Annotated in this window: 54 protein-coding genes and 1 pseudogene (2 of these 55 cut by a window edge); 32 read left to right on the top strand and 23 right to left on the bottom strand. The window is 33.3% G+C overall.

What is annotated here, in order from left to right; genetic code table 11:
• From KA833_RS00650 to uidA, 10 genes are all read left to right on the top strand, one after another.
• Positions 1–262, top strand: the 3' portion of a protein-coding gene (locus KA833_RS00650) for a DUF2188 domain-containing protein (RefSeq protein ID WP_019470070.1). The gene continues 152 nt to the left of window position 1, outside the view; the window shows 262 of its 414 coding nt (coding positions 153–414); its start codon lies off the left edge, out of view; its stop codon occupies positions 260–262.
• A gap of 297 nt (positions 263–559) precedes the next feature.
• Positions 560–1,255, top strand: coding sequence for a GTP pyrophosphokinase (locus KA833_RS00645; RefSeq protein ID WP_064209284.1), 696 nt, complete (start codon positions 560–562; stop codon positions 1,253–1,255).
• A 93-nt stretch (positions 1,256–1,348) separates the two neighbouring features.
• A complete protein-coding gene (locus KA833_RS00640) occupies positions 1,349–2,074 on the top strand; it encodes a MerR family transcriptional regulator (protein ID WP_064209285.1) in 726 nt (241 codons plus the stop codon).
• Between the two features lie 156 nt (positions 2,075–2,230).
• Positions 2,231–2,914 (top strand): GntR family transcriptional regulator, encoded by a 684-nt coding sequence (locus tag KA833_RS00635; protein ID WP_019470073.1) that lies wholly within the window; start codon positions 2,231–2,233, stop codon positions 2,912–2,914.
• A gap of 34 nt (positions 2,915–2,948) precedes the next feature.
• On the top strand, positions 2,949–4,499 hold the full coding sequence (gene gntK, locus KA833_RS00630) for a gluconokinase (protein WP_210128215.1): 1,551 nt from the start codon (positions 2,949–2,951) through the stop codon (positions 4,497–4,499).
• A 192-nt stretch (positions 4,500–4,691) separates the two neighbouring features.
• Positions 4,692–6,050 (top strand): gluconate:H+ symporter, encoded by a 1,359-nt coding sequence (locus tag KA833_RS00625; protein ID WP_019470075.1) that lies wholly within the window; start codon positions 4,692–4,694, stop codon positions 6,048–6,050.
• A 492-nt stretch (positions 6,051–6,542) separates the two neighbouring features.
• Positions 6,543–7,613: a YkvI family membrane protein gene (locus KA833_RS00620; protein WP_019470076.1), complete on the top strand. Its 1,071-nt coding sequence runs from the start codon at positions 6,543–6,545 to the stop codon at positions 7,611–7,613.
• 134 nt (positions 7,614–7,747) lie between these two features.
• Positions 7,748–8,962, top strand: coding sequence for a helix-turn-helix domain-containing protein (locus KA833_RS00615; protein ID WP_070037403.1), 1,215 nt, complete (start codon positions 7,748–7,750; stop codon positions 8,960–8,962).
• A 521-nt stretch (positions 8,963–9,483) separates the two neighbouring features.
• Positions 9,484–10,887 (top strand): MFS transporter, encoded by a 1,404-nt coding sequence (locus KA833_RS00610; protein ID WP_210128216.1) that lies wholly within the window; start codon positions 9,484–9,486, stop codon positions 10,885–10,887.
• A gap of 36 nt (positions 10,888–10,923) precedes the next feature.
• On the top strand, positions 10,924–12,717 hold the full coding sequence (gene uidA, locus KA833_RS00605) for a beta-glucuronidase (protein ID WP_046206795.1): 1,794 nt from the start codon (positions 10,924–10,926) through the stop codon (positions 12,715–12,717).
• A 390-nt stretch (positions 12,718–13,107) separates the two neighbouring features.
• Here the strand turns inward: uidA and KA833_RS00600 are convergent, their stop codons facing one another.
• Together KA833_RS00600 and KA833_RS00595 are read right to left on the bottom strand one after the other, a co-directional pair.
• Positions 13,108–14,832, bottom strand: coding sequence for a glycoside hydrolase family 3 protein (locus KA833_RS00600; protein ID WP_046206796.1), 1,725 nt, complete (start codon positions 14,830–14,832; stop codon positions 13,108–13,110).
• Between the two features lie 4 nt (positions 14,833–14,836).
• Positions 14,837–15,682 (bottom strand): HAD hydrolase-like protein, encoded by an 846-nt coding sequence (locus KA833_RS00595; RefSeq protein ID WP_064209288.1) that lies wholly within the window; start codon positions 15,680–15,682, stop codon positions 14,837–14,839.
• A 473-nt stretch (positions 15,683–16,155) separates the two neighbouring features.
• On the opposite strand from KA833_RS00595, the gene KA833_RS00590 reads away from it, so the two are divergent.
• Positions 16,156–16,797, top strand: a complete 642-nt coding sequence (locus KA833_RS00590) for a beta/alpha barrel domain-containing protein (protein ID WP_019470082.1) — start codon at positions 16,156–16,158, stop codon at positions 16,795–16,797.
• A 315-nt stretch (positions 16,798–17,112) separates the two neighbouring features.
• Positions 17,113–17,304, top strand: coding sequence for a hypothetical protein (locus KA833_RS00585; protein WP_019470083.1), 192 nt, complete (start codon positions 17,113–17,115; stop codon positions 17,302–17,304).
• Between the two features lie 181 nt (positions 17,305–17,485).
• Here the strand turns inward: KA833_RS00585 and KA833_RS00580 are convergent, their stop codons facing one another.
• Positions 17,486–17,755, bottom strand: coding sequence for a DUF1413 domain-containing protein (locus KA833_RS00580; RefSeq protein ID WP_019470084.1), 270 nt, complete (start codon positions 17,753–17,755; stop codon positions 17,486–17,488).
• Positions 17,756–17,944: 189 nt separating this feature from the next.
• Between KA833_RS00580 and KA833_RS00575 the strand changes: the two genes are divergently transcribed.
• Both KA833_RS00575 and KA833_RS00570 read left to right on the top strand, forming a co-directional pair.
• Positions 17,945–18,652, top strand: a complete 708-nt coding sequence (locus tag KA833_RS00575; RefSeq protein ID WP_019470085.1) for an SDR family oxidoreductase — start codon at positions 17,945–17,947, stop codon at positions 18,650–18,652.
• Positions 18,653–18,725: 73 nt separating this feature from the next.
• Positions 18,726–19,226, top strand: coding sequence for a GNAT family N-acetyltransferase (locus KA833_RS00570; RefSeq protein ID WP_019470086.1), 501 nt, complete (start codon positions 18,726–18,728; stop codon positions 19,224–19,226).
• Between the two features lie 129 nt (positions 19,227–19,355).
• Here the strand turns inward: KA833_RS00570 and hisIE are convergent, their stop codons facing one another.
• The 13 genes from hisIE to KA833_RS00505 form a co-directional block, all read right to left on the bottom strand.
• Positions 19,356–19,985, bottom strand: a complete 630-nt coding sequence (gene hisIE / locus KA833_RS00565; protein ID WP_019470087.1) for a bifunctional phosphoribosyl-AMP cyclohydrolase/phosphoribosyl-ATP diphosphatase HisIE — start codon at positions 19,983–19,985, stop codon at positions 19,356–19,358.
• Positions 19,982–20,740, bottom strand: a complete 759-nt coding sequence (gene hisF / locus KA833_RS00560) for an imidazole glycerol phosphate synthase subunit HisF (protein ID WP_210128217.1) — start codon at positions 20,738–20,740, stop codon at positions 19,982–19,984. Before hisF ends, hisIE begins: the two co-directional genes overlap by 4 nt.
• Complete coding sequence (gene hisA / locus KA833_RS00555) at positions 20,737–21,441, bottom strand: 1-(5-phosphoribosyl)-5-((5-phosphoribosylamino)methylideneamino)imidazole-4-carboxamide isomerase (RefSeq protein ID WP_210128218.1); 705 nt, start codon at positions 21,439–21,441, stop codon at positions 20,737–20,739. The genes hisF and hisA overlap by 4 nt, the downstream gene beginning before the upstream one ends.
• The gene (gene hisH / locus KA833_RS00550) at positions 21,441–22,013 is read right to left on the bottom strand and encodes an imidazole glycerol phosphate synthase subunit HisH (protein WP_019470090.1); all 573 of its coding nucleotides are present in this window, start codon (positions 22,011–22,013) and stop codon (positions 21,441–21,443) included. Before hisH ends, hisA begins: the two co-directional genes overlap by 1 nt.
• Entirely contained in the window at positions 22,010–22,588 is a 579-nt protein-coding gene (gene hisB, locus KA833_RS00545) for an imidazoleglycerol-phosphate dehydratase HisB (RefSeq protein ID WP_019470091.1), read from the bottom strand. Before hisB ends, hisH begins: the two co-directional genes overlap by 4 nt.
• The gene (locus KA833_RS00540; protein WP_019470092.1) at positions 22,575–23,570 is read right to left on the bottom strand and encodes a pyridoxal phosphate-dependent aminotransferase; all 996 of its coding nucleotides are present in this window, start codon (positions 23,568–23,570) and stop codon (positions 22,575–22,577) included. Before KA833_RS00540 ends, hisB begins: the two co-directional genes overlap by 14 nt.
• Positions 23,563–24,825: a histidinol dehydrogenase gene (gene hisD / locus KA833_RS00535; protein WP_046206976.1), complete on the bottom strand. Its 1,263-nt coding sequence runs from the start codon at positions 24,823–24,825 to the stop codon at positions 23,563–23,565. Before hisD ends, KA833_RS00540 begins: the two co-directional genes overlap by 8 nt.
• Complete coding sequence (hisG, locus tag KA833_RS00530) at positions 24,815–25,432, bottom strand: ATP phosphoribosyltransferase (RefSeq protein WP_019470094.1); 618 nt, start codon at positions 25,430–25,432, stop codon at positions 24,815–24,817. Before hisG ends, hisD begins: the two co-directional genes overlap by 11 nt.
• 16 nt (positions 25,433–25,448) lie before the next feature.
• A complete protein-coding gene (locus tag KA833_RS00525) occupies positions 25,449–26,264 on the bottom strand; it encodes an ATP phosphoribosyltransferase regulatory subunit (protein ID WP_046206802.1) in 816 nt (271 codons plus the stop codon).
• A 394-nt stretch (positions 26,265–26,658) separates the two neighbouring features.
• Positions 26,659–27,957 (bottom strand): D-serine ammonia-lyase, encoded by a 1,299-nt coding sequence (locus KA833_RS00520; RefSeq protein ID WP_210128219.1) that lies wholly within the window; start codon positions 27,955–27,957, stop codon positions 26,659–26,661.
• A gap of 505 nt (positions 27,958–28,462) precedes the next feature.
• Positions 28,463–30,622: an RNA degradosome polyphosphate kinase gene (locus KA833_RS00515; RefSeq protein WP_019470097.1), complete on the bottom strand. Its 2,160-nt coding sequence runs from the start codon at positions 30,620–30,622 to the stop codon at positions 28,463–28,465.
• A 67-nt stretch (positions 30,623–30,689) separates the two neighbouring features.
• Positions 30,690–32,219, bottom strand: coding sequence for an exopolyphosphatase (gene ppx / locus KA833_RS00510; protein WP_210128249.1), 1,530 nt, complete (start codon positions 32,217–32,219; stop codon positions 30,690–30,692).
• 162 nt (positions 32,220–32,381) lie between these two features.
• Positions 32,382–33,923: an AbgT family transporter gene (locus KA833_RS00505; protein ID WP_210128220.1), complete on the bottom strand. Its 1,542-nt coding sequence runs from the start codon at positions 33,921–33,923 to the stop codon at positions 32,382–32,384.
• 193 nt (positions 33,924–34,116) lie between these two features.
• Between KA833_RS00505 and KA833_RS00500 the strand changes: the two genes are divergently transcribed.
• Positions 34,117–34,935, top strand: coding sequence for an SDR family oxidoreductase (locus tag KA833_RS00500; RefSeq protein WP_210128221.1), 819 nt, complete (start codon positions 34,117–34,119; stop codon positions 34,933–34,935).
• Positions 34,936–35,050: 115 nt separating this feature from the next.
• On the opposite strand, the gene KA833_RS00495 is transcribed toward KA833_RS00500, so the two are convergent.
• The gene (locus KA833_RS00495) at positions 35,051–36,127 is read right to left on the bottom strand and encodes a M42 family metallopeptidase (protein WP_019470101.1); all 1,077 of its coding nucleotides are present in this window, start codon (positions 36,125–36,127) and stop codon (positions 35,051–35,053) included.
• Between the two features lie 199 nt (positions 36,128–36,326).
• Between KA833_RS00495 and KA833_RS00490 the strand changes: the two genes are divergently transcribed.
• Positions 36,327–36,842: a thioredoxin domain-containing protein gene (locus KA833_RS00490; RefSeq protein WP_210128222.1), complete on the top strand. Its 516-nt coding sequence runs from the start codon at positions 36,327–36,329 to the stop codon at positions 36,840–36,842.
• Between the two features lie 144 nt (positions 36,843–36,986).
• Here the strand turns inward: KA833_RS00490 and KA833_RS00485 are convergent, their stop codons facing one another.
• A complete protein-coding gene (locus KA833_RS00485) occupies positions 36,987–38,570 on the bottom strand; it encodes an FMN-binding glutamate synthase family protein (protein WP_210128223.1) in 1,584 nt (527 codons plus the stop codon).
• Positions 38,571–38,748: 178 nt separating this feature from the next.
• Here KA833_RS00485 and KA833_RS00480 point away from each other — a divergent pair, with 178 nt between their 5' ends.
• The 5 genes from KA833_RS00480 to KA833_RS00460 all read left to right on the top strand — a co-directional run bounded on the left by KA833_RS00480 (position 38,749) and on the right by KA833_RS00460 (position 42,631).
• Positions 38,749–39,522: a CPBP family intramembrane glutamic endopeptidase gene (locus KA833_RS00480; RefSeq protein ID WP_210128224.1), complete on the top strand. Its 774-nt coding sequence runs from the start codon at positions 38,749–38,751 to the stop codon at positions 39,520–39,522.
• A 115-nt stretch (positions 39,523–39,637) separates the two neighbouring features.
• Positions 39,638–40,285 carry an ABC transporter ATP-binding protein gene (locus tag KA833_RS00475; protein ID WP_019470105.1) on the top strand — a complete coding sequence of 216 codons (648 nt, stop codon included), beginning with the start codon at positions 39,638–39,640 and terminating at the stop codon, positions 40,283–40,285.
• A complete protein-coding gene (locus tag KA833_RS00470; RefSeq protein WP_046206977.1) occupies positions 40,285–41,058 on the top strand; it encodes an ABC transporter permease in 774 nt (257 codons plus the stop codon). The genes KA833_RS00475 and KA833_RS00470 overlap by 1 nt, the downstream gene beginning before the upstream one ends.
• 118 nt (positions 41,059–41,176) lie before the next feature.
• Positions 41,177–41,428, top strand: a complete 252-nt coding sequence (locus tag KA833_RS00465; protein ID WP_210128225.1) for a hypothetical protein — start codon at positions 41,177–41,179, stop codon at positions 41,426–41,428.
• Between the two features lie 627 nt (positions 41,429–42,055).
• Entirely contained in the window at positions 42,056–42,631 is a 576-nt protein-coding gene (locus tag KA833_RS00460) for a DsbA family protein (protein ID WP_210128226.1), read from the top strand.
• Positions 42,632–42,738: 107 nt separating this feature from the next.
• On the opposite strand, the gene KA833_RS00455 is transcribed toward KA833_RS00460, so the two are convergent.
• From KA833_RS00455 to KA833_RS00445, 3 genes and pseudogenes are all read right to left on the bottom strand, one after another.
• Positions 42,739–42,948: a DUF6007 family protein gene (locus KA833_RS00455; RefSeq protein WP_210128227.1), complete on the bottom strand. Its 210-nt coding sequence runs from the start codon at positions 42,946–42,948 to the stop codon at positions 42,739–42,741.
• Between the two features lie 14 nt (positions 42,949–42,962).
• Positions 42,963–43,631, bottom strand: a complete 669-nt coding sequence (locus KA833_RS00450; protein WP_245336247.1) for a hypothetical protein — start codon at positions 43,629–43,631, stop codon at positions 42,963–42,965.
• A gap of 620 nt (positions 43,632–44,251) precedes the next feature.
• Positions 44,252–45,673: pseudogene (locus KA833_RS00445) on the bottom strand (IS1182 family transposase); the annotation flags it as partial.
• A 236-nt stretch (positions 45,674–45,909) separates the two neighbouring features.
• Between KA833_RS00445 and KA833_RS00440 the strand changes: the two are divergent.
• Positions 45,910–47,088 carry an MFS transporter gene (locus KA833_RS00440; protein WP_210128229.1) on the top strand — a complete coding sequence of 393 codons (1,179 nt, stop codon included), beginning with the start codon at positions 45,910–45,912 and terminating at the stop codon, positions 47,086–47,088.
• A 154-nt stretch (positions 47,089–47,242) separates the two neighbouring features.
• Here KA833_RS00440 and KA833_RS00435 read toward each other — a convergent pair whose 3' ends face one another.
• Positions 47,243–48,613, bottom strand: a complete 1,371-nt coding sequence (locus KA833_RS00435; RefSeq protein WP_210128230.1) for a CitMHS family transporter — start codon at positions 48,611–48,613, stop codon at positions 47,243–47,245.
• A gap of 408 nt (positions 48,614–49,021) precedes the next feature.
• Between KA833_RS00435 and KA833_RS00430 the strand changes: the two genes are divergently transcribed.
• The 10 genes from KA833_RS00430 to KA833_RS00385 all read left to right on the top strand — a co-directional run bounded on the left by KA833_RS00430 (position 49,022) and on the right by KA833_RS00385 (position 57,449).
• Positions 49,022–49,618, top strand: coding sequence for a YdeI/OmpD-associated family protein (locus tag KA833_RS00430; RefSeq protein ID WP_046206813.1), 597 nt, complete (start codon positions 49,022–49,024; stop codon positions 49,616–49,618).
• Between the two features lie 235 nt (positions 49,619–49,853).
• Entirely contained in the window at positions 49,854–50,414 is a 561-nt protein-coding gene (locus tag KA833_RS00425) for a TetR/AcrR family transcriptional regulator (RefSeq protein WP_046206814.1), read from the top strand.
• Positions 50,415–50,593: 179 nt separating this feature from the next.
• Entirely contained in the window at positions 50,594–51,481 is an 888-nt protein-coding gene (locus tag KA833_RS00420) for a beta-keto acid cleavage family enzyme (RefSeq protein WP_019470111.1), read from the top strand.
• Positions 51,481–52,434, top strand: coding sequence for a 3-hydroxyacyl-CoA dehydrogenase NAD-binding domain-containing protein (locus KA833_RS00415; protein WP_019470112.1), 954 nt, complete (start codon positions 51,481–51,483; stop codon positions 52,432–52,434). The genes KA833_RS00420 and KA833_RS00415 overlap by 1 nt, the downstream gene beginning before the upstream one ends.
• 12 nt (positions 52,435–52,446) lie before the next feature.
• Complete coding sequence (locus KA833_RS00410) at positions 52,447–52,914, top strand: thioesterase family protein (RefSeq protein WP_046206815.1); 468 nt, start codon at positions 52,447–52,449, stop codon at positions 52,912–52,914.
• Positions 52,915–53,203: 289 nt separating this feature from the next.
• Positions 53,204–54,388, top strand: coding sequence for a betaine/proline/choline family ABC transporter ATP-binding protein (locus tag KA833_RS00405; protein WP_019470114.1), 1,185 nt, complete (start codon positions 53,204–53,206; stop codon positions 54,386–54,388).
• The gene (locus KA833_RS00400; protein ID WP_019470115.1) at positions 54,388–55,023 is read left to right on the top strand and encodes an ABC transporter permease; all 636 of its coding nucleotides are present in this window, start codon (positions 54,388–54,390) and stop codon (positions 55,021–55,023) included. The genes KA833_RS00405 and KA833_RS00400 overlap by 1 nt, the downstream gene beginning before the upstream one ends.
• A gap of 15 nt (positions 55,024–55,038) precedes the next feature.
• Positions 55,039–55,980, top strand: a complete 942-nt coding sequence (locus KA833_RS00395; RefSeq protein WP_070657958.1) for an osmoprotectant ABC transporter substrate-binding protein — start codon at positions 55,039–55,041, stop codon at positions 55,978–55,980.
• Positions 55,980–56,672, top strand: a complete 693-nt coding sequence (locus tag KA833_RS00390) for an ABC transporter permease (RefSeq protein WP_019470117.1) — start codon at positions 55,980–55,982, stop codon at positions 56,670–56,672. The genes KA833_RS00395 and KA833_RS00390 overlap by 1 nt, the downstream gene beginning before the upstream one ends.
• A gap of 15 nt (positions 56,673–56,687) precedes the next feature.
• Positions 56,688–57,449 (top strand): alpha/beta hydrolase, encoded by a 762-nt coding sequence (locus KA833_RS00385; protein ID WP_073344091.1) that lies wholly within the window; start codon positions 56,688–56,690, stop codon positions 57,447–57,449.
• A gap of 199 nt (positions 57,450–57,648) precedes the next feature.
• Here KA833_RS00385 and KA833_RS00380 read toward each other — a convergent pair whose 3' ends face one another.
• Positions 57,649–57,671, bottom strand: the 3' end of a protein-coding gene (locus tag KA833_RS00380) for an acyl-CoA dehydrogenase family protein (RefSeq protein ID WP_210128231.1). The gene runs 1,015 nt beyond the window's last position; the window shows 23 of its 1,038 coding nt (coding positions 1,016–1,038); its start codon lies off the right edge, out of view; the stop codon is at positions 57,649–57,651.

Here is a 57,671-nt window from a genome sequence, read left to right as displayed (position 1 = left end):
GTACAAAAATGCGACTGAAGATGAATTGAAAGCGTTGAAAAATAAAAAAATCACTGTGCATGAACGTGATCAATCTGTAAATCCACAATTAAATCATAAAGATGTTCATGTCTATTATGAGAATAGTGAGTGGAAAATAAAGTCTGATGGTGCGAAACAAGCTACGGATAGCTTCGATAAAAAGGCAGATGCTATGAAGCGAGCACGTAACATTGCAGATAATAGAAGGACTCAAATTATTGAACATAAAATGAACGAATAGTGTGAAAAAACGTGAAGGCGAAGCTGAAAATGTATTTGATTTAGTAGAATAGAGACTTTTGTATGTATAAGTGAAAAAAACAAAACATGTCAATTGAAGTAGTTGGCTTTAGAACAAACAATAGGCTGCTATGGATTTTTATGAGCTCAAACAGCCGAAACTGAAAAATGCCCTTTCACATATCAAGTAATCTCTGACTCGAACCATTCATTGATAAATATTCACTGTATTGTTTCAAGTAGTCTTTAAATTTAGCTATAATGTTTGGAAAGAGATGAATTATTGGAGGTACGATTTATGTACATTGAACGTAAACCAACGTTGAATATGGATGATTTGAAAGAAGAATTTAAAGAGAGTTTATCATATATAAATAATTATGAAGAAGCATTTGAAATGGTCATTGATTTTGTTGCTTTAGAGCAATTATATTCATCCGCACTAAAAGAAATTAGCACTAAACTTGATATTTTAGACGATCATTTTCAACAATTGTATAAACATAATCCGATCCATCACATGGAACGTCGTGTTAAGGAAATGAGAAGTCTGATTAAAAAGTTAGATCGAAAAGGATATCAAATCAACACAGCGTCAGCGAAAGCATATATTTATGATATTGCAGGTATAAGAGTTGTTTGTAATTATATAGATGATATTTATGTTATTGAAGAATTATTGTTAAAACAGGCGGATGTTCAGTTATTAAAACGAAAAGATTATATTATGAATCCAAAAGATAACGGTTATAGAAGTTTGCATATTGTAGTGTCAATACCGGTGTTTTTAGCGAATTCTGTAGAAAAAGTACCAGTAGAAATTCAAATTAGAACAATAGGTATGGATATGTGGGCGAGTTTAGAACATAAAATACGTTACAAAAATAATAAAAATACAGAGGATTATAGAGAAATTTTAAAACAATGTGCCAATGAAATTACAACTGTTGAAAGTAAAATGCAAAATATTCATTCCGAAATTTTTGAGAATTAGAGTCTTAAACAAATATTATGCACTAAAAACGAATGTTACACTTGCTCGTTACGTTAGGTCACCATGTATGATTAACGTCAAGGAGGTTATTTTATGACACTATATCAAACAGGAGAACTAGCAAAGCATTGCAATGTAACAGTAAGAACGATTCAGTATTATGATAAAAAAGGACTCTTACAATCGATGCCATCATCAAGTAATGGTAGACGATTATTTGACGAACAAAGCAAAGTAAATTTAGAAATTATCTTAATATTGAAATCGATAGGTTTTTCATTGAAAGACATAAAAATATTACTAACAGACGACAAAAAGTTACAAGCAGTAAAAGTTATGTTACATCAAAAGAAAACTGAAATTAATGAAGAAATTGAAAAATTGAAACTTACTGCTTATCAAATGAAACAACTGGAAAGCAGTATCAGTGAAGATGCGCAAGCACCTATTGAAAAATTGATTAACACACATAAATATGTCATTCAAAATCAGCGTGGCATGACGTTATACATGCCACTGCTATATAAGCTGAGTCCTGCGATCATAATACAATATACATCTATCATCGCTAGCGTATTATTAAAAAAATGGATGCCTTTTTTATCAACATTACCTATTCTAGTAATTTATGCTGGCATTATGACAAAAGCGATATATCAACGTGTGAGTTATTTATGTCCGAATTGTCAACAAATATTTAAACCTAAATTGTCGACGTGGATGTTTGCTGCACATACACCTAAAACTAGAAAATTACAATGCCCGCATTGTTACCAAACACATCATTGTGTAACAACGTTAAAAACAGGAAGTCATTAAAATGAAAAAATCGGTATGTCGAGTGAAAACTTGATATGCCGATTTTTTATGGAATTTGGAGATGCTCCGTATAATTGCAAGCGCTTGCAATTATACGGAATGTATATTACTATACTTGTATACAAGTATATCGATTGAGTGGAGAGGTGAAGTCGTTTGGAATATATTTATCCAGAACAATGGCTTGAAGGTGTTTCTAAAGGTGAAATGATTGCTTCGGAAATACGTTTAAGAATTGTTGATGGCATGATTACACCAGACACATTGTTAACTGAAAACCAAATTGCCAATGAATTTAATGTGAGTCGTTCTCCAGTAAGAGATGCATTTAAATTATTAAAGCAAGATCAGTTAATTCATTTAGAACGAATGGGTGCCTACGTTTTACCTTTTAATGATAATGAAAAAAAAGAACTGTATGATTTAAGAATTATGCTAGAATCATTTGCTTTTAATAAGATAAAAAAAGATAATCATGAGCAAATTGTTAAAGAAATGCGGAAACAACTAGAAATGATGAGAGTTGCTGTGAAATTTGAAGACGCAGAGGCATTTACAGAACACGATATGAAATTTCATGAAGTGACGATATTAGCTTCTAAACATCAGTATCTAAAAACATTTTGGAACAATTTGAAGCCAGTGATGGAAGCGCTTATCTTGTTATCCATGCGCAAACGTATGACTGAAAATCCGGTTGATTTTGAACGAATTCATCATAATCATGAAGTGTTTATCGATGCGGTTGCAAAGCAAAGTGCAACAAAACTAAGAGAAGCATTTCATTTGAATTTTGATGATGTTGGCGAAGATATAGATAGTTTTTGGATGAAAGAGTAATTGTGAAACAAGAGGTACAATAGGAGGAAAAACTATGAAATACATGATAGGTGTTGATATAGGTACGACAAGTACAAAAGCAGTGCTTTATGATGAAAAAGGGCAGTTTATTATGAAACATAATATTGGCTATCCTTTGCATACACCAAATGTGGAGGTGTCAGAAGAAAATCCTGATGAGTTATTTGATGCAGTATTGATGACGATTAAATATGTTATGAGGGAAGCCAATGTTCATAAAAATGATTTGAAATTAATTTCATTTAGTGCTCAAATGCATAGTTTGATTGCAATGAATGCAAGTCATCAACGATTAACTGAGAATTTGACTTGGGCAGATAATCGTGCGACAAAATATGCAGAAATGATTAAAGACAAATATGACGGTGACGCGATATACAGTAGAACAGGTACGCCTATCCATCCAATGTCACCTCTATCTAAAATATTTTGGATGAAACACGAACAACAAGAAATATATAATCAAACAGCGATGTTTGCAGACATTAAAACATATATTTTTTATCAGTTATTTGAAACCTATGTGATTGATCAATCGATGGCTTCATCTACTGGCATGTTTAACTTAGAGAATTTAGATTGGGATCAAGAAGCATTAGCGTTGTTAGGCATTCATACATCTCAATTGCCTGAAATTGTGCCGACAACACATATATTAAAAGGGATGAAACGTCGTTACGCAACATTAATGGGTATTGACGAAAATACGCCAATTGTTGTAGGTGCTAGTGATGGCGTATTGTCAAATTTAGGCGTAAATGCGTTTAAAAAAGGTGAAGTTGCTGTAACCATTGGAACTTCTGGCGCCATAAGAACAGTAATAGATAAACCACGAACAGATTATAAAGGTAGAATTTTCTGTTATGTTTTGACGGAAGATCATTATGTCATTGGAGGACCAGTGAATAATGGAGGTGTGGTATTACGATGGCTACGTGACGAATTATTGGCGAGTGAAGTGGAAACAGCAAAACGTTTAGGCGTTGACCCATATGATGTACTGACTAAAATTGCTAATCGTGTGAAACCGGGCGCAGATGGGTTGATATTCCATCCATATTTAGCAGGTGAACGTGCACCATTGTGGAATGCAGATGCACGAGGTTCATTCTTTGGCTTAACGCTAGCTCACAAGAAAGAACATATGATTCGAGCAGCGTTAGAAGGCGTTCTTTATAACCTTTATACAGTTTATTTAGCATTAGTCGAAGTAATGAATGAAACACCGTCCACGATAAAAGCAACGGGAGGGTTTGCTAAAAGTGAAGTGTGGCGTCAAATGATGGCAGATATCTTTGATACGAATTTAATCGTCCCAGAGAGTTATGAAAGCTCATGTTTAGGCGCTTGTGTACTTGGCATGAAGGCACTTGGTGAAATTGAAGATTTTTCTATTATTGAAGAAATGGTGGGTACAACAAATCAGCATCGTCCAAATCAAGATAATGTGAATGTTTATCAAAAACTTATTTCAATTTTCATCAATTTAAGTCGCTCATTAGAAGAACGCTATGCTGAAATCGCTACGTTTCAGCGTGAACATGTGGTTGAAGATAAATCGTAGATACGATTTATTGGTACAAACTGAGTGAATGATAAGCTATAAATAAAAATATGTAAATTCCATTTAAGGCTATCATTTCATTCAGTTTAAAAAATTTAAAAATTTAAACATTTAAGTAAGCGTTATCATTGAGAGGGCAAGCCCTTTTGATATTATGAACGATTATGTTAAGTGTTAAAGGGGAGAACAATTATGTTTGAAACAATTTGGCCATTAATTACAGTGGTTATAGGTATCGTTGTATTATTATCATTAATCATTTTCTTGAAGTTAAATACATTTATATCATTAATTATTACATCTATTATCACTGCTATTTTACTCGGAATGCCGTTAGATAAAATTATAGAAACCATTGAAAATGGTATGGGAAGTACTTTAGGACATATTGCTCTAATTTTTGGTTTAGGTGCGATTTTAGGTAAACTATTGGCTGATGGTGGTGGTGCTACACGTATTGCCGATACATTGATTAAAAAGTTTGGACACAAACACGTACAATGGGCAATGTTGATTGCAGCCTTTATTGTAGGTATAGCGCTATTCTTTGAAGTAGGATTAGTACTATTAATACCATTAGTATTTACAATTGCAAAACGCGCGAATGTATCACAATTAAAACTTGGACTTCCTATGGTTGTAGCACTATCTGTGACACATGGATTCTTACCACCACATCCGGGACCAGTTGTAATTGCTAAAGAACTACAAGCTAATTTAGGTCATGTGTTACTTTACGGTATAATTATAGCAATACCTGTTACCATTATTGCAGGGCCATTATTTAATAAAGTGGCACAAAAAATTACGCCAACTGCTTATCAACGCGAAGGTGATATCTCAGCTTTAGGTGCGCAAAAAGAATTTTCAGAGTCTGAAATGCCTGGATTTGGTATCAGTTTACTAACAGCAATTTCACCAGTTATTCTTATGTTACTTTCTACAATTGTTCAGTTAGTGACGGGTAATGAAGAAGCGACAAATGGCTTTGAATCCTTCATTTACTTTATAGGTACTGCTGGTACAGCGATGTTAATTGCCGTTTTGTTTGCAATTATAACAATGGGTGTCAGACAAGGTAGAAAAAATGCTGAAATCATGGATTCTGTATCAAACGCAATCTATCCTATTGGAATGATGATTTTAATTATAGGCGGCGGTGGTACTTTCAAACAGGTACTGATAGATGGTGGTGTTGGTGACACAATAGCTAAAATGTTTGAAGGTACTGAAATGTCTCCTATATTACTAGCATGGGTAGTTGCAGCCGTTTTAAGAATTGCTTTAGGCTCATCTACAGTAGCCGCAATTTCATCAACAGGCATTGTATTGCCATTACTACAATCATCGGACGTGAATGTTGCATTAGTAGTATTAGCAATTGGCGCAGGTAGTGTTATCTTATCTCATGTGAATGACGCAGGCTTTTGGATGTTTAAAGAATATTTTGGTTTAACTGTTAAAGAAACGTTTCTAACTTGGTCATTACTTGAAACGGTTATTTCTGTTTCAGGACTAGTTTTTATTTTTATATTAAGTATCTTTGTATAATAAAATCACATAAAAACACATATAAATGGGTGTGTGTTACGAAATAGAGTCTGGAACATAAAGTTCTTGAACAAGTGAAAAAAGGCAATTTCTATTGAAATCATATAGAAATTGCCTTTTTCAATATTATTTTAATTATAGTTAGGTCATTGATTTACTACTTGGGTTAATATAGGTCCTTATTTTTAAAAATATTTTAATGTGAATTTAGACATAAATAAGTCGTAGTATTGATGAGTAACAATGAATCACACAGATGGACTGAATTAAATCATCTTCATGTTATTTTTCTAGGGTTTATGTTCCAAATGCTATATTGCATGAATTGCTTAGTCTTTTAAGTATTTCAACATAAATTATGGATAAAATGATAAAATTGAGTAATCGTAGAAATTTTAAGTAGTTTAGATGCCAAATATACAATAATCATAGTTATTATAATTGAAATTTTATTTAAGTTGTATATAGTAGACTCAATAAGGGGGTAACATGATGAAAAGAATATTACTGATTGCTAGTGCTTTTATCGGTGTCATCGTTGGTGCTGGATTTGCTTCTGGACAAGAAGTGCTGCAATATTTTACTAGTTTTGGTATTTTGGGCACTTTGGGTGCTATCATTACCACAGCGTTGTTTGCTTATGTTGGGATGATGCTTGTTTGGTTAGGGAGTAAGTTTGATACAGATTCACATAAAGTCGTTATACATAATATTACTGGAAAATCATTATTTGGAAAATTATTGGGATGGATTATTGATTTAGTCATTATCTTTACTTTGTTTGGTGTCGGTGTAGTGATGATTGCAGGTGCTGGGTCAAACTTAAATCAACAATTTGGGGTACCATCGCTCGTTGGTACATTATTAATGACTGTATTAATCATCCTTGCAGGAATGTTAAAGGTTGAAGGTGTAGTTAAAGTTATTGGCAATATTACGCCGTTTTTAATTATTTTTATATTAATTATTTCGATTTATAGTTTCTTAACTACAAATGTACCATTTTCTGAATTAAATACAATTTCAGATGCGAAACCTTCGACATTACCTAATTGGTTTGTTGCAGGTATTAATTATGCTTCATTTAATACAGCAGTAGGTGCTTCAATGGCTATTGTAATGGGTGGAGCAGAAAAAAATTCAAAAGTAGCAGCAATTGGAGGCTTAGTAGGTGGCCTGATATTGGGTGCTATGATTGTCTTAAGTCATTTAGCAATTTTTACACAAATCAATATTGTCGGTAATATGGAAATGCCTATGTTAGGTATTGTGAACCATATATCACCAATTCTAGGTATCATTATGGCAATCGTGATATTTGGTATGATTTTCAATACAGGACTAGGTATGTTTTATGCATTTGCAACACGTTTCACTGTTGTAGATTCTATACGTTTTAAGATATTTTATACTATTACAATCCTTGTAGGACTTTGCTTAAGTTTTGTCGGATTTACGGATCTAGTAGCAATCTTCTATCCATTAATCGGTTATTTAGGTTTGGTGCTTATCTTTGTCTTATTCTATGCGCCGTTTAAATTAAAATTGGGTAAGAAACAATAGACACAGAGTGATTAATAGCCTTACACGCCTAAATATATAAAATTCTAAAAATAAATTAAATATTTTTTATTCATTTGATACTCTATTCCTTAATATTTAGATATAATAAAAATATAAGGAATGGGGTGTTTTTTATGAAGAATGAAACGCTAGAAATATTGCAAATGCATGCTATACAATTGTTGGGTATTCAGTTAGAAGGTTATGATATGGACAACATAAAGGCAATTAGTAACCATATTAAGACACCTTTTATGAATACTACCAAAAAACAATATAGAAATGAGTTAAAACATTTTATTGTGCATATGCAAAGTAATAAAATTTATCACTATAAAAATAGTTTTAATGTAAGCTTTTTGATTTTTAAATTTAAAAAATATAGAAAAATATATATTATTGGACCTTATATGGATAAACGACCCAATGAGCGCCAATGTAATGAAATGTTACTAAATTTAAATATTAAAATTTCTAAGCTGCCTACACTGAAACAATATCTACTTAAAATACCAATATGTCATCATGTTAAAGCACAAAAAATGTGTCGTTTAGCAATTCGTTTTTTGAAGAAAAGAAATATTGTCTATGAAACGGTAGAAATTGACTTCAGTTTTCATGCAAATGAAACATTTTTAGCTGATTCTAAGCTTCAAAGTGATTACACATTACAAGAAATAGAATATAGATATAATTTAGAAAATCAATTGTTGACTGCAGTAGAAAACGGAAATGTCGAAGAAGCATTAACGATTTTAAAAAAGATGAGTTTGTCTGTGACTGGTTTACGACGAGTGAAGGATGATCTATCAAATGAACAATATAAAGCATATTTGATCAATACTTTATGCCGTAAAGCTGGTGAAAAAGCGGGTGTAAGTCTTATACATATCGATGAAATATCTGCTCGATATGCTGCAATGATTGATCGGACATTGGATGTAGAAGTATTGGAAGAATTAACGTATGCAATTGTAAAGGAATATGCAGAAAGGGCTATGAAAATTAAAGCGAATGCCTTTAGCCCTAAAGTAAGTAAAGTGATTCAATATATTGAAAGAAACTTAGATAGTAATTTAACTTTAGAAGAATTAGCGAATTATGTAAATTTGGCACCTAGTTATCTATCAAGAATTTTTAATCAGGAATGTCATCAATCTTTATCACAATTTATTACAGCACTAAGAATAAAAAAAGGGCGTGACTTAATAGCGCGGACAAAAATGACTGTTGCCGAAGTGGCAAAATATGTTGGTTTTAAGGAACAAAGTTATTTCGCACAATGTTTTAAAAAGCAATATGGCAAGACACCATTGAAATATCGGACAGAACATAAAGAATTTTATTAGTAGATATAATGAAAAATCAGAAAATTAAATATTCAATAAAAAAATTGTAAAAAAAATTAGGAAAATATCAAAAAAATCATAATTATCTCTGAAAATAATTAAAATAGTACCAATTCACATTAAACTTAGAGCTAATTTAATATTTTCCGCGCAATTGTATGTAATAAAGTATAGTATCAATTTGGATTGGCGTTATTACAGACTTTAGCAATAGTTGAAAAAAATAGCATAGATGGATAAGTAAGACACAATTTTAACAACGTTGTTATTTTTTATTGACTGTTGTCATTATAAAAATATAATAAAAGTAAGAGCTCTATCAAAAAGTGTTAAGGGTGTATGCACGTGAAAATAATAAGCGTATCTATTCTAGAGGGTTAAAAATTTTTATGTACGTAAGAAAACGCTTTCAATTCTGTGGGGGAAGTTATGATTGATGGCCACATTCAATAAAACAGACTATGAAACTGCAAAGATGAGGTGCACAAATGTTGTTTCGATAGTGGAAAGAGGTAATCCTTATGGTTACAGCCAGATTAAAACCGGCAAATAAGAAATTGAAAAAATTTAACGAAATTGAATCACCGAAATTAAAATTCAAAGAAAAACTAGCTTATGGATTTGGGGATTTAGGAAACGGATTAATGTTTGATATGGGGCAAATTTATTTACTGCTTTTTTATACAGATATTTTGGGAATTCCGTCTGCCGTTGGTGGTCTCGTATTTTTAGTTGCTAAATTTTTCGATGCATTTGTAGACACGGGTGTAGGAACTCTTGTCGATAATCAGAAGAATTTTTCAAAGCGAGGAAAATTTAGACCATTTATTTTATATGGGAGCGTTCCTTTAGCAATATTGACTGTTTTAACTTTTATTTCTCCTGATATCAGTGAAACAGGTAAAATTATATGGGCATTTGGAACATATTTACTATTCAATGCTGCTTATTCTGTTGTGAATATACCTTATGGTTCATTGTCTGCCTCAATGACGATTAATGCGGATGATCGAACACAATTATCAGTGTTTCGTAATTTAGGGTCACAAGGTGCCATGTTTATTTCAGGCATTGTTATTATTCCGTTAGTAAGTCTATTTCCGAATCATGCGATTGGTTATCCGATTGCAGTAGGAATACTTGCAATTGCAGGTGTGACACTACATATGTTGTGTTATAAGGGGGTTAAAGAGCGTCATACAATTGAACGTCCGCAAGTAAAAGGTTTAGGGCGTAAAGCGTTTTTTAATTTACTGAAAAATAGACCATTTATAATTTTAGCAATTTATACATTGCTAACGATTACTGCTTTATTTTTACAACAAGGTGCGCAACTATATTATTACAAAAATGTACTTGGTTTTGATAATTTAATAGGAATTGTAAGTACATTGAATTTTATTGTTTTAATACCAGCATTATTCCTAACTACTTTCTTAAGTAAAAAAGTAGGTAAAAAAATGACAGCAGTCATAGGCGTAAGTGGTTTTATTATTTTCCAAATTGTGAACTTTTCGTTATTTTCAGAGCAAATTGTACTTTTCTTAATATTTAACACGATTGCACAATTATTCTTAGTTATTCCAAATACGGTGACATGGGCGTTTATAGCTGATGTTGTAGAATACGGACAATGGCAATCAGGACTTAGATCTGAAGGTATTATTTATGCAAGTTATAGTTTTACTAGAAAAATTTCACAAGGCTTAGCAGGTTTTATACCAGGTATGGCATTAACAATTATTGGTTATGTACCTAATGCGGCACAAAATCCTGATACAATATTCGGTTTAAAAATATTATTCTTTGTGGTACCCGCGGTCATTTGTTTAGTTGCAGTGATACTTTTCTTCATTGCATACCCATTAACAGATCAGAAACATAAACAAATTGTTAAAGAACTAGCACTTAGAGAGGAATTATAACTATTTTGTATTTAATTTTATGAGAGGAGCATTTATATGCTATATCCAGTAACAAATGAACAGAGAAGTATCATAGACTTAAATGGTGTTTGGCAGTTTAAATTAGAAGAGAACTATGATCAAATAGATGTAACGAAACCTTTGGACACTGATTTAGTTATGGCAGTACCTGGTTCATATAATGATCAAGGCGTGACTGCAAACATACGTAATCATGTAGGAAACGTTTGGTATGAAAGAATGTTTACGATACCTAACGTACTATCAGATGAACGTATTGTGTTGAGATTTGGTTCAGCTACACATAAAGCAACTGTTTATATCGATGGTCAAGAAGTCACATCACATCAAGGAGGATTTCTACCATTTGAAGTGGAATTAAATCAAAAATTCTCTACAGGAAAACATCGTTTAACGGTTTGTGTAAATAATATATTAGACGAAACGACTTTACCTGTTGGTAATTATAGCGAAACCACAGACAAAGATGGTAATTTGATTAAAAGAAATAAACCTAATTTTGACTTTTTCAATTATGCTGGTTTGCATAGACCCGTTAAAATTTATACAACACCACAAACATTTATAAAAGATATTGAAATTGTTCCAGAAGTTAAAAATAATGTGGCAGATATAAATTATAATGTTTCCATCAATGAACCAGTGGATGATATCTTAATTAAATTGATAGATGAAGCGGGAAAGGTTGTAGCAGAAACGACTGGTGCACAGGGTTCTATCAAGGTTGAACAGCCGCATTTATGGCAACCTTTGAATGCTTACTTATATCATTTAGAAGTAACGTTAGTAGATAATAACCAAGCTGTAGATAGTTATACTGAGCGTTTTGGTATACGATCTGTGGAAGTAAAACAGGGGCAATTTTTAATCAATGATCAACCGTTTTATTTTAAAGGATTTGGTAAGCATGAAGATACCTATTATAATGGCCGAGGATTAAATGAAGTAACAAACGTTATGGATTTCAATCTGATTAAATGGATTGGCGGTAACTCATTTAGAACGTCACACTATCCTTATTCTGAAGAAATGATGCGATTGGCAGATGAACAAGGTATTGTTGTCATAGATGAAACAACTGCTGTCGGCGTGCATTTAAACTTTAGCACTGTATTATATGGTGTGTCTACAAGAGATACATTTAAAGAAATTGGAACGAAAAAAGCACACGAATCTGTTATCAAAGATTTGATTGATAGAGATAAAAACCATGCATGTGTAGTAATGTGGTCAATAGCTAATGAACCAGCTTCAACTGAAGAAGGCGCAAAAGAATATTTTGAGCCCTTGGTCAACTTAGCACGTTCTTGCGATCCACAAAACAGACCTGTAACAATCGTAACCATTTTAATGTCACAGCCGGATAATTGCCAAGTTCAAGATTTAGTAGATGTATTATGTCTGAACAGATATTACGGATGGTATACACAAACAGGAGATTTGGAAGCTGCTAAAGAAGCTTTAAGAACTGAGTTAGATGGTTGGAGTGAAAAACAACCGCATAAGCCAATTATGTTTACAGAATATGGTGCGGACACAGTAGCAGGATTACATTCACTAAATGATGAATTATTTACGGAAGAGTACCAAATTCGTTATTATGAAGCAAATCATGAAGTCATTGATCAATATCCACAATTTATTGGTGAACATACATGGAATTTTGCAGATTTTGAAACATCTGCAGATATTATCCGTGTCCAAGGAAACAAAAAAGGAATATTCACGCGTGAACGTCGCCCTAAAGCAGTTGCACATTATTTCAAGAAACGTTGGGAAAACATACCTAACTTTGGCTATAAATCATAAACAACTAAATACAATTATAAGTATATTCACCCTGAAGCCTATAACAAGCTTTAGGGTTATTTTGGTTTTATAGAAAAAGGGGTATCAAATTGAATAATATGATTTAATGGCATTATATATAATAAAATGTATTTTGTATGTTTAGTAAGTTTTAGTATAAATTAGCTTGTTTAGCTTTATGATCGTTATATAAGGAGACAAAAGAGTACTGTGTTGACGCTGTAGATAATGAAATACGTGAATGTGTACAGTTCGAACAAACATACTCTAGCTATACCCATACGAAAGTATTTCGATATAAAAAGGACTAATCTCATTTTAATGTGAGAGATTAGTCCTTAATTTAAGCATAGGTATTATATCCTAAGCATGATATTATAACTCGCTTTTTTATAATTTTGCTTGCCATTTTTCTGTCCATACTAAGTCATTATATTGACCTTTAAATTCACTTTCTCCCATGATCTTATCAATGGTTTGTTTAATATTTTCTCTGTTGGAATGATAAGCATTTATATAAGCTTTAACCATTGTTGCATCATGCAGGTGAGTCGTGAAATTGGTAGAAATAAACACGGTTGGTACTTCATGTACATACCACGGTATTTCATTGCTCATGGCTGTACCCCATTTAATGCGATAGTTATTTTCAGCAGCATAGCCGATAATATTTGCAAATACTAACGCAGCGTCTACTTTTTCACGATATTCTAATGTTTTACCTTTAATACGTGTTGAACCATCATTTAATGTCACATTAAATCCACGAGATTCGAGTTCTTTTATAATATCATCTGTGACGTTATTCGCTGATTTATAGATGCCATCTTTTTCGCCTTCGATCACATAAAGCATAATATTTTTATGTGTTTCAGGTCGGATAGGTAATTGATTTAAAGTGTTTTTTACAAGTGTTATGCCTAAATCAGCTGCTTCTGCGCGCATTTCTAAATGTTCTGTACAACCGATAATATCTAATGCTTCTTGAGGTTGAATGATTGAACCGTCTTCTTGTTTCATGTGAAGATTGAGTTGTGCTTTTAAACCTAAGATACGTCTTACGGCATCATTTAATCTCTCTTCTGTGATGACCCCGCTTTTATAACCATTGAGCATAAATTGGTAATCTTCTTCCAAATCATTGAAGAACAAGAACATATCACAACCAGCTGCAATGGCTAATGGAACATAATCTTCGCGACGCATAGAAGCAGTCATACCTAACATATGGCTAGCATCAGTAACGACTAAACCATTAAATTTCATATCATCTTTTAGTAAATCAGTAATTAGTTCAGAAGAAAGAGTTGCAGGTAAAATGTCTTTATCTTCGAGACTTGGATTTAATTTTTTTGAATAAGCAGGTTGTGCAATATGTCCTGCCATTATCATCTGTACACCGCGATCAATGTGATGTTGATAAACTTTTCGGAAGCTGTCGTCCCATTCATCGGTAGATAGTTCATTTACTCCAAGCACCAAGTGCTGGTCACGCTCTTCCGTACCGTCTCCAGGGAAGTGTTTGATACATGTAATCATATCGCGTTCAGCATTAAAGCCGTCAATAAATGCACTTGAATATTTAATAACTGTTTCAGCATCTGTGCCATATGCACGTGTATTAACGATTGTATTGCGCCAATTCTTAAGTATGTCTACACAGGGATCGAAATTAATGTGTACACCAAGTGCTGAGGATTCACGTGCTGAAACGAGACCAGCATTATATGAAACTTTTGTATCTTGGGCAGCTTCACATTGAGCAGCACTTGCGATATATGTACCATCTTTACATGCACCATTTCCTCCTGAATCACAGTTTGCTGCTACAAGTACTGGAACTTTCGTATGCCTTTGTAAATCATTGAGTAAGTTTTGAACTTCTTCTTTGTTTCCACCTTCATATCGAGCGCCACCAATGTGATAACGTTCAAGTATATCTTTATTAGTTAAGTCTGCGTCAAAAAATTTTTTGCCACCTTCTAAAGAAAATAAGTTAAAAAATAATTGACCAATTTTTTCTTCGTCTGTTAATGTACCAAGTGTTTCTTCTACCCATGCTATTTGATTGTCATTTAAATGATAGGGTGATGCTGTCAAATCTACTTTAACCATAGTGTTAGTTCTCTCCTTCAAAATTATTAAAAAATATTTGTTTTAAAGTGTCATGTGTGTATTGGTTGAAATGACCATCTTTAAACAATTTTAAATATTTATTGTTAAAGTCTAGCCACGATTGATCTTCATGACCTGCTAGTATTGGATAAAAGTACATACCATGAGATTCTGCTGCTTCTAAGTCTCCTTTGGCATCTCCTAACATGATGATGTCTTCTAAGTTGTAATATTGTTTTAAGTGCGCTAAACAGTGCTCTTTTGTACCTGCTTCTTGTGCAAACATGCCACTTAAATAGTCTGTTAATTTGTATGTTTCCCACTCATATTCTACTGCCGCTAAATTTGCTGATGACACAATTGCGATATCGGCAAAAGTTGAAGCATTTTGTAGAGACGTTTGTACGTTTTTAAATGGTCCAATACTTGGTAAGGTTTTGATAATTGCATTAACACGGTGGGACCATGATAATGCTTTTTGTAATCCATTTTGTTGCGGATTGTTTGATATAGCTTTTTCGAGTGCTGGATTAGAGAAAGCATCTGTTGTTTGCACCCACTGCTTAATATGCTCGTATCCCTCAATATGAATCCCTTGTTCAACAAGTTCACTTAACATGCGTTCTAATCCTTTAAAGCGATTAATACCTCTAGTGATTTCATATAAATTTATATCATTCCAGCGCTTTAATAGTTTGGACTCTATATTTTCTAAATCCCATTCTTCAACAATAGCTGGTCCAAATGCCCGCTCATGCTTGATAGTCATAGAATCGATGGCACATCCGTCAGAATCAACACAAATTAATTTTTTAAACCTAGGTTTGTAATGTGATAAAGAATCAATCATTTAATCTGTTCCTCTCAAGTTAAAATATGTGCTTTATCATATACCATTGCCTTACTTTTAAAATACTATTGGAAGCAAAACTCAAGGATATAATAAAGCGCTTTCTTTATAATATTAAAGTTAGCATTCATAATAGAAAAAAACTAGCGCATTTCGTGTAACTTTGTGAGTATAATCACAAAGTAGATGTTTTATGTCATTTTATTACTAAAATAGTTATTTTATTAATAAAAATATTGGCTATTTGAGAGAAGTACGTGATCAAAGGTGCGTACATTTTATTTTTGATCTATCTCATCTATGGCATCCATTTTGTAAATAAAACATCAATATGCTACATAGATACTAATGATTGCTCAAATTGTTAACAAAATATAATGAATCTTACTATGAAAGGGTTACGTAGTCATCGATTGACGAAAAGTAGATAAAAATTACAATGAAATAAAATGGATTGGAAAGGACAGACGCTAATGGATAAATTGCTGACTTTGGAACAATTACACCGAAACTACTTGGTAGGAGTAGTTAAGGGATCTACTTGTGATGATGCTATATTGAAAAGTGAAAAAATGATTGAGGGTGGTATGAAAAATATTGAAATAACATCTAACACGCCCTATGCAGAATTGGCCATAAAAGCGTTAACCCAAAAATTTGGTAAATCAATTATCATTGGTGCAGGTTCAGTTCAAAATGTTGTAACCGCACGTGTAGCGATTATAAATGGTGCTCGCTATATAGCAACGTCGCATTTAGACGTTCAAATAGCGCATATTTGTAATGTATACCAAATACCTTACATGCCAAGATGTGGTTCGAAAGATGAAGTAACTAAAGCGATACAGTATGAAGTACCAGTGATTAAGTTGTATCCTGCAAATATATTAGGTGTACCTTTTTTGAAAAATATTCGTGAAATCTTCCCCAATATACATATGATACCTTATGGCGGCATGTCATTAGAAAATATGGAGCAGTGGTACAAAAGTGGTGCCTATGCTATCGGTATTGGTAATGCATTAACTAAAGGGACACAAAAAAACCACTTAGATATGATTATTCATCAAACACATGCATTTGTAGAAAAATTAAATTCAGTGCGTTTGAGCTAAATGATTAGCTAAAATATGACAGCAATTTATCTAATGGTATAACTAACGCTTCGTGATTAAGCGCAATATTAACGAAATAGGTACTATAAATGGAATTTTATCGTTAACCTATGATGCGTATTTTTAAAATCAATCATTTTTAAAATTAAACAATTTGTCAATTTAAAAATGTGTGAAATATATTAAAAAGGACTAAAAGTGATTATTTTGTGAAATTAATCACAAAACACTTTAAATTCTTAACGTCATCGATTATGATAAGGGTGTAGAAGATAACAATGCCTAACGAAAGAAAAAATACGGAGTGATTATTAAATGAGAAAAGTAATTGAAGAAGTCATTTTTTCAAATGAAAGCAGTTATGATATATACACACATACTGGTGTGAATCAAGGCATTATTAATGACATTAAAGATGGATACAGAAGTATTGATTATATAGCTTATATTGATGCAGAAAAATTATACAACTATGGATTAGAAAAAAAGCTACTAGTAAGTAATTAATACACTGTATTCATCTAGTAGCATTGAAGTTTATACACATATACTTCATCGTATCTTGTGTGTAAAACTTCATGAATATTATTCTCCCTAGTATCACCTTTCATGATTTATTTAGAGCCCTTACAAAGTGGAAAAGCCTATGTTACTGTTCATCCAGTAACGTAGGCTTTTCTCATCATGATTAAACATAAGATTTAAAGTTATGTTTGATTTCATTATAGTTATAAATAGAATTATACATACGCATGCGAATGTGATCTTGTGAAGCATATGAAATACGCAATACATTACTTTGGGTGACATATTTTCTGAATTCACGTTCATATTGCTGGCGCTGGTTAAGCGATAGTCCAAGCCACTCTTCTTCATTAAACAATTGTTCAAAACGAAAGTCGAAACTTGTACTATCAATATTATTTCTTAGTTCTTTTATTCTTTCAGTGAAGTTCATGGGTCATCCTCCTAATTTATTTAAAGATAAGTGAGTTATGTATGATATACCCACTTTATAATGATTTAGTGTATATGACAAGTACACATGCTTATGAGCTAACTCATTGTTTCAAGGGGGAGGGCACATGGTACAATCTTTGAGGACAGGGTATAAAATATAAAATACGTTTGATGAAAGGAAGATTCGATGGTTAAATTAGAGAACAAGGTTGCAATCATCACTGGTGCTAGTAGTGGCATTGGTGCTAGCATAGCAGAGGTGCTATCAAGTCACGGTATACAATTACTATTAACTGGTCGTAATGAAACAAAGCTGAAAGATGTTGTGAATCGTATTCGTTCAAACGAACATCATGCACAGGTTGAATATTTAATAGTGGATGTGACACAGCAACAAGAAGTTGAACGTTTAATAGCATATGCAAAAGAACAATTCGGTCGCTTGGATATACTTGTAAATAGTGCGGGTCAAATGATGTCTTCTGCTGTAACGGACGGTAATGTAAAGGCTTGGGAATCAATGATTGATACAAATGTGAAAGGGACACTATATGGCATTAATGCAGTTATACCAACATTTTTAGCTCAATCTAGTGGCCATATTATTAACATTGCTTCTATCTCAGGTTTTGAAGTGACGAAAATGAGTACAATATATAGTGCAACGAAAGCTGCAGTGCACACGATTACGCAAGGATTGGAAAAAGAGCTGGCTAAAACTGGCGTTCGAGTGACAAGCATATCGCCAGGTATGGTAGATACGCCTTTAAGTGGCCAGACAGATTGGGGAGAACGTAAAAAGCTAGAACCCAAAGATATTGCTGAAGCGGTAGTTTATGCATTACAACAACCTTCACATGTAAATGTAAATGAAATTACTGTCAGACCAGTCTAATATATATTTTTAATGTTACGACGTTGAGTCAGTTAATAGTAAAGTGATAATATAATGTGAAAGTAGGTAGAGCATGGAGTTTAGATGTCTTAAGAAAAGCGATGTAGAAGCATATCGCTCATTGCGCTTACAGTCTCTACAAACTGATCCTACAGGTTTTGCTTCAACTTATCAACGTGAGCTTCATTTACCAATTGAACGTTTTGAAGAGAGGATAGGGTCGAACGAAAGACATTTTACAATGGGTGTATTTGACGATGGAAAATTAATCGGTTATGCAACTTTTTATCGAGAAATATTAGAAAAAGTGATGCACAGAGGTAATTTAGTCGGTGTATATTGTGATCCACAATATAGAAAACAAGGATTTACTCAACAACTAATTCAAAAAATGATAGATATTGTCACTGAACAAGGTGTGGTTAAAACTATAGGTTTATCGGTTCTTACGGAAAACCAAAGTGCTATTAAATTATATGAAAAATTAGGATTTCAGAAATATGGCACTGAACCAAAGGCACTTTATGATGGCAAACGGTATTATGATGAAGATTTGATGGTGTTATTTGTATAAAAAATTAATAAATTCAAAACTATAGGCTAAAACAGTTATGATCTGTTTTAGCCTATAGTTTGATATATGAGTATATATTAGTGAAATTAACTGATTATGAAAAATCATGAAGCAATCAGTAAATCGAATTTACCAATTTTTTATATCTGATCTTTCTCCTTTAAAGTTATTGGAAACTTGATGACGTTTTGACAAAGTTTTCTCAATATCTTCAAATTTGATGTTCAATGCATGTAAAAGTACAAAAAGATGATACATTAAATCAGCAGTTTCATTTGTTACTTCTTCTTGATTAGATTTCATAGCACCGATTACGACTTCAAAAGCTTCTTCACCAAACTTCTTCGTGATTTTTTCTAAACCTTCATTCAATAAATATTGTGTGTATGAATTTTCTTTATTAGAGTTAGCGCTTGAAGATACAGTGTCTTCGAGCTGTTGTACATAGAAAGGAACCGTTGTATTGAAACAACTCTGGCTCCCAGTATGACAAGTTGGTCCATTGGGAATTACATCTATCAATAATGTGTCTTGATCACAGTCTAGGTGTACATTTTGAACGACTTGGGTGTGACCAGAAGTTTCTCCTTTGGTCCATAAGCGGTCTTTAGAACGTGAATAAAAACAAACCTTCCCCTCAGCTAACGTTTTGTTGTATGCATCTTCATTCATATAACCAAGCATAAGCACTTGTTTTGTCTGAACATCTTGTAGTATGGCAGGAATAAGCCCTTTACTAAAATCAGGTTGTTGTGTCATCTTATTGGAATACCTCCTTGAGCCATTGATTGTTTAATTTCATTCACTGTGGTTTCTTTGTCATGCAGTATGCTAGCAGCTAATCCTGCCGAGACATTTGTTTGTTTGAATAAATCTAAAAAATGCTCTGGATTGCCGCCACCACCAGAAGCAATAATAGGGATGTGCACAAGTTGTTCAATCTCATGTAAATGTTTAACATCAAAGCCTTGTTTCATTCCATCGTGTGTCATGCTCGTTATTAATAATTCGCCAGCGCCAAGCGCCTCCACTTCTTGAACCCAGTCATAGACACGTTTATCTGTACGTTTTTTTCCGCCATGTGTATAGCAATAATAATCATTTAACTCTGTATCAAAGTTACTATCTATAGCGATACAAATACATTGGCTTCCAAATTTTTCACTGGCTTCTTGGATAAAAGCAGGGTGCTTTAGTGCGCTAGAGTTTAGAGATACCTTGTCAGCACCATGATTTAGCAACTGGGAAATGTCATCAATTGTGGAAATGCCGCCTCCTACTGTAAGTGGAATGAATAGTTTTTCAGCAGTTTCTTCAATAACATCTAACATAAGTCCATGGCCTGCTTCAGTTCGAGAGATATCTAAAAAGACTAATTCATCTGCACCTTGCTCGTTGTAATAAAGTGCATAATCCACAGGATTTCCAAGGTCACGTAGCCCTTTAAATTGTATGCCTTTGACAACGCGGCCATCTTTCACATCTAGGCAGGGGATAATTCTTTTTTTAATCATGATAATCCCTCCCAAAATGCAGGGTTGTGAGCAGCTTTACCAACAATTGCTGCATGAACACCAAATTTTTCTAATTGTTCTAAGTCTTGTTGATGACGAATACCCCCAGAAGCAATGACAGGTTTTTGTGTTGCTTTGACAAGCTGTGCTGTTATTTCAAAGTTTGGGCCAGCCATGCGACCATCTTTAGAAATATCCGTATAGATGATACCTCCCAATGGTAGCGATTCGATTTGCTGAACCAAATCGAATAAGTCTAGATGTGCATCTTGTTCCCAGCCGTTTATTTTTATTTCGCGCTGATATGCATCTACTGATAGATAGAGTTTGTACGGATATTGATGAGACATTTTGGCTAACCATTCAGTATCTTGAATGCCTTTTGTCCCAATAATACAATAGTCTATATCGTCAGCAAAATAAGCTTTGATTGTTTCATAACTACGTATACCGCCACCAACTTCCATAGGTTTATTGGTCAGGCTTCTTAATTGTTTGATGTAGTCCTGTTCAATAGATGTTTGCTGCTTGGCACCGATTAAATCTACAATATGAATACGATCTACACAGTCGAACTTGTCATAAAAAACGACGCTATCTTCGGCACTGCGCGTCATTTTTTCTTCTGAATCATATTTTCCTTCAGTCAGTCTCACACTTGTTGCATTAATTAAATCAATAGCTGGCCAAATATTGATCATTATAAGAAACCACCTTTCAGAGCTTGATTAAGTATCGCTAAACCATCTTCACCACTTTTTTCAGGATGGAATTGGATACCTATAAAATTTTTATATTGAACAATTGCAGGAATCAACGTGCCATAGTCTGCATAAGCAACAACATGATCTGACATTTCAGCTTGATAGGAATGTACAAAATATACATCTTGCGTTAATGTTGTATAATTGCTGATTAAATTATTCCACCCTAAATGCGGTACCGGATAAGGTGTTTGAATAGGTATGATATTTCCTGGGAAAAGTTGTAATCCTTCTACATCACCTTCTGCGCTGTGTTCATAAAGCAATTGCATACCTAGACAAATACCGATGATCGGTTTATGTGATATATTTTGTAAAATAGACTTTAATCCCCGTTTTTCAATCGCTTGCATAGCATCTTTAAAATGACCTACACCAGGTAATATAAGGGTATCTGCTGCCTCAATATCCTCTACACGATCTGTTAAAATTGCATTAAAACCTAAACGATTAAGCGCACGTTGTATGTTTTTAATATTTCCTAAACCATAGTCAATCACTGCAATCATTCAATCACACCCTTAGAAGAAGGAGTGATATTAGCGTCATTTGAGACTAATGCATCTTTAAGCGCACGAGCAAAAGATTTAAATATACTTTCTATTTCATGGTGTGTGTTTCCACCGCGAATTAAGTCAATATGCGTTGTTAGACGTGAGTTGATAACAAGTGCTCTGAAAAATTCCTCAACGAGTTCAGTATCAAATGTACCTACTTTTTCTTTACTGAATTGAGCATTAAAAGATAAATAAGGTCGTCCACTAATATCTACGACTGTACGCGCAAGTGTTTCATCCATGGGTATGTAACTAACCCCGTAACGTTGAAAATATTTACGTTCCTTTACCATCGATAACAGTAACTGTCCAAGAACAATACCAATATCTTCTGTCACATGATGATCATCGACTTGAACATCTCCATTTGCTTCTATAGATAAGGATAATTGGCTGTGAAAAGTAAAGAGTGTCAACATATGATCCAAAAAACCAACGCCTGTATGGATATTACTTTCACGGTGGTCATCAGCCAGAGAAATGCTTAATTGTGTTTCTGCTGTATTACGTGTTTTATTTAGTATCATATTGCGACCTCCAATTTTTAATAAGTATAAATAATTGATCTAATTGTTCATCTGTAGCAATAGAGTATCGTACATAGTCAGACATTTCTGGTTCATCGTATAATCTTGGAAGGAATCCATTGTCTTTAATATAAGCACCTAAACTTTGCGCAGCTTCTCCTTTGGTTAATACGAAATTTGTAGCAGAAGGGAAGACTACCATGACATCGTCAACAAGTTCATGAAACATATCTTTTAATTTGCGGGCAAGCTGTCGTTGTTGCTTTATAAACGCGCGAGTCATTGTTTGATTTTCAAACATATAAATCGCGATATGAAGCGTAATTGTATTCAAAGGATACGGATGCTCAATGCTTTGGATGAGTTTGATGGTATCATTAGTACCGATGAGCACACCTAGTCTTAAGCCAGCGATACCAAACGCTTTCGAGAGCGTACGCATTTGAATAACATGAGGTTGCATCTTAATATCATAAGATTCACCAAAATCTAAGTAAGCTTCATCAATGATAAAGTAACCACCCAATGTTTGCATCTTATCTGCAATAGCCATTAAAAATGTCGTACTATATTGTAAGCCAGATGGATTATGTGGATTACTCATAATAAAGAATGCAGGCTGTACTTCATCAATTCGTTTTAAAATCATTTCTAAATCAAATGTTAAATCTGAATTTGCTGGTACAAATTCAATAGGTCGAGCTACCTGATTAGCATAAGCTTGATACATGAAAAAGTCAGGATCTAAGGTCAATGCCGGTCCTTCTGGCATGATTAACATTAATTTTTGAATGAGCTCATCAGAACCATTACCTGCTATGACTTGATCAGGAGAAATATTATGAAAAGCTGCATAAGCTCGTTTGAAGCGCTCATACTCATCATCAGGATAAAAGTTAAATGCTGCCTGTTGAATAATTGTTGCAAGTTGTTCATTAGATAATGGTTTAAGTGGACTTTCATTTTTATTAATTCTAATCATTGTGTGGCTCCTTTGTTGTTCGAATTTCTATGGATTGTTCGTGATTATACAAGTGTTCAATATGTGCTAATTTACGTGCGGATTGTTCAATGTTTTTAAATGTTTGTTGTGATAAATCTATGACAGAATGTCTCGTTAAGAAATCATTCACAGATAGACCATTGGTAAAACGAGCAGTCTGATTTGTAGGTAGTACATGGCTTGGGCCAGCAACATAATCTCCGATAACTTCTGGAGAATAATGTCCTAAGAAGAGTGCACCTACATATTTCACATGGTTGATATAGTCATGTGGACATTGTGTTTGTATAGATGCATGTTCCGGTGCAATTTGATTCATCAAATCGCAAGCTTCAGTAAAGTTTTCTACTGAAATTAAGAAGTGATTGTGTTTTAAACTGGCTTCAACAATAGGTTGCCGTTTGATTTGTCTTAGAGTTTTTTGAATATTATTTTCTAATTGTTGTAATAAGTCTTTATCTTCACTGATGACAAATGTTCTAGCAAGTTCATCATGTTCTGCTTGAGCAAATACATCATAAGTAATGGCATTTATGTCAGCCGATCGATCAATAATTAGTGCAATTTCACTTGGACCAGCAATCTGATCAATGCCAACTTGCCCATATAAATATTTTTTGGCATAGGCAACATATTGATTTCCAGGTCCAACTATTTTATCCACTTTAGGAATTGTCTCAGTACCATACGCAAGTGCAGCAATACTTTGTGCGCCACCAACTTGGTAAACTTGATCAACACCAGCAATATAACAGGCAGCAAGTACAATATCAGGTATGCCTTCAATTTGTGGTGGAGTAACGACGACGATATTTTTAACACCAGCAACTTTAGCAAGTGTTACAGTCATTAACACGGTGGAGGGATAGCTAGCTTTACCACCTGGGACATAGACACCGACACGCTCTAACGGGTGATATAATTCGTAACATTCTGAATTATCCTGCTGATGCTCTTGTTTAATAGACATTTGATATGCCTTAATTCTGTCATGACTTTGTTCAAGAGCTTCCCGTATAGATGAGTCAATGCGTTGATAAGCAGTAAATAAGTCTTCCTTAGAAACTGATAATTGTGATGTTTCTACTTTGTCTAGTTTTAGATTGTATTCCTTTAAGGCGTCGTCCCCTCGAAATTTCACTTGATCACAAATTTCTTTTACGATTGGATATAAATCTTCGTTTAGTTCAGATTGGTTCAGGTAGTTATTCATAAATGTTTCTTTATTTGTAATCAATGAGCGTCACCTCCAAAGTTTTAATTAAATCATCAATTTCAGTTGATTTTTTAAAATATGATGCCTTATTTGTAATGAGTTTAGCATTGATGTTTTTAATCTTTTCTTTTTCAACTAAGCCATTTGACTTTAAAGTAGTACCAGTTTGAACAATATCAACAATGCCATCTACCATATCTACCAAACATGCCAATTCAATTGAACCTGATAGTTTTACAAGCTCAACATCTAAACCTTGTGCTTCAAAATATTGACGTGCTGTTTGGGTATATGAAGTAGCTACTTTTTTAAATTGATAAGCTTCTGGTTTAGCAGCAAGTGAAAAGTGACATTCGCCAAAAGGTAAATCCAGTAAGTTGTTAATAAAATAATTACCTTCTTCTAAAATATCGCTGCCGACGATGCCAATATCTGCAACGCCTTGTTCAACATATATCGGTACATCACTACCCTTGACTAAAATAAATTGTATATCATTAACTGTTATAAGTAATTGACGCTCTCTTTGTTCAAGTGCATATGCTATTTCAGTTTCTCTTATTTCATTTAAATACTTTATAAAACTTTTAAGTAATCTACCTTTTGCCAATGCGACAGTAAGCATGATTTTCACTCCTTGTTTATAGTATAAAACCTAGTCCAAAGCCTTCTAATTTCCCTTTATAAAACCCACCAGTGAGACGCTGAGTTTTATTATTTTTTAAATGACATTTCATGAATGATCCTTTGTAATAAGAACGTGGTGGTCTAGGGGTTATATCAAGATGAATTTCAGTAATATTTTGTGATTTAAACCATTGTTCCCACCGATGTAAAGACTGGATGGTGCGATGGTCATGTGGAAATAGTTGTGTTAATAAATCAAGTTGTTCAGTTGTTTTTGTAGTGAGCAACTGTACCACAGGATGCGCAAGACCTAACTGTGCAGTTAACTCTGAAATATTTCGCTCTTGTATAAGATTTAATATCGATTGGCTTTGTTCGCTAGCTGCTAATAATAAATCGATTAATTGATAATGTCCTAAAATGACAAAGTCGATATCATCATTCAACGTATATTTAATAAAGTTATAAAACGTTTTAAAATCGTTTTGCATATCTGTAACAGTTGGGTTGTAATGTTCTATACCTAATTGAGTGTAAACTTCATTATTTCTGACTATTGGACCACTATAAGCTAAACGTTGTTGTTCAGGTTGATAATTACTGTAGTAACGCAATAATTGGTCAGTGAAATCATTGCGCAAAGCAAAAATATGATGGTCATGTTGCCAAAAGCTACGCTCTGTCATTTGTTGTAAATCATCAGGCGTAAGTGATTGCCAGGATAATGATTCTATAAAACTAAAATCAACAAGTTTAAAATCCGCTTGTTGAAAATGTTTTAAAAATGATAATTCATATTCTTTATTATTAATAAGTGCTTTCGTATCCATAGTATAATGACCATCCTTTATTAAATACTTTGTTTCTCTACCGAACTAAAGTGAATTGATAAAACATACTTTAACATAGTTGATTTTAGAATTCAATAAATATTCAGAAAATATTCTTGGCAACGTGACTTTAGACTCTTTTATCTATATTTATATAAAAAAATAAAACCTAAAATATTGTTTTAGGTTTTAGAGTGAAAGTAAGTGTGACGATGCCACTTCGAACATATTATATTTATTATAAATTTTAACCAAGCCTAATGCCATCATTGAAAAAGAAGCAAGGTTATTATATATGCGTTTTTTTAGATAAGGTATCGAGCAAAACATAAAAGGGGGGTGTATACTTAAAGTTAAATGTTTGTTGTCGGGTATGTTTCTAAATCGTTGACGTTTATGATTGTTTGCCTTGAGCCACACATTTTAACATTTCTTCCTTAGGTACCATATTACCACCAGTTGCCCATACAATATGATTGGCATTAGATAAATTAAAATGAGTTTTGTCGGTATGTTTCAACACTGCTTTTAAACCTGAAAACCCTGATGCTGCAGAGGGTTCGACAAATATACGTTCCTTTTGACTAAGCAAATATAAATATCGGTACATTTGTTGATCTTCCACAGTAAAAGCACCATATAATAATGAATTCATTATATGACCAACGAGTTTTGAAGGTCTGGCAACAGCAAGACCATCTGCATCAGTACGGCCGTCTAATCCAATATCTGTTACAGCTATTTGGTTGTGCAGTTGTGTCATCATTCCTAATGTCATGCATGGTGCATGTGTAGGTTCAGCAAAAAGACAATACACATGATCGCCAAATACTTGATTTAATCCAAAGGCAACACCACCTGGACCTCCACCAACACCACAAGGCAGATAAACAAAAAGGGGATGTTGTGCATCTACTTGTATACCTTCATTGCTAAGTTGTGTTTTTAACCGTAAAGCAGCAACTGTATAACCTAAGAAAAGATCAGCAGAACCTTCATCGTCTATGAAATGACAAGTAGGGTCGTTTTCTGCAGCCTTCCGTCCTTCAGCAACTGCATATTGATAATCAGATTGGTGCTCAACAACTTTCACACCGCGTGACCGAAGTAAGTCCTTTTTCCATTGGCGCGCGTCACTAGACATATGTACAATAACTTGAAAGCCTAATTGTGCACTTATGATGCCAATACTTAAACCTAGGTTACCAGTTGAACCGACAGCAACGGTATATTTACGAAAGCACGCTTTATATTTTGATTCGGATAAAATTTTGTAATCATCTGTATATTTTAAACCACATTCCTTTATAGCGATAGATTCAGCTAGTTTTAGAACTTCATATATACCACCTCTTGCCTTTATAGAGCCTGAAATAGCAAGATGACTATCGCATTTAAGCCATAATTTACCACTTTGCTCAAGGTGTTCAGAGTCAACTAATGCTTGTTGCATAAAAGGGATTGCTTTTAGTGGGGATTCAATCAGACCATGGTCTTTTTCAGTTTTAGGAAAAACATTACGTATATAACTGCTAAAACGTTCTAACCTTGCTGCAGCATCTTCTATATCATCTAATGAAAAAGGGAATGTTTCATCATTACGAAAATTTGGATTTTTCCAAAATATCGGTTTATATTGTTGCATGTCATTGACTAAAGGAAATTTACTTTTTAATTTTTCAACATTTATCATAAGTGACACCTCATAAAAGTTAATAGTATTTAGTGTTTATTATAGCAAAATTAGATACATAAGATGTTATATAACTGATATTTCAAAATGCTATAAGTTGAGAATGAGATGAATTTTTTATTATTTAATAAGAGGATATCATACGAAACCGATAAAGATGATTTCGCAATAAGGATTACCTGAGCTTTAGCTCATGCATAAGAACCACTAACCCAACAAGTTGGGAAGTGTATAACGTATACTTTCTCTCTGCCGTTCGAAAGCATAAGAACCACTAACCCAACAAGTTGGGAAGTGAATAAGTTTACTTTCTCTCTACCGTTCGAAAGCATAAGAACCACTAACCCAACAAGTTGGGAAGTGGATAAGTTTACTTTCTCTCTGCCGTTCGAAAGCATAAGAACCACTAACCCAACAGGTTGGGAAGTGTATAACGTATACTTTCTCACTTGCTGCTCGAAAGCATAAGAACCACTAACCCAACAAGTTGGGAAGTGGTTCTTTATCATCGTTTAAACGTATCTTTTAGTTTAGAAAACCATCGATTTTTATGTTGTATAGGAACTTCTTGTGGCAGGGTAGAAGCTTCTTTTAATTTTTGGCCAAATGTCATCGCTTCTTTCATTAAATAAGCCTGTGAATTTAATGGTGATAAATTATTATGAATATAATGATAATAACCTTGTTCGTCCTGATATCGACCTTTTTGGTTATCTGATAATTGTAAATTCATATAATCTAATAAGCGTTTAGCAATTTTTTTATCTTCGACAGGGAACAATATTTCTACACGCTTAATCATATTACGTGTCATTGCATCTGCTGAAGAGAGGTAAATTTTTTCATCACCGTTATTATGGAAGTAATAGATACGAGAGTGTTCAAGGAAACGACCAACGATACTTACTACTTCAATATTATCGCTGACATCTGGGATGCCTGGTTTTAAACAACAAATACCGCGAATAATTAATTTAACTTTGACACCAGCACGAGAAGCTTCAAATAATTTAAGAATAATATCTTTATCTGTTAATGAATTCATCTTCATCATAATTTTTCCATTACCGTTTTCACGATGTGATTTGATTTCTTTGTCTATTCGAGCTAAGAATACATCACGTATGTCGTATGGAGCTACAATGAGTTTATTATATTCTGGTTTCAATGTATATCCACTGAGGTAGTTAAAGAAGTTAATAGCATCTTCTGCTATTTCTTGATTTGTTGTGATAATGCCCATATCTGTATAGAGCTTAGCTGTTTTATCGTTGTAGTTTCCAGTACCTAAATGTACGAAAGATGTGAGTTTGTTATTGTTGCGTTTGACCACAAGCGAAATTTTACTATGCGTTTTCAAATATGTCATACCATAAATAACATGACAGCCTGCATCTTCTAACATTCTTGCCCAGTGAACATTATTTTCTTCATCAAAACGTGCTTTTAATTCAACGAGCACAGTTACTTGTTTACCATTTTCTGCAGCTGTTTTCAAACTATTAATGATTGGTGAATCTTTACTTACACGATATAATGTTTGTTTAATAGCAATCGTGTTCGGATCATTTGCAGCATCACGAATGAAATCTACAATTGGTTCAAAGGATTCATAGGGATGATGAAAGAAAATATCACGTTTTAATGATAAATCAAAAATGTCTTCATTACCCAAAGATTGAGGTGGTTGTGGTAGATATTTATTATATGTTAAATGTTTTAAACTATTAGATAAATGGTCTACAAGATCGAAAAGCAGTGTTAAATCTAATGGACCGTCTACAAAATAGACATCATTATCATGAACTTCCAACTGATTGATAATCCAAACAACGTCTTCATAAGTTGCTTGTCTTCCGTCTATCTCTAAACGTACTGCTGTTCCGCGTTTACGCTCTTTTAAGAAGCGTTCTATTTCAATTAACAAATCTTCGGCACCATCTTCATGGATGGTTAGATCGGCATTACGTGTAATTCTAAAGGTGAAGGTATTTAACACTTCATAGCCAGTGAATAACTCATTAATATAATAAGTGATAATATCTTCTAACATTACAACGTATTGAGTTTGACCTTGATTTAATGTATAAAATCTTGGAATTAATGATGGTATTTGTACAATAGCCGAATTAATTGCATCATCGGTATCAATATCTACAAATATATTCAAGCTTTTATTGTTTAATTTTGGGAAAGGATGATAAGCATCGATACCTAATGGTGTTAATGTAGGTAAGATACCTGTTTTAAATTCACGTTCTAACTGTGGTAATAAAGACTCTGGTAAAGATTCAGGTTTTGTTACTTCCACACGATGTTGTTTTAACAGTTCTACTAATTCGTTATAACGTGCATACTGTAAATCTACATATTTTTTATTTTTTATTTTTATTTGCTCAAGTTGTTCTTTAGGTGTGAGTTGTGCTTTGTTCTCAGGTTTATCATAGCCCATTTTAACTTGATCTTGTAATCCGGCCACACGCACCATAAAGAATTCATCCAAGTTAGAGCTAAATATAGAAATAAATTTTAATTGTTCCAATAAAGGATTGTTTTTATCTTCAGCTTCTTGTAATACGCGATAATTAAAATCTAACCAACTGAGCTCTCTATTATTATAATATTGTGGTAAATTTAAATCTCTCTCTCCCAATTTCTTTTGCATAATTCTAATTCCACCTTATTGTAGTCTTGTTAACATATTTTGCTACGTACAATTTATCATATGAATTTTAAGATTTTGTAAAGATGATAGAAAGATTTTCTTTTAAAATTTTCTCGATATGCTTTTTTTGTCTAAGTGATTGATATTCTTCAGCAATCGGTTCACCAATATAATGGACATACAAAGTATAAGCACCATCTTCTTCTTGTAGTGCCACACGTTCCACTGGGCTAGTATGTGATATATTTAGGGCATTTACAAATTTAATAATACCGCCTAAAAATTGAATATGATCCAACTCTTTGCCACGTAGCCATGCGGTCTCTTGGCTATAAAATTTTAAAAGAGATTTATTTTTAAAACTTGCTAACATTGCAAGTTTGACGCGATCTTCATGTGGAAAACCATCAATCATTGAATTCGCTATAATATAATACGTATGCGGTGAACTAGAATCTGCGTCAATAAATCTTCCTAAATAATATAAATATGCACCTTCCGCAAAAAGTTCTTGCTCTTTTTTAGTAACTTGAATTTTATCTAAGTCAATCAGTTGTGATAACAATGATTGAGCCAATTTAACGCGTTGTTTTGCACTAGATTCTTCGATGCTATATTCATTAGCTAAATGATATAATGCATCTTTTCTAATATTTTCTTTTTTAAATTCTTGTGGGTGACGTTCGGATATCAACTTCATTATATAGCCCTCACGTAGCCCTTTGCGTGAGAAAGTGAAGTGGGTTGCATTGATTTGTTCGAATAAAGTTTTGAATACGGATACTGCTGGTAATATGATGTCTATACGGTCTCTGCTTAATCCATCAATATCTTTTAAGTCATCACGTGAACTCTTTTTAATTATTTTATATACCTCATCCATATCTTCTTCAGTCATTGAGTAGTTATGAACACCACCAATGGGATAAGAATGTTCTGACTGATGAATGCGTGCTACGTTACGAGCCGATCCACCAATACCGACTAAAGCAATTTTTTGGTCTTGTAACCATGGTAGCTGTTCGAATTGCTTAGCTATAAATTTTTCCATTGCTTTAATTGCTGATTTATCATTATGATCTTTATCTTCGAAGAATTTTCGTTTTAATGTTACAACGCCAAATGGGAAACTATGCGCTTCAATGATTGTTTTATCTTTGAATAAAGTGACTTCTGTAGAACCACCACCAATATCGATAGAAATACCATCTTCTACATCTGTAGTATGAGTGATGGCATAAAAACCATAAAAAGCTTCTTCTTGATCAGGAATGATTTTGATGCTGATGTCAAGTTCGCTTTTAATGTGTTTGATAATTTCATTTTGATTGGTAGATTGTCTAATAGCAGCTGTCGCAACAGGATGTAATTCGTTTACTTCAAATTTATTAGCGACGCTTTTAAAGCTGTGTAATGTTGTTGTCAACACATCGATACCATCTTGGTTCATCTTTAAATCATCGGTTAAATATTGACTTAAGCGTGCGGGCGTTTTAATATTTAAAATTTCATTTAATCCTGTTTTAGTATCGAATTCAAAAATAACTAACCTTATTGTATTTGATCCGATGTCTACTAATCCTATGCGTTCCATAATCTCCTCCTGTATATATGAGGTAAATAGTTGTTTATAAATTTATTTACCCACTTTTCTCTTTAATATTACAATAAATAGCATGATTTGTGATACATCAATTGAATATTGTTCAATTCATGGTAATGATTTTTATATAGTTTGAAATTTAATATTGTTTTTGACTTATTCATTGATGTGTAAAGGGCCTCCAGGGCCTAATGGCCAGCCAAGTAAGTACCATATAATCATGAATATGGGCCATACAATACTTAGAATAATGGTATAAGGCATTAAACTAGATAACAGTGAGCCTAATTTCATGTGTTTATCATATTTTTGAGCATAAGATAAAAGTAATGGCAAATAAGGCATCATTGGCGTAATTGGGTTACTAATTGAATCTCCAATTCTATACAACATTTGTGTGAATGCAGGATGAAATCCTACAATTATCAGCATTGGAATAAATATTGGAGCAAGAATTCCCCATTTAGCAGATGCACTACCGATTAATAAGTTAATGAGCGCACCTAAAAAAATCACTCCTAAAATAAGGACGATACCGTTTTGATCTTGAAGTACTTCAGCACCTTGTACTGCTACAATCACACCTAAATTACTCCATTCTAAAAATGCCAGTAATTGTGCTGCAAAAAAGACAATAACAATAAAAGACCCCATAGAAGCCATAGAATCAGCAAGCATTTTACCTAAATCTTTAGAATTTTTAAATTCCTTCATTAACATGCCGTACACCAAACCAGGCACCAAAAAAATAAGTAAAATAATTAAACCAATCCCATTAATAATAGGAGAATCATTCAATAAACTGCCAGTTTTGACATTACGTAAGAAACTATTTTGTGGTATTGCCATAATGATAAGTAAAATAAGTGTAGTGAAAAAGCTTATATTTGCCCAAAACACAGCCTTACTTTCTTTAAGTGTTAATCCTTGATTAGTATCATCCACTTTAATATTAGACTGTGTATCGTCATATGAGCCTAAACGGGGGATGACAAAACGCATTGTAACCCAATAAATTGTTGGCAATAATACAACGACACTAGCTGCAATAAAGTACCAATTCATCGCTACATTAACTGCAATTTTATCAGAAATAATCTTTGTTGCTGGTTCTGTAAAGGCATAAAGCAATGCATCTGACATTCCTATCATGACATTCGCAGAAAAACCACCAAGTGCTGATGCGTAAGCCATCGCTAACCCGGCAATAGGGTGATAGCCTAATTTAATGAAGACCATCGCTGTTAACGGTGGTAAAACAATCGTTGCAGCATCTCCTGCAGAATTGCCAATAATACCTATAAGTATAATTACAGGCACAATGATTTGCTTGGGTGCTTTATGAACAATTTGTACCATTAATTTATCAAAATAACCTGTTTTCTCAGCAATACCTACCCCAAGCATCACTGATAATACTAAACCGAGTGCAGGGAACTCAGAAAAGTTTTTGATCGCATCATTCAAAATCATAGCAATACCATCTTTGCTTAAAATATTTTTGATGGCAATGGTATTACCTGTTCCAGGATGTTTTACTGTGACATGAAAAAGTGAAACAACCCATGTAATGATTGCGAGCCCAAGACACATTAGAAAAAACAATATACTTGGATCAGGTAATCTATTTCCAATTTTTTCTACAATATTCAGAAATTTATTTATAATTGTCGATTTTTCTCTCGTATTTGACCCCATTATTATTACCTCCCCAATAAGTTATCGAAAGTATAACAAACTCATTTTGAAATGAGTATGATAAATTTTATGTTTCCAAGCAAAAGGCATCTATGAATGCTTTATACAAAGGTTTTAAAATTGATTTAAAAAGGAAATGTATTACAGATAAATTAATATTGAACAGTAGTGAAGTGAAAGGGGAAGTTCATAGATGAGACGATTAGAAAATAAGATTGCTGTGGTAACAGGTGCTAGTACTGGCATAGGATCTGCTTCTGCACAAATATTGGCAAAAGAAGGGGCACATGTTTTAGCGATTGATATTTCTGCATCTGTACATGATACAGTAAAAGTAATTAACCAGGGCGGTAATAAAGCTTCAGGATATAATGTAGATGTATCAGATGCACATACAGTAGAACGGCTTGCGCAATCTATTAAAGAAGATTATAATCATATTGATATTTTATGTAATAATGCTGGTATTGATAATGCCGCTGGACGTATTCATGAATTTCCAATCGATGTGTTTGATAGAATTATGAATGTTGATTTAAGAGGTACATTTTTGATGACTAAATTCTTTTTACCACTAATGATGTCAAATGGTGGCTCTATCATCAATATGGCGTCATTTTCTGGAAATGCTGCAGATTTAAATCGTTCAGCATATAATGCTGCAAAAGCAGGTATCATCAATTTCACTCGATCAACAGCGATAGAATATGGACGTGAGCATATCAGAGCGAATGCAGTCGCACCAGGTACGATAGAAACACCACTTGTAGATAAATTAACAGGTACTAAAGAAGATGAACAAGGAAAAATATTTAGAGAAAATCAGAAGTGGGTTACGCCTTTAGGTCGTTTGGGCACACCTGATGAAGTAGGTAAACTCATTGCTTTCTTGGCTTCTGATGACAGTTCTTTTATAACTGGTGAAACCATTACAATTGATGGTGGTGTGACGGCATATACTTGGCCAAGAGAAATGTTGAGTGATGCGCGTTGGAAAGATTCTACAGAATAATTTAGAGTGAAAGTGATATTATTTGAGTTTAATAGTTATTAAGAAGCACCAAAAAGCCGTAAACATTAGTGGTAGCACTTTGTTTACGGCTTTATTTTTTATAGATTTGAGTGGTTTACCAAATGATGTTATCTACGGCATCGTCGTTTAAAGATTTAACGATTTCAGTCACTAAGGCAACCGAATTTTTATAGTCATCTGTATGCAATACAGAGACGTTTGAATGCATATAACGTAGAGCGACACCAATAGAGACCGTAGGCACACCTTCATTGGCAACATGAATACTTCCAGCATCAGTACCGCCACCAGGTGTAGAATCTAACTGGATATCTATATTATGTGCTTTAGCTATTTTTTTAATATGGTTTGTAAAACCAACATGACCTATGTTTGAAGCGTCCATAATAATGACTACAGGTCCTTGTCCAATAGCTGTCTCGCTAGTTTGGCCAGACATGCCTGGTGTATCATAGGCAACAGCTACATCGACAGCAAGAGCTAAGTCAGGTTTAATCTTATTAGCTGCAACTTTAGCGCCACGAAGACCTACTTCTTCTTGTACGTTAGCGCCTGAAACTAAATTAATATCAATGGATTCTTGTTTAAGGTTGTTTAAAACGTCTACAGCAAGGGCGCAACCATAACGATTATCAAAAGCTTTGGCAGTTAAATACTTGCTATTAGCTAGTGTTTCAAACTCACTGTATGGTGTGATCATATTGCCAATTTCAATGCCGAATTGTTCAGCTTCTTTTTTACTTTTAACTCCAATATCAATGAACATATCTTTTATTTCTACATTTTTTTTACGTTCTTCGGGTGATAAAGCATGTGGTGGTTTGGAGCCAATAATACCTCTGATTTTCTTGCCTTCATCAGTTGTGACAGTTACTTTTTGAGATAACATCACTTGGTTCCACCAACCACCAATAGGTGTGAATTTTAAAAATCCATCTTTATCAATTTTAGTAACTACAAAACCAATTTCATCTAAATGACCTGCCACCATTAATGTCTTATTACCAGTAGAGGTCGTTTTTTTACCGAAAATACCTCCCAGATTATCTTCAATAATTTCATCACTTACTGGCGTCAAATAATCACGCATAAGTGTTTTTACTGCTTTTTCATGACCTGCAATACCGTCAACATTTGTTAATGATTCTAGTAATTTTATTGAATTGTTCATGTTATACCCCCTAATCAAATATTTATATTCATTTTATCATGAACTTCGATATAAGCTAATTGTTTGAGCTTTGTGTTATTAATTTAATTTACATAACATTAGATGAAGTTTACGTTGCACGATATTGTAAGGCTAAACGTGTGCATTCAATACCTGTCCATGATTCAATATAATTATAAACAAAGTGGAGGGATAGACGATGACAGAAATTAATTATTTAACAATAGGCTCAGAATCAGCACCGATTAAAGTGGAGTCTTTTATCAATTTAGCTTGTCCATACTGTAAAAACTTCTTTTTCGCTGCAGACACTGTATTAAAGCCATTCATTGATAAAGGGAAGGTTCAACATACAATTAAACATTTTGATAAAACGAAGCAAGGCTTATTAAAAGGAACAATAGCAAATATATATTTAAACTATCAACGACCTGAAGAAACCTTAGATATTATTCGTGAGTTATACCAAACACAAGCTCAATGGAAAGTAAGTTTTTCGACAATTGAAGCTAAAATGGAAGAAGAATATAATCTTACACCTCATAAAGAAGCTGACGATCGTTCGTTAGCGATTCATGAAGAAGCATTTGAAAGAGGAATTAAAGGCATTCCGACCGTTTTTATTAATGGTAATTTATTTGAATTCAATCCATTGGAAGATCAACAAGAAACGATAGAATCTAAGCTAACAAAGCAATTGAATCACTTTGTATGATAATGAACCATCGGACTTAAATATCTATTTGCAAAATAAATACGTCTGGACATCAGTGATTCGTCCCAGACGTATGCTTATCTTATCCTTCGAAATGTTGTTGAAGCTTATTTTTAACAAAGGTGTTTGTTTTAATCTTTGAAGTTAATTATGATTTAGTAAGTTTAATTTATAATCATGTATGGATTGAATGTTACCGTCTTTCTTTTTGATAATGATGTGTTCTTTCGATATCTGAGTTGGGGAAGTTACACCTACAGTGGCAGCAATGTTAAATAAGCCTTCATGTAAGCTGGTTACAAAATTAGTGACGCGGTATTTTTTTTCATCTATAATTAATCCCTTTTCACGTTTTGGATCTGTTGTTGCAACACCTACAGGACATGTGTTCATATGACACTGCCTACTCATAATACATCCGACACTAATCATCATACCTCTTGCAACGTTGACTAAATCAGCACCTAGACCTAATGCAATCGCAATTTTATCAGGTGTTACAAGTTTCCCTGAAGCAAATACTTTAATTCTATTGCGTATACCATACTTTTCGAGTACACCTGTTAAGATTGGTAAAGCAGTGAATAAAGGTAAACCTATGCCATCTTGCAATTCTTGAAATGTTGCACCAGTGCCTCCTTCGCCGCCGTCAATAGTAATAAAATTCGGAAACTGATTTGTTTCAATCATTGTTTGTGCGAGCGCTTCTACTTCTGATACTTTGCTGATTACAATTTTAAAACCAACAGGTTTTTGACCTACTTTTTGTAATTGTGTAACCCAGTCTAATAAATCGGTTGGATTATCTATAGATTCAAAACGGTTAGGGGAATTAATCGTCCTCCAAGGTTCAACATTACGAATATCAGCAATTTCTTGTGTGACTTTATTACCTTGCATATGGCCGCCTCTTGTTTTTGCACCTTGTGCTAACTTGATTTCAAAAGCTTTGACCGTATCTTCATTTGCTAAACTTTGGAAAGCATTCATATCAAATTCTCCCGATTTATCTCGTACGCCAAATAAACCTGGACCTATTTGAAAGATGATATCTGCATCGCCCGATAAATGGTGTTTTGATAAACCGCCTTCACCTGTATTCATCCAAGTTCCAGCTTGTCCTAATCCTTTGGATAGCGCCGTGATTGCATGACTTCCTAATGCGCCATAACTCATTCCTGATTGACCAACAAGCCTTTTAAGTTTAAACGGATGTTTCAGTTCAGGACCTAAAATAATGGCATCTTCATCTGTTAAATAAAATGGATCTATCTCTGCTTTTGTGCGATGTTCGTCACGATTAAAGAGTCGTTCATTATCAATTGTATAAATAAATGATGAAATCAACGGTGATTGATTAATATGTAATTCTTTAGATTGCAACGGAAACATCGTATTTTGAATATAAAACCCATCTTCATAATCCTTTTGTGTACCAAAACTAGTCATTCTTGAATTATATTTACCAGCTAATACAATATTGGTGTAATCATTACGAGAAAAAGGTTTGCCTTTGGTATCTGCTAAAAATAAATATTGGCGTAATTCTGGACCTACTTTTTCACCAAAATATCGAATACGTGCAAGTAATGGATAATTGCGTAAAACGCTATGTTGCTTTTGTCGTTTATCCTTAAAAAGCAATACAGCCCCTAAAACAAGTACGCTTATTAAACAAACGACAATGATTACGTTGACGATAAACTGTAAAATAGTCAAAATAGTCATGTAACATTCCCCCTTAATATAGTTATATAATACAATAAATTATGCAATTTACAATGTGTTCCACTGTTAAGGGGTAGAATGGTTAATTGTAATTTTCAAATAGAAAAGTAAATCAACTTATAATAATGATAAAATATTGTGTTATATTATTGTTAAACAGCTACAAGGAAGGTGACATATGACTGACAAATCATCAGCAACGCCATTAACCAAAAAGCATATATGGCAGCATCAGAAAATTGTTAAAAAAGACTTTTGGTTAATCCCTATATACATCATTGCTAATTATCTTATACCACTTATATTAACGCTGATATTAATCGTATCATATGACATTTTTAATATTGGTAGTAAGTATCGTTTAAGTGATATGAATATACTGATTTTTGGTGGTGTTATTGCTGAAATATGTATCATCTTAAGTTTTTATGGCATGCATACTAAAGATAATATTACAGCAATTGCTATCAACAGGTTAAAATCAGTTCGTAAATATATTTTGCTTATTTTTATAGCATACATATCTACGCTCTTGTTGAATAATTTATATGATTGGCTTATGACTTTTTTACCGAAGTCATTACAATATCATGAAACACAGAATCAATTGATTTTAGAAGCACTATTTCGAGACAATTGGATGCTCCCATTTTTATTTTTAGATATTGTTATTTTGACGCCGATTATTGAAGAGTTATTATTTAGGCATCTCATCATTCATGAATTAGGTAAAAAAATTACATATGCTGCTGCAAGTGTATTATCAGTTATATTATTTGCTGGTATTCATGTATTAGGGGCTACATCCCCATTTGAAATCGGAAGCTATATTTTTATTGCGATTGGTCTAGTATTTGTATATTTGAAAAGTGGGAAAAACCTAGCAGTATCCATATCACTGCATGCTTTTAATAATTTAATATCTTTTATTGCGATTGTATTTTTAAAATAATGTTTACGTGTGATATTTAATGTTGTGTTTTGAATAAAACGATTGAATGCTAAAATGACAGGAAATCAAACAGTCGTAATAGGGTATAAACTATATATGACCTAGGAGGTTCAAAATGTTAGAGCTTAGAAATGTTTCATACCAGGTGGATAACCGACAAATTATCAATAACATTAATTTGAAAATCGAAGCAGGAGAAACGATTGCGATTGTTGGGCCTTCAGGAAGTGGCAAAAGTACTTTGTTACGCTTAATGAATAATTTGATAAGTCCTACAGAAGGGGAATTATATTTTAATAATCAAGTATATGAAGATATTAGTCCAGAAAAGTTAAGAATGGAAATTAGTTATTTATTACAAGAAAGCGATTTGTTTGAAAGTACTATTGGTGATAACTTAGCTTTCCCCGCTCAAATTAGAAATGATAAGTTTAATCGTAAAAGAGCTAAAGCACTTTTGAAGTCGGTAGGGTTAGGTCATTATAACTTTGATACAAGCGTAAACCATCTTTCTGGTGGGGAGCGGCAACGTGTTACGATTGCGAGACAGCTAATGTATAAACCCAAAGTATTATTATTAGACGAAGCAACAAGTGCTTTAGACGTACATAACAGTGAAAAAATTGAATCTTTAATCTTTAAGCTTGCAGAGGAAGGTACAACAATTTTATGGATTACACATAGTAACGATCAAAGTATGAGACATTTCCAAAAGCGCATTAGAATTGTGGATGGACAAATTGAGAAGGAGGAGGAATTATGATGAGTACCACTGCTTTAGTACTTACTGCGACACTCCTACTTTTTCCAATCATCGTGTCATATAAAGAAAAATTACACATAATTAAAGATTTACTCGTTGCAACTTTAAGAGCAGTTGTTCAATTGGTGATTTTAGGTTATTTACTTCATTTTATATTTGATGTAAACCAAACATGGTTGTTGCTCTTGTTTGTATTGATCATCATTATTAATGCATCGTGGAACACGATCAGTAGAGCTTCACCTGTGATGCATCATGTATTTTGGATTTCTTTTATTGCCATATTTATAGGTGTAGCGCTACCATTAGTCGGTATTGTGATCACTGGCGCAATTGAATTCAAACCTAATGAAGTAATTCCAATTGCAGGCATGCTTGGAAGTAATGGTTTGATTGCTATTAATCTTGCGTATCAAAATTTAGATCGTGAATTCGTTAAAGAAATGAGTCAAATCGAAGCCAAATTGGCATTAGGTGCTAATCCAAAACTATCTTCCAAAGGAACGATCCGTGAAAGTATCAAAACGGCAATTGTGCCAACGATAGATTCAGTGAAAACGTATGGTATTGTTTCGATTCCTGGTATGATGACAGGGTTGATTATCGGTGGTGTAGATCCATTGGAAGCTGTTAAATTTCAACTTTTAGTAGTATTTATTCATACAACAGCGACAATTATGTCAGCGTTGATTGCAACATACTTGAGTTATCGTCAATTCTTTAATGAACGAGACCAATTAATTGCGCGACATATCCCCAAAGACAATCGTTAAAAGTTTTTGATGTATATTTGTTATAATAAACATGATGACAATTACTAAAATCAAATCTATTTGATGAGAAATTTTAAATTTAGATTAACAGGAAACGTAAACAGGACAGCTCACAGACATGGAGTTTTTAAAGAGTAAAGCTATTGCAGACCAGCAAGAAATACTTGAGGGGCTTACACGAATTGCAAGACGTGAAGTGCCTGACTATCAAGTTGTGACTGTTGAACATAGCGAGAACGGCACAACCGAGAAAACACCACAAATTGTTGAAACACCGACACTAGTTAAAGACTCAATAAGAGCTAATGAGCTGTTAGTTAAAAGCAATGTAATGTGGACGGACAAAGTACAGTCTGATGAACGCAGTTGAGCTAACAATTGGTGGTTGGGAAGATGAGGAAGAACAGCCAGCTATCACTTTGGGAGAATGCACAGAGGATTAACTAAAAGGAGTAAAATATAAGCCCTAAATCTAACACTGACAGGAGCATATTTTACAATGAACAATACAGCACAAATTGAAACTAAGCACAAACTAAAGGATATAAATAGAGATATGGTTATAGTTGCACTCAGTCCTGACACTAGTGAGGCATTTACACTATAGAGTGTAGAACGATTAAAGCATGTGTATTTTAATATATTCGCAGACCATGACAGACAAGTGTTTGATAATCATGAACCATTGAACGTAGTAACTTTAGTCAAATATCCATAACAACAAATGAGGTTAGTCATCAACCATAGGAATAAAGGAGCTCCCTGTCACTAACCTTTACAGGCAGGGAGCTGAACGTTTATTTTATTTGTTTCATTTCATTCCAGTTTTACACTTCATTATGATTTACCCTTATAGGCTTACGAGCTTATAAGGGTATTTTATACGCTGAGAGAGTGATCTGTATTACAGTTATGTCTGTTAGCTATGTAGATTTATATGCCAAACTATATTATCCTTAAACAAATTAAATTTCAAAGAAGAGGAGTTTTAAGAATAATGAAAAGAATATTAGTCTTAATTATTATAGGCATTGCTGTTTTATCAGCATGTAATCAGCAAAAAGAAAGTGAAAAAAAAGAAATCATAGTGTATGGAGATTATAAGTGCCCTTATTGTAAAGAAGTCGAAGAAAAAGTAATGCCTAAATTAAAAAAAGAATACATAGTTACTGATAAAGCAGAATTTAAATTTATTAATATGGCATTTCTCGGAAGAGATTCTATCAAAGGTTCTAGAGCTGGTCACGCAGTTAAAAATATAGCACCTAGTCAATATCTTGATTTTCAGAAAAGTATGTTTGGTAGTCAACCAAATAACAAAAGGGAATGGATTACTAATAAATTACTAGATAAGAAAATTGATGGTTTAGATATAAGCAAAGAAAAAGCGAGTAAAATAAAGAAAGATTATAAAACAAAAGATAGTCAATCATGGAAAGATGCACAAGAAGATATCAAAGAATATAAAGATAATGACATAAAGCAAGCTCCAACAGTGTTTGTGGATAAACAAAAAATCGAAGATCCATACAAATACTCCGAATACGAACAAGCACTTAAAAATAACAATTAAGAGTTGAGCTTTGACTTAGTAATACTCATAATCAGCCTGATTTCTATAAAGAAAAGCTGTATCCACAATTAAGGAGATACGGCTTTTCTAATTTGAGCTGATGAAGTTTATCCATTGTGATTCTTGTTTTTTATATAATTCTTTATAGATAAGGATAAAAAAGCTATTCCCATAGCTACTAAAATAATAATTAATACGTTTAATAAAATACTTAAAAAATTATAAGTAGGTAAGTATGTGTATAAGAAAAAAAGAGGGATTAGGAAAATTAAATCTAACCAACCTAAACCATTAATTGCTTCTTTTAGATTATTCATTAGCGCACCTTCTTTTATCCTAGAATGGAACAAGCTTTATCTTTACTACCATATTTTTCTACAGCTGTTTGGAATATATATTTACAAGCATTACCGCCAGCAAAACCAGCTGCAGCACCAAACGGACCGCTAACTACTGACCCAGCAGCACCAGCACCAGCGGCAACTCCTACACATGCTACTTCACTAGAAAAAATACACGCCCATTTGAACGCAGCTTTATTAATTCCAGAATCTCTAAAAGCTGTGCCATTACCTTGTGCTACGTTTTCTTCAACGACTTCCCCGTTTTGATTAATTTCTGAATCTAAAAGATAGTTTTGGTTCATATCATAAAGCACAAAAGAATTATTAGAATTATCCATTTTCTTTTGAATACTATAATAATTTATAGTATTACCTTCTAGATAAAAATTATAGTATGTACCATTGCTGTCTTTAGCATTAATAAAACCGTAATTTTCTCCTTTGATTCTATTGTTGTTATCTAATAGGTTATCTCTATTTAAGTTTAAATTAGAGAGTGCTGAATCAAGATTATCCACTTTGTCTAAGTCTATTTTTTCTAAATCATCTTTGTTAAGTTGAGAATTAGAATTACTTTCAGCATTAGTATTAGGACTGAAAACAGTAGTAATAACCACTAAAAAAGAAAGTATGAATACGATTGATTTTTTAAACATATTTAAGCATCTCCTTTTTATATTGTATAAAGCAAGACTATCAATATATTTAAAAAATGTAAACCTTATTCAAAATCCTATTAATTTATATAAAATGAATATCAAGCTTCCTATAAAACATTCATTATGTAAACTTTAATGTAATCTGAAATACCATTAAATCAACATTTTACTACTTCACTTTCTCTATTGTGTTATACATAAAATATACAATTGCATAACAGCGCTATTTAAAGAATATTTATTTAACAGTGATTGGGTGTATATTAACACTCGTATGATTATTTATACATTTTCAACATGCTCAAAAATAAATGTATTTTTACTTTTAAAGTAACAAAATGAGCCTAATTAACACGATACACATAAACTCACGTGCTATATTATTATATGTGTTACATCGTACTATCGTAGCAAGTGACTATATAGCCCTTAAATTATTCTTTTTAGCAGAAGAGTATGAAAGCGAGGGCAGATTATATGGAGAATAACTACTTTTCACGAACGGAACGACTTAAGCAACAAAAGTCTGAACGTTCAAAAACAGCAAGATTATGGCTAGCAACCATTAACAGAAGCATAGCAAGTATAGCAATATTGATAGAAAGTATATTTTCTAACGAGGCTGAGACATAAAGTGTCAGAAAATCGAATAAAAGGGCGAAAATCACGATAAAAAGTGAAATTCGCTCTTTTTTAATTTGAAGAATGTTTTTGGTAGCTCTTAGAGCTACCATTTTTCTTATATTTGTTGCCATTAAGGCAATTCCAAGTTCGCGTTTTACTTTGGATTTTCCTCGTAATGACATACGAGTGAAACCCAAAATAGCCTTCAAATATCCGAAAACTGGTTCTACATCGACTTTTCTTTGTTTATAGATTTTTTCAGTTTCAGGAGTTGAAAGCAGTTTTTGTGTCATATATTTAAAGCATTCCCACACATTATTTTTCATTATTTTCTTATTTGTATTCTGATAGGCATAGCGTTTGAATGGCAATCTACGATTGCTTGGACATGTAAACTCATCTCTTATTTCATCATACTTCCAATTTTTTGTGTTATATATATTTTCTTTATATTTCTTAGTTTTCTCTTTTAAATACATACTATAAGTGATTAATGGCACTCTGTTAAATTCATCTAAAATAGTTTTATAATTTTCCTCGCTGCCATAGCCAGCATCTGCAACAATATAGCTTGGTAGATTAAAGTAATTATTTTTAATATTGTTTAAAAATGGTGTAAGTGTTCTAGTATCTGTTGGATTTGGAAATATGTCATAGGCTAAAACAAATTGTGAATTTGTTGCGATTTGTAAGTTGTAACCTGGTTTTAATTGCCCGTTCATCATGTGATCATCTTTCATTCTCATAAAGGTTACATCATGATCAGTTTTAGAGTAACTATTTCTTTCGCCTAATATATCCAATTGTATTTGATACTTTATTTGCCTATCAATATTTTCACTTACTGTTTTTTTAGTCTTTTTTATTTCTGTTCTTTCAGATCGCATCGTTTTTCGTTCTGTTACATTTTTCGAATGATTAATATCATTGCTTAAATCTTCGATTTTTTCTTCTAATCTCGTTTCTAATTGTTGAAGCGATTCAAGTGTAATATCTTGATTCTCATCCCTTAATTCAGGTATTACTTTGTTTACAATTGCTTCACGATAAATTTCTTTCGATTGTTCAACCACTTTTTGATTAAATCTTTCTGTGTTTTTTCTCCAAACGAATGTGTATTTATTGGCATTTGCTTCAATCTTAGTACCGCCTATATAAATACTATCCTCATCAATGAGCGCTTGTTCGACAAGTTGCGTTCTGAAATTAATAAACAATGACTGTAATAATTGATCAATTATAGGATTAACTCTAAAACGATTTATCGTTCTATAAGAAGGTGTTTGATGCTGTGACAACCACATCATACGAACACTGTCTTTAAGAAAACTCTCGATGCTTCTTTTAGAGAAAACAGATTGCGTATATGAATAAAGTATGATCTTCAACATTAATTTAGGGTGATAAGAGCATGCACGAACAAAATCGTAGATTATAAAAATAACACCTCATTTTTACTGAATAAATAAAATCGGTAGAATGAGGTGTTATTTAATTTGAGTTAGGAATTATGTCCCAAACTCTTACGTTTCCTGTTTTTTGAAATAAATTTAATAGTATGTATTGCTAAGTATTCATATATATTGACGAATGGTTTATAATGTAGCAGTTATAGAATTTTTCAAATCAGATTAAAGAGAGGAGGATATTTATGTCAGTTATGCGCATATTTACCTTTATATTAAGTATATTTATTGTAGGAATGGTTGAAATGATGGTTGCAGGTATTATGAACTTGATGAGTAATGATTTGCATGTTTCTGAAGCAATCATTGGACAATTAGTTACCTTATATGCCATTACCTTTGCAGTAGCAGGCCCTATTTTAGTAAAGTTAACGAATAGCTTTTCACCGCGAATGGTTTTATTGTGGGCATTGTTTGTATTTGTTGTAGGCAATATTATTATTGCGAGTGCTCCTAATTTTTCTATTTTAGTGATTGGACGTATCTTATCATCTGCAGCTGCAGCATTAATTGTGGTTAAAATATTAGCTTTAACTGCGTTATTAACTGCACCACAACACCGAGGGAAAATGATCGGTATTGTGTATTCTGGCTTTAGTGGGGCAAATGTGTTTGGTGTGCCAATCGGGACAGTAATTGGCGATTTAGTTGGTTGGAGATACACGTTTTTATTTATTGTGATTATTAGTTTATTCGTTGGAATTCTAATGTATATATATGTACCGAAGCTAAGTGATCATCTATCGTCAAATACTGAAACGGAAGCAGGTTCAAATCGTTCAAACACTTATTCTAAAGTGTTAAGACCTGCCGAAGTTACAAAATATTTGAGCATTACATTTTTATTATTAGTAGCCAACTCGGTGACGTTTATTTATATTAATCCGCTAATCCTTTCCGGTGGGCATCAATTATCATTTGTTTCTATTGCATTATTAATCAACGGTATTGCCGGTGTAATCGGAACATCAATGGGTGGATTTTTATCAGATAGACTTACAAGCAAACGCTGGTTGGTTATTGCGACAGCCGTATTTATTGTTATGATGCTTATTCTTAATATGTTTTTACCAGGTACAGCTTTATTACTCATGGTTATTTTCATTTGGAATATCATGCAATGGAGTACGAATCCAGCTGTGCAAAGTGGCATTATAGAACATGTTGAGGGTGATACGAGCCAAGTGATGAGCTGGAATATGTCTAGTTTAAACGCAGGTATCGGTATCGGCGGTATTGTAGGTGGCTTAGTAGTATCGAACCTAAATGTCTACGCAACTACTTATTTTTCAGCTGCAATTGCGTTAGTAGCATTTATTTTAGTGATTAGCCTTAAAAATGTCGCTAAATACAATAAAGCTTAATAATTTGAAGCATGGGCCAATCATATTAAAAGACTGCAAAATTTAGTTATATATAAATAAAAACAGGGCGTGGAACAATGAAATGTAATTTCTGTTCGACACCCTGTTTTTATTTTTGTACAAATGTTTTTACTAAATGCACACGGTTTAGAAATTAAAATGTAACTACTCCGATTAACATAGCGATAATTAACATGACGATGGCAAAGCCCCATATCCAAAAGAACGCATACTTTATATATGTTCCCATATTTGCTTCTGCAAGCCCTATTGCTAACCATAATGCAGGTGAAAAAGGACTGACAAACGTACCAATAATATTTCCAATTAACATCGCATATGCTGTTGACACAGATGACACACCAAATTGACCGGCTGTCTGTTCAACAATAGGTAAGATTGCAAAATAATAAGCATCCGTACTTGTTAATAAATCTAGTGGTACACCGAAGATACCGACAATAATGTGTAAGTATGGGCCAACGGCATTCGGTATAATATGGATAAAGCTTACTGCTATTGCTTCAAGCATACCAGTTTCATTAAGTACACCTAAAAACATACCCGCTGCGATAATGACGGCTGCCATCATAAGTGCGTTTGGCGCATGAGCCTTAAGCCTACTCATTTGTTCGTCTACATTTGGGAAGTTAATAATCAAAGCAATCGCAACACCAATCATAAATGCAAATTCAGGCGGAGCAATATTAGCTAGCATGACTACAATGATAGCAAGTGTAAGTATTACGTTAATCCAATTAATCCAAGGTTTCGTAACGGCAACACCACGAATTGGAAATTTGATATCTTGATCTTGTTCGTATATTTCAACCAATTTATGTATATCCACATCTTGTGTATTAGTTACTTCTCCCGAATTGATTTTACGTTGTATGATTGCTTTTTCTCGAAAACCTAAAAATACAGCGAATAGTAAAACTAAAATAAAACCGATAATTTGAACAGGTATGACACCATACCATAATTCATTGACGTTTTTAAAATGAATTACTGAAGCTGTACGAGCCATAGGACCACCCCATGGCACCATGTTCATAATCGATGCACTTAGTCCGAGTAACAAAAGTAGTAGATACCGATTCATATTTAGTGCTTTATACAACGGTAATAATGCTGGTATTGATAATAAAAATGTTGTGGCACCAGCACCATCAAGTTGCGCGAATATTCCGATAAGTGAAGTTACAATACAAACAACTACAACATTACCTCTAGTAAGCAAAATCAAACGTTTTACCAATGGTTTAAATAACCCAGCGTCACTCATAATGCCGAAGAAAATAATTGCAAAAATAAACATGATGACGACGTTAATGACTTGATCTAAGCCACTATTAAAGAATTTTACTAAATCACCTATATTGTAACCTAATATGAGTGCCCCCACACTCGGTATTAAGATCATGCCTACAACTGGACTAATACGTTTCGCAATTAGTAAACCAACAATGGAAATAATAATAATTAACCCCATAATTGTTAGCCAAACACTCTCTTGTTGCATAAAATATCCCCTCCAAATATTAAAGCGCTTACAAAAAACTGAACAATTATTGTTTACACTTCTAAAAAGTGATTATTTATAAGTGTAACAGAGAAAAGAGGTGTGTATCAGTAATATATATAAATAGTTATATAATTTTACTTATATTAAATTATAAGTAAAACAAATGTATTTTCAAATAGTATTATTATGATGATGGATGGGTTTTGTAACAGAGTAATGTTAAGTATATCAATAAAGGGTTATTTTAATTGGGTGCATTTAAAAATAGTTTTAAAAATGTTTTGAATTATTAAAGATATAAATATACATTATATTTTTAGAAAATAAGTAGTTAACATGATATAAAAGATAGTATAGATTAAATGTATATATTTATAGTAAAATTAAAATAAAAGGCGGTTTTTTATGAGTGAATCAATTAAAAATGATAAAGTAGATGCGTTTATTGAACGCTTAGATCAATGGCAAGATGCTTTTAAAGTACTAAGAAATATAATCAACCAAACAGAATTAACAGAAGATTATAAATGGATGCATCCTTGTTATACTTTGGACAATAAAAATGTTGTCATCATTCAAGATTTTAAACATTATTGTGCATTGTTATTTGAAAAAGGTGCCATTATGAAAGATCCATATCATACTTTAATTCAACAAACGAAAAATGTTCAAGCTGCTCGCCAGTTGAGATTTGAAAGTTTAGACGAAATAGAACAACGTAAAGACGAAATTGCTTGGTATGTAGAAGAAGCCATTAGAGTAGAAAAGTCGGGTGAAAAAGTACCGATGAAAACGACAGAAGAATTCGATATGCCTGAGGAATTGAAAAATAAATTAGAAGCTTCGTCAGAGTTAAAAGAAGCATTTAATAATTTAACGCCTGGAAGACAACGTCAATATATGTATTATATAGGTCAAGCTAAACGTGCTTCAACAAGGGAAAATAGAGTTGAAAAGTATATCAATCATATCCTAGAAGGTAAAGGCATGAATGATAAGTAACCAATTAAGCTATAGCATGACTTAAGTCTTCAATGACAAAAAAGTGTTCGTGGTTGTCAAAATTTTTTAATCGTATTTTAGTTGAACCAAACCATCGTATTTATTTAAAAATAGATAACGCGTCGTTTATAAAATCTAGATTAATCTTGCAACTTTGTCATTTATCGTTTATAGTTTGCTCAAATATAAATATAGTAGATGAATCAAGTAATATTTTGTAAGAGAAGGTGTAGATATGGCAAGAGTGTCTAAACGTATTCAACTATTAGAAGCAGCAGCGGCTATCGTAAATGAGCAAGGTAGTGAGTATTTAACACTTGATGCAGTTGCTAAAAAAGCAGGTGTTAGTAAAGGTGGTTTACTGTATCATTTTAAAAATAAATTCGCATTGATACAAGGACTTGTGGATCATGCAGATGAGTTGTATCGAAATAATGTGAATGAACATGTTAAAAATGAGACACAAGAAGTTGGCAAATTATTGCGTGCATTTATTGAAGCTACTAGAGAACACCGTTCAGAAAATGCATCAATTACTTCTGGTATGCTGGCTGCACAGGGTATTAATAGTAATTTATTATTACCACTACAAGATACCTATAAAGATTGGCAAGAAAAAATTGAAAAAGATGGCATTGATAAAGTCGATGCAACAATCATACGTTTAGCAGTGGACGGCTTATGGTTATCGGAAATATTTGGACTAGACGCACTTGATGAAACAATGAGAGCAAAAGTTTTAGAACGACTAACATCTTATACAGAAAACAAACAAATCGAATTAAAAGATGCATGAAAAAGTTGAAATTATAAAAAAATAATAAAATTTTCGATTCGTTGAAAGTATTGATGCTATAGGGATAAGTGATGACAAACCATCACTTATCCCTTTTTTTAGCTGTAGCAAGGGTTGAAACTAAACCGTCCGGTTGGTACACTATCAACTGTGATCAAAACTCTGTTGGAGGTTTATATATGAAAAAAGTTATGCTAACAGCAGCTTTAACAGGTGCTGGAGATACTGTAGAAAAAAATAAAAGTGTTCCTGTAACACCTCAGGAAATTGCAGATTCAGCAATTAAATGTGCGAAAGCAGGGGCTACTGTTGCACACATTCATGCACGTGACCCAGAAACAGGCGGCATAAGCCATGATGTTGAATTTTTTAAAGAAGCAGTAAGATTAATAAGAGAAGCTGATGAAGATATTATTATTAATATTACTTCAGGTGGTGGCGGAGATTTTATCCCTAACCTAGAAGATCCATATACAGCAGGTGAAGGTTCAGATATGCAAACACCTGAAGAAAGACATGAAGCGATTGGCGCATTATTACCAGAAATGTGCACACTTGATTGTGGTAGTGTGAATATGGGTGACGCTGTTTACTTAAGCCCAGCTGATTGGTTAAGAAAACAAGCACAATTAGTAAAAGATGCAGGTGTAAAACCTGAATTAGAATGCTTTGATAGTGGGCATATTTCATTTGCAAAACAATTAATTAATGAAGGTCTCATTGAAGGCGAACCCATGTTCCAATTCTGTCTAGGTATTCCATGGGGTGCTGAAAACGATGCAGAGACAATTGAATATTTTAAAACACGTATTCCTGAAAATGCACATTGGTCAGCTTTTGGTATTGGGAGAATGCAACTACCAACTGTAGAAGAAGCGGCGAAACGTGGTGGAAATGTCCGCGTAGGTTTAGAAGATAACTTGTATTTATCAAAAGGTGTTAAAGCTTCAAATGAACAACTAGTTGAACGTGCAGTTGAAATACTAAAAACATTAGATATAGAGCCAATGACACCGGCTGAAGCGCGTGAGCAATACCAACTTAGAGATCCTAAAGGAGGCAAATAATGAAATTTGCAGTTGTAGGTACGGGCGTTATAGGTAGTGGTTGGATTACGCGTATTTTAGCGCATGGTCACGAAGTAATTGCGACAGATCCCAGTGAAGGTGCTTATGAAAGCATGTTAAAACAAGTGAAACAAAACTGGCCATATGCTGAGCAACAAGGTTTAGCAGAGGGGGCGTCTTTAGAGAATTTATCGTTTACGGTAAGCTTAGAAGAGGCTGTTAAAGATGCAGATCATATTCAAGAAAATGTTCCAGAAATTGAAGAACTAAAAGCACAGGTATTATCTGAAATCGATACCTATGCACGTCAGGATGCCATTATTGGTTCTAGTACTTCTGGCATTATGCCTTCAGAATTACAACAGAATTTAAAACATCCTGAACGTTTGGTTGTTGCACATCCGTTTCACCCAGTATACATTTTGCCATTAGTTGAAATTGTACCTGGTAAAGAAACAACTGAAGCTGTCACAGTAGAAGCAGAAAAAGTGTACGAAAGCATTGGTATGGATGTGCTACATGTCAGACATGAAATTGAAGGACACATCGCAGATAGATTGATGGAGGCACTATGGCGAGAATCATTACACATTGTTAATGAAGGAATAGCAACTACTGAAGAAGTAGATAAAGCATTTACCCATGCAGCAGGTTTACGTTATGCACAGTATGGACCATTTATGACATTCCATCTTGCTGGAGGAGAAGGCGGCATGCGTCATATGTTGAAACAATTTGGTCCAGCACTGAAGAAACCATGGACAAAATTAATTGCGCCTGAACTAACTCAGGATTTATATGATAATGTGGTAAATGGTTGTGAAACGGCTTCACAAGGGCAAACGATGTCAGAATTAGACCAAAAGCGTAATGAATTCTTAGTTAAAGTGAAAGAATTAGCTGAAGCATATTGGCCAGAAGACACTGCATCAATGAAAAAGGGTATTAAATAATTGGAGGTTCATATGACTCAATTTCAATATCAAACCACTGTTAAAGATATTTGGGTCGATCATAATCAGCACATGAATGACGCTGAATATAATCGAGTATTTAGTGATGCCACAGATGCATGGTTGGCATCACTAGGCTTAGATGTGAATACAATTAAAAAATTGAATTATACAGTGTTCACTTTAGAAAATCATGTAGTGTATTTAAAAGAAATAAGCGTAGCTGAGCTTATTACTGTGAACGTAAGTCTATATGATTATGATGCCAAACGTTTACATGTTTTTATGACTTTAGTAGATGCTCAAAATAACCGTTGTGCAACATATGAAGTAATGCTTATGGGCATGGACACTACAATAGGCAGACCTGCAGCTTTCCCTGAACAAATAAAAAATGCTATAGATGATTATGCTAAAGTTGGAACAATTCATGAAGCGCCAAAAGAATTAGGTCGACTGATTGGCATAAAACGAAAATAATATTTTTGAAACATTGTTTTGAGCTATTGAATTGATAATTAATTTCAATAGTTTAATTAACAAAACTTAAGGTTATAAATTGTTTATTTTCATTTGTTGAGTTATCTTAATAGATATAGGATGAAAAAAATTAGTCAAAATTGATATTTTTGACCAACACATGAATAAAGTAGGGCTAGTTGTGCTACATGTTTTTACTTATTTTCGGATTTGTATAACATCCACAGTTAGCCCTATATTTATAAATGAAATGTTAAATGAAAATACAAATATAGAAAGGAATTAACACATGTTAAGTATAAAAAACTTATCTAAAGTCTATGGTGGCACAAAAAAAGCTGTAGATAATATATCATTGGAAATCGAATCTGGTGAATTTATAGCGTTTATCGGTACGAGTGGGAGTGGGAAGACTACTGCTTTAAGAATGATAAATAGAATGATAGAGGCTACAGAAGGCGAAATTGCAATCAATGGTAAAAATGTGCGCAAAATGAACGCCGTTGAATTACGTAGAAAAATTGGTTATGTGATTCAGCAAATTGGTCTAATGCCTCATATGACCATTAAAGAGAATATAGTCTTAGTACCTAAATTATTAAAATGGTCTGATGAAAAGAAAGAAAAAAAAGCTAAAGAATTGATAAAATTAGTAGATTTACCAGAAGAATACTTAGATAGATATCCTTCACAATTGTCTGGAGGACAGCAACAACGTATTGGTGTTGTGCGTGCTTTAGCAGCTGAACAAGATGTTATTTTAATGGATGAGCCATTCGGTGCGTTAGATCCAATTACGAGAGATACATTACAGGATTTGGTTAAAGAACTGCAACAAAAATTAGGTAAAACATTTATTTTTGTCACACATGATATGGATGAAGCGATTAAATTGGCAGATAAAATTTGTATTATGTCTGAAGGAAAAGTCGTTCAATATGATACACCAGATAATATTTTACGACATCCTGCAAACGATTTCGTACGTGACTTTATTGGTCAAAATAGATTGATTCAAGATAGACCTAATATGAGAACCGTCAAAGATGCAATGATCCGACCAGTAACTGTACATGCAGATAGTTCATTAAATGAAGCGGTTAAGGTTATGAGAGATCGACGTGTCGATACATTATTTGTCGTAGGTAATAATGATAGATTACTTGGATATTTAGATATAGAAGATATTAACCAAGGTTTACGAGCTCATAAAGAACTCATTGACACAATGCAACGTGATATATACAGAGTAAGAGTAGATAGTAAATTACAAGATACGGTGCGTACGATATTAAAACGAAATGTAAGAAATGTACCAGTTGTAGATAGTGATGAAGAGACATTGATTGGACTAGTTACAAGAGCAAACTTAGTTGACATCGTTTACGATAGTATTTGGGGCGAGTTAGACGAAGATGTTAGTGCACAAAAAAATGCTATTGTTGAGCCCGATAATGTAGGAGCTGATAAGTAATGAAAGATTTTGTAGAGCAGTATGGTGGTCAACTGATATCAAAAACCGTTGAACATTTCTATATCTCAATCATCGCTTTGTTAATTGCTATCGTCATCGCTGTACCATTGGGTATTTTATTATCAAAAATGAAAAGAACATCTAATATTGTGCTAACTATTGCTGGTGTGTTACAAACGATACCAACATTAGCAGTGTTAGCAGTCATGATTCCAATCTTTGGTGTGGGTAAATTACCTGCAATTGTAGCTTTATTTATTTATGTATTATTGCCAATCTTAAATAATACTGTATTAGGTGTGCAAAACATAGATGATAACATTAAAGAAGCAGGCACAAGTATGGGTATGACACGTTTTCAATTAATGAAAGATGTGGAATTACCGTTAGCCTTACCGCTTATACTAGGAGGTATTCGTTTATCTTCTGTTTACGTAATTAGTTGGGCAACTTTAGCCAGTTATGTAGGCGCAGGTGGTTTAGGTGATTTTGTATTTAATGGATTAAACTTGTATGACCCATTAATGATTGTAAGTGCAGCAGTGTTAGTCACTGCTTTAGCATTGATCGTAGATTTCCTACTGTCACTAGTAGAAAGATGGGCTGTACCTAAGGGATTAAAAGTATCCAGATAATTTAAGGAGGACATTATGAAGAAATTGAAACAATATTGTATTGTGCTTGTGTTGTGTCTGACGGTCTTATCTGGATGTAGTTTACCAGGATTAGGTAGCAACAGTTCAGAACAAGATATTAAAATCACAGCACTTGCAACAAGTGAATCACAAATTATGTCTCATATGTTGAGACTGTTAATAGAACACGATACAAATGGTGAAATTAAACCCACTTTAATTAATAATTTAGGATCAAGTACCATTCAACACAATGCGTTAGTAAATGGTGACGCGAATATGTCAGGTGCTAGATATAATGGTACTGATTTAACTGGTGCCTTAAATGAAGATCCAATTAAAGATCCTAAAAAAGCTATGGAAGCAACTCAAGATGGTTTCCAAAAAAAATTCGACCAAACCTTCTTTAACTCTTACGGTTTTGCTAACACATACGCATTTATGGTCACTAAGGAAACAGCAGAAAAATATAATTTAGAAACTGTATCTGATTTGAAAAAGCATCCTGAACTTAAACTCGGTGTAGATAGTTCTTGGTTAAACCGTGAAGGTGACGGTTATCCTGGATTTACAAAAGAATATGGGTTTAAATTTGATACTATCAGACCAATGCAAATTGGTTTAGTATATGATGCATTAAACTCTAATAATTTAGATGTAGCTGTAGGTTATTCAACAGATGGACGTATTGCAGCGTATGACTTAAAAGTTTTAAAGGATGATAAACAATTTTTCCCACCATATGATGCAAGTGCGGTTGCTACGAATGAATTGTTAGATAAACATCCAGAGTTAAAACCAATCATCAATAAACTAGACAAAAAAGTTTCGACATCTGAAATGCAAAAACTTAATTATCAAGCAGATGGTGAAGGACAAGAACCAGCAGTCGTTGCTGAGAACTTCTTAAAAAAACATAATTATTTTGAAAATGATAAGAAAGGTGGTCAAAACTAATGGAAGGTAATTTATTACAACAATTAGTAGAATATTATTCAGTCAACTATGGCTACCTTTGGGATTTATTTTTAAAACATTTATTAATGTCTGTTTACGGTGTACTCTTTGCATCTATTGTTGGTATTCCAATTGGTATCATAATTGCAAGATATAGTAAGTTTTCTGGTGTTATTATTACTATCGCGAATATTATTCAAACCGTTCCGGTTATTGCAATGTTAGCGATACTCATGCTTGTCATGGGATTAGGTACTACTACAGTCGTGGTAACAGTATTTTTATATGCGCTATTACCGATTATAAAAAATACTTATACAGGTATAATGGGTGTTGATGCGAATATTAAAGATGCTGGTAAAGGTATGGGTATGACACGAAATCAAGTATTAAGAATGATTGAGTTACCTTTATCACTCTCAGTCATATTAGGTGGATTAAGAATTGCACTGGTTGTTGCAATTGGTGTTGTAGCAGTTGGTTCATTTATTGGTGCACCTACATTAGGTGACATCGTTATCCGAGGAACAAACGCTACAGATGGTACAACGTTTATCTTAGCTGGTGCGATACCAATCGCATTAATCGCTATTATTATAGATGTCGGTTTAAGATTATTGGAGAAACGTTTAGATCCTGCACATAAAGCAGAAAAAAGAGGTAAAACTAAGCCGCAAAGTATTAATGAATAGAAGGTCGTGAAATCATTGGCACTATTATCGATTAATTACAATTCAAAGACAATAGGTATGCATCATCATTTTATGGTAATTCTTCCAGAGGATGAAAGTTATTTCAAAAAAGGTACACAGCCTAAACCACTAAAAACACTATTATTACTGCATGGTTTGTCTAGTGATGAAACTTCGTATATGCGTTACACAAATATAGAGCGCTATGCGAATGAGCATCAACTTGCAGTTATTATGCCTAATGCAGATCACAGTGGTTATAGTAATATGGTTTTTGGTCATAAGTATTATGATTATGTGCTAGAAGTACTTGATTATGCACATCAAATTTTACCTTTGTCACAAAAGAGAGAAGATAATTTTATCGCTGGTCATTCCATGGGAGGTTACGGAACAATCAAGTTTGCATTAGCTGAGGGACATCGATTTGCAAAGGCTTGTCCCTTATCGGCAGTATATGATGCTCAGACGTTCATGGATTATGATTGGTACGATTATTCTGGAGAAGCAATTGCAGGTGTTTCAAAAAATGCTACAGGTAATGACTTAGACCCATATTATTTAGTTGACCAGGCAATTCAACAAGGTAAAGAGATACCAGATTTATTAATTATGTGTGGTACAGAAGATGCACTACATGAAGATAATAAAAAATTTATTAAATATCTAGATGAAAAGCAAATTTCATATTGTTTTGAGGATGGGCCAGGTGAGCATGATTATGCTTATTGGGACTATGCTATCAAACGTGCTATAGACTGGTTAGTAAAAGGGTAATATATGGTGACTCATATCACTGAGTAACGTTTAAAGTCGAGACGACGAAATCAATTTAAATACAAAATGGCTAATCCACTTGATGATGATAGGGATTAGCCATTTATTTTTATATTAGACGATCATTTTATATCATTGTCGAATTTTTGATGTCGTCATTATGTTTCGATGATTTTGATTTTCCATCTATACTCGTTTACTAAACTGTAGTGCGGTATTCTT

The organism is Staphylococcus sp. GDY8P67P (genome assembly GCF_017892545.1).
Lineage (GTDB): Bacteria > Bacillota > Bacilli > Staphylococcales > Staphylococcaceae > Staphylococcus > Staphylococcus ureilyticus.
The sequence above is the reverse complement of the archived record's forward strand: the minus strand, read 5'-3'. Positions and strand labels throughout refer to the sequence as shown.

Excerpts from the sequence above, each read along its gene's own strand:
- KA833_RS00645 (WP_064209284.1), top strand. The coding sequence starts at position 560 with ATGTACATTGAACGTAAACCAACGTTGAATATGGATGATTTGAAAGAA.
- KA833_RS00640 (WP_064209285.1), top strand. The coding sequence starts at position 1,349 with ATGACACTATATCAAACAGGAGAACTAGCAAAGCATTGCAATGTAACA.
- gntK (WP_210128215.1), top strand. The coding sequence starts at position 2,949 with ATGAAATACATGATAGGTGTTGATATAGGTACGACAAGTACAAAAGCA.
- KA833_RS00625 (WP_019470075.1), top strand. The coding sequence starts at position 4,692 with ATGTTTGAAACAATTTGGCCATTAATTACAGTGGTTATAGGTATCGTT.
- KA833_RS00620 (WP_019470076.1), top strand. The coding sequence starts at position 6,543 with ATGAAAAGAATATTACTGATTGCTAGTGCTTTTATCGGTGTCATCGTT.
- KA833_RS00615 (WP_070037403.1), top strand. The coding sequence starts at position 7,748 with ATGAAGAATGAAACGCTAGAAATATTGCAAATGCATGCTATACAATTG.
- KA833_RS00610 (WP_210128216.1), top strand. The coding sequence starts at position 9,484 with ATGGTTACAGCCAGATTAAAACCGGCAAATAAGAAATTGAAAAAATTT.
- uidA (WP_046206795.1), top strand. The coding sequence starts at position 10,924 with ATGCTATATCCAGTAACAAATGAACAGAGAAGTATCATAGACTTAAAT.
- KA833_RS00600 (WP_046206796.1), bottom strand. The coding sequence starts at position 14,832 with ATGGTTAAAGTAGATTTGACAGCATCACCCTATCATTTAAATGACAAT.
- KA833_RS00595 (WP_064209288.1), bottom strand. The coding sequence starts at position 15,682 with ATGATTGATTCTTTATCACATTACAAACCTAGGTTTAAAAAATTAATT.
- KA833_RS00590 (WP_019470082.1), top strand. The coding sequence starts at position 16,156 with ATGGATAAATTGCTGACTTTGGAACAATTACACCGAAACTACTTGGTA.
- KA833_RS00585 (WP_019470083.1), top strand. The coding sequence starts at position 17,113 with ATGAGAAAAGTAATTGAAGAAGTCATTTTTTCAAATGAAAGCAGTTAT.
- KA833_RS00580 (WP_019470084.1), bottom strand. The coding sequence starts at position 17,755 with ATGAACTTCACTGAAAGAATAAAAGAACTAAGAAATAATATTGATAGT.
- KA833_RS00575 (WP_019470085.1), top strand. The coding sequence starts at position 17,945 with ATGGTTAAATTAGAGAACAAGGTTGCAATCATCACTGGTGCTAGTAGT.
- KA833_RS00570 (WP_019470086.1), top strand. The coding sequence starts at position 18,726 with ATGGAGTTTAGATGTCTTAAGAAAAGCGATGTAGAAGCATATCGCTCA.
- hisIE (WP_019470087.1), bottom strand. The coding sequence starts at position 19,985 with ATGACACAACAACCTGATTTTAGTAAAGGGCTTATTCCTGCCATACTA.
- hisF (WP_210128217.1), bottom strand. The coding sequence starts at position 20,740 with ATGATTAAAAAAAGAATTATCCCCTGCCTAGATGTGAAAGATGGCCGC.
- hisA (WP_210128218.1), bottom strand. The coding sequence starts at position 21,441 with ATGATCAATATTTGGCCAGCTATTGATTTAATTAATGCAACAAGTGTG.
- hisH (WP_019470090.1), bottom strand. The coding sequence starts at position 22,013 with ATGATTGCAGTGATTGACTATGGTTTAGGAAATATTAAAAACATACAA.
- hisB (WP_019470091.1), bottom strand. The coding sequence starts at position 22,588 with ATGATACTAAATAAAACACGTAATACAGCAGAAACACAATTAAGCATT.
- KA833_RS00540 (WP_019470092.1), bottom strand. The coding sequence starts at position 23,570 with ATGATTAGAATTAATAAAAATGAAAGTCCACTTAAACCATTATCTAAT.
- hisG (WP_019470094.1), bottom strand. The coding sequence starts at position 25,432 with ATGCTTACTGTCGCATTGGCAAAAGGTAGATTACTTAAAAGTTTTATA.
- KA833_RS00525 (WP_046206802.1), bottom strand. The coding sequence starts at position 26,264 with ATGGATACGAAAGCACTTATTAATAATAAAGAATATGAATTATCATTT.
- KA833_RS00520 (WP_210128219.1), bottom strand. The coding sequence starts at position 27,957 with ATGATAAATGTTGAAAAATTAAAAAGTAAATTTCCTTTAGTCAATGAC.
- KA833_RS00515 (WP_019470097.1), bottom strand. The coding sequence starts at position 30,622 with ATGCAAAAGAAATTGGGAGAGAGAGATTTAAATTTACCACAATATTAT.
- KA833_RS00505 (WP_210128220.1), bottom strand. The coding sequence starts at position 33,923 with ATGGGGTCAAATACGAGAGAAAAATCGACAATTATAAATAAATTTCTG.
- KA833_RS00500 (WP_210128221.1), top strand. The coding sequence starts at position 34,117 with ATGAGACGATTAGAAAATAAGATTGCTGTGGTAACAGGTGCTAGTACT.
- KA833_RS00495 (WP_019470101.1), bottom strand. The coding sequence starts at position 36,127 with ATGAACAATTCAATAAAATTACTAGAATCATTAACAAATGTTGACGGT.
- KA833_RS00490 (WP_210128222.1), top strand. The coding sequence starts at position 36,327 with ATGACAGAAATTAATTATTTAACAATAGGCTCAGAATCAGCACCGATT.
- KA833_RS00485 (WP_210128223.1), bottom strand. The coding sequence starts at position 38,570 with ATGACTATTTTGACTATTTTACAGTTTATCGTCAACGTAATCATTGTC.
- KA833_RS00480 (WP_210128224.1), top strand. The coding sequence starts at position 38,749 with ATGACTGACAAATCATCAGCAACGCCATTAACCAAAAAGCATATATGG.
- KA833_RS00475 (WP_019470105.1), top strand. The coding sequence starts at position 39,638 with ATGTTAGAGCTTAGAAATGTTTCATACCAGGTGGATAACCGACAAATT.
- KA833_RS00470 (WP_046206977.1), top strand. The coding sequence starts at position 40,285 with ATGAGTACCACTGCTTTAGTACTTACTGCGACACTCCTACTTTTTCCA.
- KA833_RS00465 (WP_210128225.1), top strand. The coding sequence starts at position 41,177 with ATGGAGTTTTTAAAGAGTAAAGCTATTGCAGACCAGCAAGAAATACTT.
- KA833_RS00460 (WP_210128226.1), top strand. The coding sequence starts at position 42,056 with ATGAAAAGAATATTAGTCTTAATTATTATAGGCATTGCTGTTTTATCA.
- KA833_RS00455 (WP_210128227.1), bottom strand. The coding sequence starts at position 42,948 with ATGAATAATCTAAAAGAAGCAATTAATGGTTTAGGTTGGTTAGATTTA.
- KA833_RS00450 (WP_245336247.1), bottom strand. The coding sequence starts at position 43,631 with ATGTTTAAAAAATCAATCGTATTCATACTTTCTTTTTTAGTGGTTATT.
- KA833_RS00440 (WP_210128229.1), top strand. The coding sequence starts at position 45,910 with ATGTCAGTTATGCGCATATTTACCTTTATATTAAGTATATTTATTGTA.
- KA833_RS00435 (WP_210128230.1), bottom strand. The coding sequence starts at position 48,613 with ATGCAACAAGAGAGTGTTTGGCTAACAATTATGGGGTTAATTATTATT.
- KA833_RS00430 (WP_046206813.1), top strand. The coding sequence starts at position 49,022 with ATGAGTGAATCAATTAAAAATGATAAAGTAGATGCGTTTATTGAACGC.
- KA833_RS00425 (WP_046206814.1), top strand. The coding sequence starts at position 49,854 with ATGGCAAGAGTGTCTAAACGTATTCAACTATTAGAAGCAGCAGCGGCT.
- KA833_RS00420 (WP_019470111.1), top strand. The coding sequence starts at position 50,594 with ATGAAAAAAGTTATGCTAACAGCAGCTTTAACAGGTGCTGGAGATACT.
- KA833_RS00415 (WP_019470112.1), top strand. The coding sequence starts at position 51,481 with ATGAAATTTGCAGTTGTAGGTACGGGCGTTATAGGTAGTGGTTGGATT.
- KA833_RS00410 (WP_046206815.1), top strand. The coding sequence starts at position 52,447 with ATGACTCAATTTCAATATCAAACCACTGTTAAAGATATTTGGGTCGAT.
- KA833_RS00405 (WP_019470114.1), top strand. The coding sequence starts at position 53,204 with ATGTTAAGTATAAAAAACTTATCTAAAGTCTATGGTGGCACAAAAAAA.
- KA833_RS00400 (WP_019470115.1), top strand. The coding sequence starts at position 54,388 with ATGAAAGATTTTGTAGAGCAGTATGGTGGTCAACTGATATCAAAAACC.
- KA833_RS00395 (WP_070657958.1), top strand. The coding sequence starts at position 55,039 with ATGAAGAAATTGAAACAATATTGTATTGTGCTTGTGTTGTGTCTGACG.
- KA833_RS00390 (WP_019470117.1), top strand. The coding sequence starts at position 55,980 with ATGGAAGGTAATTTATTACAACAATTAGTAGAATATTATTCAGTCAAC.